A 48,959-nucleotide genomic window follows, 5' to 3' on the forward strand; every position below is an offset into this window, starting at 1 on the left:
CGAACACAGAAGTTAAGCTTCTTCACGCCGAAAGTAGTTGGTGGGAAACTACCCGCGAGGATAGGAAGCTGCCACGCTGTATTATTCCGGATTAGCTCAGTTGGTAGAGCATCTGACTGTTAATCAGGGTGTCGTCAGTTCGAGTCTGACATCCGGAGTTATATACTTAGGAAAAAACCTAGGTGCATCAGATATTACATCTAGTTCGCAAGAATTAGATGTATTTTTTTATATAAATTAACATTAAATCAGATCTGATAACCATTTTCCTAATTATGGAGAGTTGTCCGAGTGGCTGAAGGAGCATGATTGGAAATCATGTATACGGGTATTGCCTGTATCAGGAGTTCGAATCTCCTACTCTCCGTTAATACTTAGAACTTTATTCGACATGAATAAGGTTCTATTTTTTGATTAATTTTAGTAAGTAAAATAAAAAAGATGAAGAAAAAATCAAAAAAAGTACTTACAAATAAAAATATTATGGTACAATAATATTCGTAAGTTAATTAATTGCTATGCGCCTATAGCGCAATTGGATAGAGTGTCTGACTACGAATCAGAAGGTTGTAGGTTCGACTCCTACTAGGCGCACTACTAAAAAGTCATCAATGAGAATGAACTCATTGATGACTTTTTTCGTGTCTTTAATTAAAAACGTTTTATGTATGACACAAATTATTACCATATCATAATAATTCTTCTTAAATGGTACAAATATATCACTGCAATAAAAAAAGCAGCCTAAAGGCTACTCCTATGCTTCATTAACCGAATTTACAAATTCCTGATAAGAATTTTCTTCACCAGTTTCTGATATCTCAATATTATCTAAAACTGCTGAATGTAAATCGGTTTCGCTGATATCTATTTGGTTTGTGAAGGTGGCGTTGCCAATCAAACGAATTTTACTGTCTTCTTTGTGTGCTGAAAGTTGAATATTAGTTTTGACCATGCCACCTGGGTTGTAGACTGTGATGTCATTATCAGGATCAAAGTAATCATCGTTTAACAATGCAAAGACTAGACTAGTGGCAGACATTCCGGTTCCGCAAGCGTTGGTGAAACCAACACCACGTTCATATGTTTGAACGAATAACTTGTTCGTATCAAGAATCTCACAAAAACTGACGTTGACACCCTCAGGAAAATAAGCATTTGGAGCATTGAGAGCTCGTCCGACCTCACCTAAGTCATCTTCATCAACTTCGTCGACAAAACTGATTAGGTGAGGATTTGGAACAGCTACGGCGGTAAAAGTTTGTTTACTAATAAATTCAGGTACTTTTTCATTGATCATTTCTAACTTGTCTTGATATTCAAATGGCAAATCATCTTTGGCAAATGAAATCGGAGATATCTGAACACTAAATGCAGGAACATTATTGTATAGGTCTTCAGATTTTTTAACGTCGAGATTAGTTTCAAAAGTTTCTACTTTGAAAGAATTTTGATTGAATTTTTCTGACAGATAGCGACTGACCGTTCGTAAACCATTACCACACATTTTAGCCTCACTACCATCGGCATTAATGACACGCATTTGACCAAGGCAGTCATCAAAATTTGAATTGTTAACAACTAATAGTCCATCAGCACCGTTCAAAATCTCATTTTTGGGATTACAAAGTTTAATAGCTAATTGTTTGAGTTCATCATCAGATAATTGATTTTTCAAGTCTGTTTGATCTAGGATGAAAAACTGATTTTCCGATCCATGAACTTTGAGAAGTTGAGCCATTTTTTCCACCTCATTATTATTTAGTTAAAGAAAGTATCATAAATATTTTGAACAGCACGATTTGCATCTTTTGCTTGTGTTCCAATCATGATTGAAATGCGCGATGCTCCTTGGTTGATCATGTGAACAGCGATGTTATTTTGTGTTAGTGAATCAATAATCAACCCGATTGTATTGATGTTGTGGGCAATGCCTTCACCAACTACCATAATAATTGCATAATCGTCGATCCATTCCAAATAATCTGGTTTGATTGTGGCTCTGATTTCAGCACACAATTGTTTGATTGTTGAATCATCAAGTTTACTCTTATCAAAAATAACGGTTAAGTCATCAATTCCTGATGGCATATGTTCATATGAAATACCGTATTTGTAAAAGATTTGAAGAAGTTTTAGCGTAAAACCAACTTCTTTGTTCAACAAGTAGCGGTGAATATATAATGCTGAAAAACGCTTTGAACTCGCAATACCAGTAATCAAGTTGGCAGGATCGAACAAAAATTGCGATGGTACGATCATTGTGCCTGGTGCGGTTGGATTGTTAGTATTCTTAACATTGACGGGAACTTGTCCTTCAACGGCAGGAATAATTGCTTCGTCTTGAAAAACTGAGAAGCCAGCATATGATAATTCTCGCATTTCACGGTAGGACATTTTCTTGATAGCTTGCGGATGATCAACAACGTGGTTATTAGCCACATATATTGCATCCACGTCAGTAAAGTTTTCGTACAAATCAGCTTTGAAACCGCGACTTAGAATTGCACCGGTGATATCAGAACCGCCACGGGTGAAGGTATAGATTGAACCATCTTTACTGTAGCCGAAGAATCCTGGAAAAATAATTTTCACATCGTCAAATTGATATTTTGCCAAGTTAGCATATGTTTCTGGTAAAACATCAGCATTATTTGGTGATCCACCTAGTAAAAAGCCGACTTCCTTAGGATTCATGAACTTAGCTTTGATACCTTCATGATTTAGGACTGCAGCCAAGGTGATAGCGTTCAAATATTCGCCATGTGCTTTGAATGCTGCCATTAGATGATCATTATCTGTGAACTTTTCAGTGGCCAAATCTGTAAGCTTTTTTTGAATTATTTCTAATGTTTCAGGATCTAATTTATAATAATCACAAATTTCTTTGTATCGATCTACTATTTTGTTGTATGTATCTTTATATTCTTCTTTATTTAAAACTTCAGTTGCATATTTGATCAATAGATCAGTAACTTTGATATCTCCATCAAATCGTTTGCCTGGTGCGGATGTGACTACGACTTTTCGATCCTTATCACTACTTACAATATCTATAACCTTCTGGAACTGTTCACCATCTGCTAGGGAACTACCGCCAAACTTGACGACTTTCACATCAATCACCTCATTAATTATTTGAAACATTAATACATTTTTAATGTAGAGTTTAGCATTTTTATGCTTTAAAACAAGATAAATGTTTAAAAAATTAGAAAAAATCGTGAAAATGGTTAATTTACCTTGACGAATTATTAGAGTTGTTATAATCTTTTAACAACAAAACAAAAGAGGTCGCAACTGACATTAGTAAATAAGGGAGTCACTGCATGGCATTGAACTTATTGAAAGGGGACGTTGCCGAAGCGTCGGATTGGCAGGATCCGATGTGCTGGGACGTGTTAATAAGATGACACGAACTGTCGCAGCAAAACGTCGCTGCGGTGCGCTTAGACAATTATGATGCAGAATAACTTTTAATTTTGGATCTCTTTGTTTCAAGCAAAGGGGTCTTTTTTTATCCCATCTCTCCAGAAAAGAAAGGTTGTTTAAAAATATGATTAGTAGTGAATTGAAGAGTTCTAATGGACATTTGATTATTGGCGGTGTCGACAGTGTTGAATTAGCACATAAGTATGGAACTCCATTGGTTGTTTATGATGTTGAACAAATTCGTCAAACAATCAATAGCTTCCGAGCAAGTTTTGAGCAAAGTGGTTTTAAATATGAAATCAGTTATGCAAGTAAGGCTTTCGCTACTGTAGCCATGTATCAGGTTTTGAAACAAGAGCATCTCCACACGGATGTTGTTTCTGGAGGAGAATTATTTACAGCTTTGAAGGCCGGTTTTCCAGCTGATAAGATTAGTTTTCACGGTAATAACAAATCGTTGGAAGAACTAGAAATGGCAGTTGATAATCACATCGGTGTTGTTATTATCGATAACTTCTATGAGATTAAATTATTAGAAAAAGTATTAAATGAAAAAAATACTTCAATTAACGTAATGTTGCGACTAACACCTGGAATTTCAGCTCACACACATAAGTATGATCAAACTGGACAAGTTGATAGTAAATTTGGATTCGATGTTGAATCTGGACAAGCTGAAAAGGCGCTTCAGTTAGTGCTTAAGAATTCCAACATGAATTTGATCGGTATTCACGCACATATTGGTTCACAGATTTTTGGAATCGAAGGCTTTACGATGCTAGCACACAAAATGGTAGAAATCTCTAATAACTGGCATCAAAAATATAATTTTACACCACAAGTTCTAAATCTTGGCGGTGGTTTTGGAATTAGTTATACAGCTGAAGATGAACCAATTGGAGCCGATGTCTTCATCAAACAAATTACTGAAGTTGTCAAAGAGGACATACATAAAGATGGTTTATCATTACCTGAAATCTGGATTGAACCTGGTCGTTCACTTGTTGGACCAGCTGGGTACAACTTGTATACTATTGGATCTCACAAAGATATTCCTAATCTCAAGTCATATATCAATGTTGATGGAGGCATGGGAGACAACATTAGACCAGCATTGTATCAAGCTAAGTATGAAGCAGTAGTTGCTAACAAAATGGGTGCTAAACTTACACAAGATGTTCATGTATCTGGTAAGTATTGCGAATCAGGCGACATCTTGATAGACTCTGTGCAACTACCAGATGTGCAACCAGGTGATGTGTTAGCGATGCTAGATACCGGAGCTTATGGATATTCGATGGCATCAAACTATAATCGTAATCCACGTCCAGCAGTTGTCTTTGCTGAAGGTGGTAAAGCTAAATTAGTTGTTAAGCGAGAATCATTTGATGATTTAACCAAATTAGATTTAGATTACTTATAAAATTTACGTATATATAATAGGTTGAAAAAATTGGAGGAAGTACGATGAGCAAGATGAATGCTGAAGAAATTATTAATTATATTGGAAATTCTAAGAAGGTAACACCAGTTAAGGTTTTTGTTAAAGGTGATGTTGCTAAACTTGAGGTTCCAGCTAGTGTTAAGTCCTTCTTGAATGATTCAACTGGTGTCTTGGTCGGTGATTATTCAGAAATTCAACCATTATTAAATCAAGTTGATGATTATTACATTGAAACAGTTGCACAAAATTCAGCTGTTCCCATGCTGGATATCAAAGGTATCAATGCTCGTATTGAACCAGGAGCTATCATTCGTGATCAAGTCGAAATTGGTGACAATGCCGTTATTATGATGGGAGCCGTGATAAATATTGGTGCTGAAATTGGCAAAGGAAGTATGATCGATATGGGGGCAGTTCTTGGTGGCCGTGCCATCGTTGGAGAAAATTCTCATATAGGTGCCAATTCAGTTCTTGCGGGTGTGATCGAACCAGCTTCAGCTGATCCTGTCAGAATTGGAAATAATGTCACTGTAGGTGCTAATGCTGTTGTTCTAGAGGGAGTTCAAGTTGGTGATAATGCGGTTGTCGGAGCTGGGGCTGTTGTTACTAAGAATGTTGCGCCTAATGAGGTTGTTGTCGGAGTACCTGCCAAAGTCATCAAGGTAAAAGATCAACAAACAACCGATAAGACACACATCGAAAGTACTTTAAGGAAGTTGTAATTATGACTTTATCTGAAGCTGAACTGATCCAGATCAGACGAAACTTTCATCAAATACCAGAATTGGCGTTACATGAAACAGAGACACATAAATATTTATTGCAAGTTATCAAAGCTTTTAAACAAGATTATTTGAAATTAAAAGAAATCCCAGAATTACCAACTGCCTTGTTAGTCAAAGTTAATGGTATCGATCCACAACGAACGATTGGCTATCGAGCTGACATGGATGCCTTACCAGTTACTGAGAACAATGGATTAGCATATGCATCCAAGCATCAAGGAGTCATGCATGCGTGCGGTCACGATCTACATATGACCGTTGCGCTAGGGATTCTAAATTATTATTCAGAACATCAACCAAAAGATGATCTGGTGTTCTTCTTCCAACCAGCTGAAGAAAGTGAAAGTGGAGGCCGACAAGCTTATGATCTTGGAGTATTCAGCGGTGAATATAAGGTAGATGAATTCTACGGCTTGCACGACAATGCCGATTTACCATCTGGTGTCATCGGATGCCGAAACGGAACGCTGTTTGCTGGAACGACTGAGGTGAACGTTATAATTCATGGAACTAGCGGCCATGCAGCATATCCACACGAAGCCAATGATGCAGTCGTTATAGCGGCTAATTTTATTACACAGGTACAGACGATTATTTCCAGAAATATTGATCCAACAAAATGCGGAGTTATTACTTTTGGTAAGCTTGAGTCTGGCACAATCAGAAATATCATCGCTGGTACAGCAAGGATTGAAGGAACCATTCGTGGTTTAACTCAAGACATGATTGAGTTCATTCGTCAACGTATTGTGGAAGTAGCCCACGGATTGGAATTGTCATTCAATGCTAAGATCAATCTAGAGTTTAATCAGGGTGGATATTATCCAGTAGAAAATAATTCTGAATTAACGACTCGATTTATTAATTATATGAAGCAATCAGATGCCAAGTACCAAGATATGGCACCAGCAATGACCGGTGAAGACTTCGGTTACTTATTGAATAAGATTCCCGGAACCATGTTCTGGTTAGGAGTCGATAGTCCAGGATCATTGCATTCAGCAGACTTTTTACCAAATGAAAAGGCGATTAAAGATGGTATTGCAGCATTTACTGGCTTTTTAAATTACCGAATGAACTCGGAGGAAAATTAGATGTTAGAAAATGTAGATTTAATGACCGCAATTGTCACCCCATTTACGGATGATGCAAAAGAAATTAATTATAATGCACTAGAAATTTTAACGAATCATTTATTAGATACAGGTAGCAAAGGATTTGTTATCGGTGGTACTACTGGTGAAACTCCAACTTTAACAGAAGACGAAAAATTATCACTTTATTCACATTTTGTTGAAATCGTAAATGGTCGTGTTCCTATAATTGCTGGAGTTGGTAGTAACAGTACACAGGGTACGATCGACTTCACTAACAAGGTTGCTGAAATCAAGGGTATCGATGCTGCCTTGGTAGTTGTTCCTTATTACAACAAACCTAATCAACGAGGGATGATTGCTCATTTTCAAACAGTTGCTGATAATGTTCCTTTGCCAGTAATTATCTATAATATTCCCGGTAGAACTGGTGTCTTGATGGAAAAAGAGACAGTTGTTGAATTGTCGAAGTATCCTAATATTGCCGGAGTAAAGCAATGTAATACGATTGCCGATTTGGAATATATTGTTGAACATACCGCCGATGAATTTGCAGTTTATAGTGGTGAAGATGCTCAAGCACTGTACGCAAAGGTTCTTGGTGCCAATGGTGTTGTCTCAGTTGCCTCACATGTTTACGGTGAACTGATGAGTGAAATGTATCAACGATTGGATGCTGGAGATTACAAAGCAGCAGGTGCTATTCAACGTGAATTAACTCCTAAGATGGCTGCATTATTCATGTATCCATCACCATCACCAACTAAGGCAGCCTTAAACGAGATAGGTTATCATGTTGGCGGATGCCGTTTACCAATTCTTTCATTGAACGATGAAGAAAAAGATGTGTTATTCAATAAATTAAATATTCAGGAGGTAATCAAGTGATAAAAATAATCGTGTCCGGATTCAGTGGTTCTATGGGTCAAAAGGCCGTTAAAATGGTTAACGATAATGAAAATTTTCAGTTGGTAGGAGCGTTTAATCCTATTGTGAAAGATCTTTCGCCAGCAACTTATGGATTAGATGATTCAGTCAAGATCTACAATGACTTAACACAAATTGATGTAGATGCTGACATTTGGGTCGACTTCAGTATTCCAAAAGCCGTTTTTGACAATACTAAATTTGCGATTGAACATGGTTATCGTCCAGTCATTGGAACTAGTGGTTTGAGTGAAGAGCAAGTTAATGAATTGAAATCATTGGCTGATAGCAAAAAAGTTGGTGGTATCATTGCCTCAAACTTTGGAATCTCAGCGGTATTAATGATGAAATTTGCTCAAGTGGCCGCTAAGTATTTTGACCAGACTGAAATTGTTGAAACTCACCATCAAGATAAGCTCGATTCTCCTTCAGGAACGGCATTGAATACAGCACGGTTGATCCATGAAGTTCAACAAAAAGACCAGTCAGAGAACCCTAATGAGTCCGATCCACTAGGAACACGTGGTGGCGATTATCATGGTATTAAGATTCATGCGATTCGTTTACCAGGTTTCATTGCTGATGAAGAGGTAATCTTCGGAAGCACTGGTGAGAATTTGGTTATCAAACAGAGTACGACCGATCGTGAATCATTCATGAAAGGTGTTCAATTAGCTATTAATGAAGTTATAAAAAGTAATGAATTAATTATTGGATTAGAAAAAATTATTTAACGGAGATGTTCATATGCCAGAATTAGCAAAGAGTGTAGCAAATATTGAAAACGAATTAGTCAAACCTTTTGGAGACAATAAAATTCTTGCCTTCAACTCTAAAATTGCTGGAATCCCAGGAATTGTCAAATTAACCTTGGGTGAACCAGACTTCAATGTTCCAGAACATGCCAAACAAGCGGCAATTAAGAGTATCAACGATAATCAATCACATTACACACCACAAAAAGGAATCCTTGGATTGCGTGAGGCTATCAGTAATTACTTAGCCACTGACTACGGTGTTAAATACGATCCTGAAACAGAAGTGATTGTAACTATTGGTGCTACTGAAGCTATCTTCACTTCTCTTTATACGATTCTTAATCCTGGTGAAAAGGTTATTGTGCCAACACCAACATTCTCAATGTATATGGACGATATCAAACTAGTTGGTGGTGTTCCAGTTGAAGTCGATACCTCAGATGATGGCTTCAAGATTACTCCTGAAAAATTAGCTAAGGTTATTGATGAAGAAGGTCCAGCGGCTAAGGCATTGATCATCAACTATCCTGGAAATCCAACTGGAGTTGTCTACACTAAAGCTGAATTGGAAGCGTTAGCTGATGTTGTTCGTGACAAGGGAATATATGTCATCTCTGATGAGATATACAGTCAGTTAGTCTACGGTGAAAAACATGTCTCATTTGCTAGCGTTTTACCAGGTCAAACTATTTTGATCAATGGACTAAGCAAGTCACATGCAATGACTGGTTACCGTATTGGCTACATTGCTGCACCTAAGGGATTTGTTGAACAAGCTGCTAACGTTCACTCATTTGCTATTACATGTCCTTCAAATCCAGCACAATTTGCTGCAGAAGAAGCGTTGAAGAATGGCCATGAAGATCCTGTTGAAATGCGCAAAACGTACAAGATACGTCGTGACTATATCGTTGATGCTTTGAACAATATGGGTTACGAGACAATCAAGCCAGATGGTGCTTTCTATGTATTTCCTAAGATTCCCGCAGGAACTGGTTTGAATTCAAACGATTTCTGTTTAAAGCTAGCTAAAGAAGGAAAAGTCGGTGTTATCCCTGGTGACGCCTTTGGTGATGCCGGTGAGGGTTACTTCAGAATTTCATATGCAACCTCAATGGAAGATATTAAAGAAGGTATGAAACGTCTCGCAAAATTTACAGATAAATTATTACAAAAAAACTAATTAAATAAGAATTTTTGCTATAGTATATATATACAAAAGAAAATAGGAGAGTACGTTATGCCAAAATTAGATTCATCTGTTAAAAATGTTGTAAATGAAACAATCGCACCGTTGGGAATTTCACAGATTAGATTTTTCGCACAGAAATTCGCTAAGATTCCTGGAATTATCAAATTGACATTGGGTGAACCAGATTTTAATGTACCCGAACATGTTAAGCAAGCAGCTATTAAGAGTATTCAGGATAATGATTCCCACTACTCAGAGCAACGCGGAACAATGGGACTTAGAAAAGCCGTATCAAGTTACTTGAAGCAACAATATGATGTTGAATACGATCCAGAAAATGAAGTTATCGTTACAATTGGTGCCACTGAAGCGGTCTTTGTATCACTAGCGGCCATCATCAACCCTGGTGACAAAATCATTGTTCCAACACCTACATTTGCACTCTACTTGCCAATCATCAAAGTTCTAGGTGGAATTCCTATTCAAGTTGACACAACTCCTGACAATTTCCGCTTAACTGGTAAGAAGCTAGCTGAAGTTATTGAACGAGAAGGAGAGGACAATGTTAAGGCATTGATTTTAAACTTCCCTGGTAACCCGACAGGTTATGTCTATTCAGAAGATCAATTAAAAGAAATCGCTGATGTTATCAAAGACAAACCAATGTATGTTTTATCGGATGAAATTTATGCTGAACTAACATATGGTCGTAAGCATGTTTCTCTTGCTAAATTACTTCCTGGTAAGACAATCTTGATCAATGGACTATCAAAATCACATGCAATGACCGGTTACCGTATCGGTTACGTAGCTGCACCCGCTGATTTCGTAGTTAATGCCGGTAAGATGCACGCATATACTGTAACGGCTCCATCAAATCCAGCCCAATATGCTGCTCAAGAAGCATTGGAAAATGGTATTGATGATCCAATTGCAATGCGTAAGATCTATCAAGAACGTCGTGACTACATCGTTGAACAACTGAATGATATTGGATATAAGACATTATTACCAGAAGGAGCATTTTACACATTTTCAGCTATTCCTGAAAAATTTGGCTTGAATGATGTTGAATTTGCTACAAAACTTGCTGAAGAAGGAAAAGTTGGTGTTACACCAGGTTCGGCCTTTGGTAAGGGTGGGGAAAATCACTTCAGAATGTCTTACGCATCATCAATGGAAGATATTCAAGAAGCAATGAAACGTCTACGTGCGTTCACAGAATCATTAGAAAACTAAATTAAGATATAAAGGATGAATATTATGAGTGAAGGTTATGAAGTAGCTATTTTAGGTGCAACGGGTGCCGTGGGAACTCGTCTAATTCAACAATTGGAGCAGTCAACAATTCCTGTATCAAAGATAAAATTGTTGGCATCAAGCCGATCAGCTGGCAAAAAGCTTCAATTCAAGGGTGAAGACGTTGTTGTTGAAGAAGCTAAACCTGAATCGTTCGAGGGTGTAGATATTGTACTTGCATCTGCTGGTGGATCAGTTTCAAAGAAATTGTTACCTGAAGCAGTTAAGCGTGGTGCTGTTTGTGTTGATAACACTAGTGCATTCAGAATGGAACCTGATGTTCCATTAGTTGTACCCGAAGTTAATGAAAAAGCTCTCTATAATCATCATGGTATTATAGCTAATCCTAATTGTTCCACAATTCAAATGATGGTTGCACTAGAACCAATCAGAAAAGCTTTTGGTTTGAAGCAGATTATTGTGTCAACATATCAAGCTGCATCTGGAGCTGGTCAAAGTGCTTTGAATGAATTGTATAGTGAAGCTCAAGACTATTTAGATGGCAAAGAAATGTCAGCTGATATTTTTCCAACAGCTGGGGATAAGGAGCATTATCCATTAGCATTTAACTTGTTGCCACAAATCGATGTGCTGGAAGATAATCTCTATTCACATGAAGAGTGGAAGATGATTCATGAAACAAAGAAGATTATGCTTGGTGACATGGATGATCCTAAGATCAAGGTTACAGCCACATGTGTCCGTGTTCCTGTTCCAATCAGTCATGGTGAATCAATCTATATCGAAGTTGAAGATAAGGAGAATGCGAGTGTCGAAGCTATTCGTAAGTTGATCGACGAGGCTCCTGGTGCAGTTCTTCAAGATGATCCTGAACACCAAGTATATCCACAACCAATTAATGCAACTGGCAAGCGTGATACATATGTTGGTCGTATTCGTCCAGATCTTGAAAACAAAGGCGCATTCAACATGTGGGTTGTCTCAGATAACCTACTAAAGGGTGCTGCATGGAATACAGTACAAATCGCTGAAAGATTAGTTGCTGATGATCTTGTTGAAGTTAAATGATAGTATTTATTAATTGGGTCTTGTTTGGTAGCATGGAGAATATGCCACCTTACGGGGCTTTTTTATGTTTTAAAGGAATTATAGAGGGGTGACGTATATGGAGGAAGTAGAGACCGATACAGGTTACACAACATTTAGGGATGGAGTTAGAAGTTGTTTGCCAACAGTACTAGGATATTTAGGAATTGGATTTTCATTTGGAATTGTTGGCATAAATTCACATTTGAATTTGTTTGAAATAACACTTATGTCTGCCATTGTTTACGGAGGAAGCTCACAGTTTGTTATGTGTGGCTTATTATTGGCGAATACGTCAATTACTGGTATCGTTATGACGGTGTTCTTAGTTAATCTCAGACACTTATTGATGAGTATGACGGCTAGTCCACACTTCCGTGAAGAGTCATTATTGAGTAACATTTCAGTTGGTTCGCTGTTAACTGATGAATCATTTGCGGTCTTTTCAACGACAGTTGCACAAGAAAAACACTTCTCATTACGTTGGATGGAAGGCTTGAATGTTACGGCCTATCTTACTTGGATCGTTGCAACTTTTTTGGGTGGATTAGTTGGCAACTTCATTAGTAATCCAGAACAATTTGGTTTAGATTTTGCGTTGACAGCCATGTTTGTCGGTTTGTTCTTAACGCAGTTCGAATGGGAGCTGTCTAAGAATATGAAAAAGTCAATTATGGTTGTTGCGACAGTGGTTGTCAGTTTGTATATTCTATTGTCATTTGTAAGTTCTTCACTAGCTGTGATTATTTCAGCACTTTTGGGTTGTTTGGTAGGAGGCTTAGCATATGATAAGTAAAAGTGTTTTATTGCTATTAATTGGTAGTGCCTTGGTAACTTGGATACCACGTATTACACCATTTATTCTGGGTAAGATGGTCAAGTTTCCCGCCATTGTAACTAGATTCTTACAGTATTTACCATTATCAATACTGTGTGCATTGTTATTGGAGACTGTTTTTAATGCAAAAGCTGGTAGTCTTGCAACGCCTAAGTGGGATGTGGTTATTGCTCTAATCCCAACCGTTATAACGGCTGTTTGGCTTAAGGACCTAATGAAAACTGTTGTTGTCGGTATTGCGGCAATGGCTTTGGTTAGGTTGGTAATTTAATTCAGAAGTTTATAATAGTAGAGGATTCCATAGGGATTCTCTATTTTTTTGATGAGGTAATAATTTTGAAACGATATGAAGCACATCATCTTTTTCAATTGCGTGAAATTGCAATTGGATTAACTTTTATCGGTGGATTCATCGATGCCTATACATTTGTTTCACGGGGGCGAGTTTTAGCTGCTGGTCAAACTGGAAATATTATTTTTCTAAGTGTTGATATAGCTCAGAGAAATTTACCGAGTGCATTTACTAAGTTAATGACTATGATATTTTTTGTTATTGGTATTTTTATTGTCGGGTATTTTAGAAACTCAAATCGTCGTTCGCACTATTGGCGTTTACCATTCTTAGTGGCAGAATTAACAGCATGTTTAGTTATTGGCTTTTTACCTAAGTCAGTACCTAATCTCTATATAACACCACCGCTAGCATTGGTAATGGCAATGCAAACAGCTTCATTTAGTAAAATTGAAGGGAATAGCTATAATAATGTCTTTTCAACTGGTAATTTGAAGAAGTCGATTAACAGTCTTTCTGATTACATGTTTGGTACTGACCACGATATTTCGAGTTTAAGAACAGCGTTAATTTATATTGAGTTAGTTTTTGGTTTTGCTGGAGGAGCAATCATTTCGGCATTACTTCAATTACTATTTGGAGTTCGGACTATTTGGATTGCTGCAATATTCATTGTTATTGTTGGTAGTTATTATGCAATGTTGTTATATCGCCGGGATCAAGTAAAATCTAGTTAGTTATTGAGGATGTTCCGGCTAGAAATCAAAAATTTTCCAAAGTAATATTTAATTTTGGAAACACCCTATACAGCCATAATTTTTTTATTTGCGTAAATATCTAATAATGATTTAAACTACTATTAAATTGCTTTTACAACAGGAGTCTTAAATTGAGAAAAACTTTTGAAATTTTTTCTGAAGGTGTGTTGAATCTATTTGCCAATGTAGGCGTGGTGATACCGTATTTCTTTTGTCTGTCTTTGTACAACAATAATAAAAATATAGCGGCGTATGTCTTACCGTTCTTAATGCTGTATACATTTCGTTCCATCGGAATGTTATTAACGGTTTATATACCATTTTCAGCAAGCACAATGTTGATAGTATCTAATCTGTTCGGAATAGTTGGTTCAGTGTTGATAGTTGGTGCCTTGAATCCTGTTTTTGGTATCTTGGGCGGGATACTTTTAGGATTAGCCTCAAGTTGGATCTGGCCGTATTTTTTGACAGTCAGGACCAAAGGTAAGATCATTAATGACTTTCATATAACCAAGCTTCATTGGCAAGGTTCATTAGTGGCAATGGTAATTCTAGGATTAGTTGAATGGCTTTCGGTTAAGTACAGTAGCTATAACGTAGCCTTTGTTTTGTTAGCTGTCTTTTTCGCCATTTCATTGTATGGAAGTTACACAATGAAAAACAAAATCAGCTTTTATCATGACGGTAAATTACCTGAACATGACAGGAACTATTCAATTATTGGTGTTATCTTCATTACTATCTTAGTTATGCTGGTCTTTGCAATTCGTTATTCTAGACTTAAGACTATTCCGCATGTTTGGGACTTGGGTATTGGCGTAGTTTCACTAGTTGGATTATTGATCCTATTGATGTATCAACTAAAGATTCATCGTAATTTATATCCATTGAGTCTGGCTTCGATAAATCGTGGAATCGTTATGAATTTTGTACTGTTGTATACGATTTTTGATAGTAGTCTACGATTTGGATTTAGTACTTTATTGGCGGTTTACTTGATCTATTTGGCTGGATTTGAATTCGGACCATTTATTCTCAAGAAACATTTGAATCTCAGATATCCGTTTTTGATACTGGGATTAATTCTTTCGTTCTTTAATATTACATACTTCGTCGGAATCTTGTTATGTGCATTATTTGTCGGCTCAGATAATTCGATTCTTAACAATTCACTATACAATGATCCGAAGATTGAATCAGAACGAGCCTTTTTAGTTAAATATCAATTATCAGCCGTTGGTAATATTTCACAACAGTTGTTCTATATGATAATTGTTTATTTGTTAGGATATATGTACCGTGTTAATGTTTTAGACTTCTTCAATGTCAACGGCAAAGTAGATTCATCATTATTGCTTATAGTTCGACTAGCGGTAACTTTTGGTGTGTTAGTGTCAGCGTGCGTTACTTATCTATCGACAAGGTCAAAAAAGAGAGCGTAACAAAACACGTTATACTCAGAAGTTGTGATTTTGTGTTAGTCCACACTACAAGTTTCTATGCTGTTTTCATATTATTGTTCAGTGTCATTTGTCCATCCATGATTTGATAGACATTATCCGCAAATTCAATCAAACGTAGGTCATGCGTTACGACGATTACGGCTGTATCTTGTTCACGAGCTAATGTTTGAAAAATTTTACCTACCTCGGCCACACGTTCGCTGTCTAAGGCAGCGGTTGGCTCATCAGCTAAGACAATATCAGGTCGAGTATATAGTGCTCTGGCGATTGCTACACGCTGATTTTGCCCACCAGATAATTCACCTGGATATTTATTTTGTAATTCTTCAATATCCAGTTGTTTCAATAAGACATCTAATGAAAGATTGGTTAGATTATGTTCTTTCTTAACTTTTTTGACTAATTGAAACTGCTCTTTAACGGTCAAATAGGGGATTAGGTTGTGTGCTTGTAACACGAAACCAATTTTGTTTAAACGCATGGCATCACGTTGTCTGTTGGACATTGATTTAACTGCTTTTCCTTCCAGTTCAACATTGCCAGTCGATGGTGTTTGCAATCCGCCAGCAATAGTTAAAAAGGTGCTCTTACCAGAACCGGATGGTCCGATAACTAGATTGAGTTCACCCTTTTGGGCTGTGAAATTGACATCCTTTAGAACGTGAACCCGACTAGAACCTGTTCCGAAGTATTTGTTGATGTTGTTTAATTGTAAAGTTGTCATAAATTATCCTCCAATTACACTGACTGGGTCGACGTGTAAGATTATTCTAATGGGAATGAGTGAACCTAATAGTCCAGTTAAAACTAGCCCGATACCAATCGCAGAAAGAATCGGTATGTTAAAACTAATTGGAACCGCGGCAGGCATGGCAATAGCCGTTATGGCAGTTAACATGATGCCGATCAACAAGCCACTGACGACCAGTGTTATTGATTGTGAAATAGTTGCTCCAACAAGAGTTTTGGCTGGAATACCTTGAGCTCTTAAAACAGCGTAATTTTGAATTTTTTGAATTGTTAAAATATACAAGAACACCGCTATAACGATAAGAGATATGATCATCAAGAAAGCAATCATGAAGGTAAAGGTTGAATTTTGAGCTGAATAACCTGGTAATTTAGAAATAAAGGCAGATATTGAATAGGTCTTTAATTGTTTGTTCGCAGTTTTGAAATTGGCGTTTTTTGAAACAATTGCACTGGCAATAACTTGGCTGTTGCCGTTCTTTAATGTTTTCCAAGTTGAGATGTTGCCGTAGACCACTGGAGCAATATTTAATTTAGCATTTTTGGTGAATCCAACAATTGTGTATTTTTTATTGTTGGAGTTGAATTGAATTTTGTCACCAATCTTGTAACCGTCAGTCTGAAATTTATCATCAACGACCACTTGATCAGACTTGTTTACTTTGTGTCCTGAGGACAATACTAAGTTTTTAGCGATAAATTGATTATCTTTGAGACCTAGGAATTGTGCTGATTCATTAGTTCGACCAGATTTCTTTGCCACTACGGCAGTTTGTCCAATGTAAGCTTCTTTGGAAGTTATCTTAGTCTTTTTTACCTCGTCCTTAGTGATCATTGATTGAGTCATGCTAGTATTGGAATCTTTATCAAGTACAACGCTACTGATATTCCATGAATCGATAGCATCAGTATTTTGCTGAGCTAATCCCATTGCTAAACTAGTTAGGATAAAAATCAAATAACAGATAAGTACGATCATGCCGATAATTAAGCCATATCTAACTTTTTCCTTTTTTATTTCTTTAATTGATAAGAACATTTAATCATCCTCTTTTGCCAATGCGTGCAAGACATTAGACAGTTTCTTTAAAATCATTTTTTGTGACTGTGGGTCGATCATTGTTTGTTTAATGGCATCGTGAATCATGATCTGAGTTGCCCAGAAGTATTCGTCTCCATTTATCAATTGATTATTGAAAGTGGAAATAAAAAAGCTCTCGTTATAGAGCATGTGCATTTTTACTAAGGTGTAGTAACGACTGTCAGTGCTTCTCTTAACGAATTCTTTGGTTTGCTCAACGTAATCCGTTGGTGTTAATTTTTTACTAGTATCAGTTGAAATATTTTGGTGAATTTCTTTTAGGGCGTGATGATAAAGATATTCGTAGGCATCTCTAAGATCGTCAAAATATTTGTAGAACGCTCCACGAGCAATACCGGATTCGTTAACAATGCGTGATACTTGTGCATCCGCAAGCGTGTGATTTGAAAATTCATTTAATAGTGTATCTAATATACGTGTTTGTTTTTCGTTATCTAGGTTCTTAAAAGTATTAGAAACCATGGTTCCTCCTTTGTGACACTGTGTCACTTTTATGTATGCTGCAATTATATTTGGTAAGTGACACAGTGTCAATGGATTTCACTTAACTTTCGATAAACGAATAATACTTTTCTATATATTATTGGCATAAAAATTAAAATATTCAAAATAATTACCTAAATTTAAGTCTTGATTTTTTGGATAAATTTAGGGTTGTTTTTATGAAACATTTTTTAAAAATATTTTTATCACTATAAAACACATACCATATATAGTGTGAAACAAATTACGACTGCCACTAGATATTGATTTTAGGATATTTACCCAATATAATAGAGCCATTCACTTGAAAAGGGTTGTGTGTAATATGTACGAAGTAAAAACTCAAAATATACTGGATACTTTGAAGAGTATTCCAGTTTTAAAAAGATGTGGGGATAAAACTAGTTTCTATCCTTACAAAATCGAATTTGTACTAAATAAATTGACTGATGATCAAGATAAAATCAAAAAAATTGAGAATGACTTGGTATATAAGTATCAGGATTCCTTTGTGATTGAGACATCTCAATTACATGATGAAATCATCGGATTGTTAAAAAAATACCATCTAGCCGGCCAAGCTGATGAGTATCAAGAGTATTTTGAAGCTGAGCAACAGAACTTTGAAGATGCCACTAACGTTGAAGCTAATATCAATAAGTTGTTTGGTAACAATGAACGTATTGTCCACGAAAATGCCAATAAGGACAGTAATATCTTTAATACACAGCGTGATCTTGAAGCTGGGGTCACTAGTCGTGCTTTAGGTCTTAAAATGTTGCCAGAACTAGTTGCCAAAGCACACTTAAGAGGTGATCTACATTGGCACGATCTGGACTACTCACCAGTTACACCAGAAACCAACTGCTGTTTGATCGACTTTGACGAGATGCTGACGAATGGTTTTAAGATTGGAAATGCTTGGGTATCATCACCTAGATCTATTCAAACGGCGACTGCACAAATGTCACAAATTATCGCCAACGTGGCATCATTACAATACGGTGGCTGCTCTGCCAATCGAATCGATCAATTGTTAGCACCATATGCACAATTAAATTTTGACAAGCATATGAAAGATGCGCAAGAGTGGGTCGTTGAAGATAAACGTGAAGAGTTTGCCAAAGCCAAAACTAAAAAAGATATTTATGATGCTATGCAAGCTCTTGAATATGAAATCAATACATTATATTCATCACAAGGACAAACACCATTTACAACAATTAACTTTGGACTTGGTACTAACTGGATTGAACGTGAAATTCAAAAATCTATTCTTAAAATTAGAATCAAAGGTTTGGGTAAAGAACATCGAACAGCTATTTTCCCCAAACTAACATTTACCGTTAAACGTGGATTAAACTTGAACCCACAAGATCCAAATTATGATATTAAGTTGCTTGCATTGGAATGTTCGACTAAGCGGATGTATCCGGATCTTTTGATGTACGACAAGATCAAAGAAATTACTGGAAGCTTCAAAACACCAATGGGATGCCGTTCATTCTTACAAGGATGGAAGGATGAAAATGGCAAAGAGGTGAATTCCGGTCGTATGAACTTAGGTGTTGTTACGGTCAATCTTCCTCGTGTTGCTCTTGAGGCCCATGGTGATAAGGATTTGTTCTGGGAGATTTTTGAAGAGAAGATGAAGCTCTGCAAATCAGCACTTGAATATCGTGTTGAACGTACCAAAGAAGCAAAGCCAGAAAATGCACCGTTATTGTACATGTATGGAGCTTTTGGCAAGCGTCTCAAGGCCACTGACAGTGTGGATGAACTATTCAAAAATCAACGTGCTACCGTTTCACTAGGTTATATTGGACTGTATGAAGTATGTACAGAGTTCTTTGGTGATCAATGGGAAGATAATCAGGAAGCACACGATTTTGCTGAGAGTATTGTTCGTGCATTACGTGATAAGTGTAGTGATTGGGCAGATGCCAGTGGCTATCATTACAGTCTTTATTCGACACCAGCTGAATCTTTAACTGATACATTTTGTCGTGATGACATTGAAAAGTTTGGTCGGATTCCTGATATTACAGATAAGGAATACTATACAAATAGTTTCCACTATGATGTTAGAAAGCATCCATCACCATTTGATAAATTAACCTTCGAAGAAATTTTTCCACATTATGCGTCTGGTGGATTTATCCACTACTGTGAATACCCTAATTTGAAACAAAATCCTAAAGCTTTAGAGGCTGTGTGGGATTGGGCCTATGATCACGTTGGTTATTTAGGCACGAATACTTCAATTGATCAATGTTTCAAATGTGGATTCAAAGGCGAATTCAATGCGACTGCCCGTGGATTTGAATGTCCACAATGTGGTAATCATGATCCTCAATTCTGTGATGTTGTTAAACGTACTTGTGGTTACTTAGGTAATCCTCAACAACGTCCCATGATTCATGGTCGACATGTTGAAATTGCTTCACGTAAGAAAAATATGACTTCGGAGATGATAGAGAATGCCGCAAGATACGAGAAAGCCAAACAATCCGACTCCTAAAGAATGGTTAGCGAAGAATCTTAGTCAACAATATATTGCTGATTATAAACCGTTTAATTTTGTGGATGGAGAAGGCGTTCGTTGTAGTTTGTATGTAAGCGGCTGTCCATTTAAATGTCCCGGTTGTTATAACGTGGCCGCTCAGAATTTTCGCTATGGTAAGCCATATACACAGGAATTGGAAGATCAAATCATAACGGATATGAGTAAGGATTATGTTCAAGGCCTGACACTTTTGGGTGGAGAACCATTTATTAATACTCAAGTTTGTTTAAAATTATGTAAGAGAGTTCGTCAAGAATTTGGTGATACCAAAGATATTTGGTCCTGGTCTGGCTACACTTGGGAAGAACTACAAAAGGATTCTGATGATAAATTGGAATTGTTGTCACTGATCGATATTCTGGTCGATGGACGTTTTCTCAAAGATAAAATGGATCTAACATTACAATTTAGAGGAAGTTCTAATCAAAGAATTATTGATGTTAAGAAGTCATTGGCTGATAGACAAATCGTCATTTGGGATAAATTAGTTAAATAATTGTTAATGTAAATTAAAAGAAATGGTCAACCGCTTGTTTTGGAAGTGGTCGACCATTTTTATTTTGACATAAATATTTATAGATATTTAGGAAGACCTAACTAAATACTTTACTTCCGAATGAATCGCCTTATTATGTGGTCATAGGAGGCAAAGAAGATGAAAGATATCGTAACGGCTTCAAAAAAAGAAAAGTTGATTCACTATGCTAATGGACCTTCACTTGAAGAGATAAATAGCACGGTCGATATTCCCAAGGGTAATAACTTTTGGAAGAATCTGATGGCATTCTCAGGACCTGGTGCTCTGGTAGCAGTAGGCTACATGGATCCAGGTAACTGGGTAACATCTATCGGTGGTGGTGCAGAATATGGATATTTATTGATGTCTGTTATTCTGATTTCGAGTTTAATCGCCATGTTATTGCAATATATGGCGGCTAAACTGGGAATAGTTACACAAATGGATCTGGCTCAAGCGACACGGGCTCATACGGGTAAGACCTTAGGTATCGTCTTGTGGATAACCACGGAATTAGCAATCATGGCAACTGATATTGCTGAAGTTATCGGAGGCGCTATTTCTCTAGAGTTATTATTTGGATTACCATTAGTCATTGGCGTTTCACTCACAGTATTCGATGTATTGATATTATTATTGTTAACTAAATTGGGTTTCAGAAAAATCGAAGCCATCGTTGTCTGTCTGATCATAGTCATACTAGTAGTCTTCTTGTATGAGGTGGCAATTGCAAAACCAAATATGGCAGAAGCTATGGCTGGTTTCATTCCACAACCAAAAATCATGCATCCTGGTGAATTAACAATGGCATTAGGTATTGTTGGAGCCACTGTTATGCCTCATAATTTGTACTTACACTCATCAATTTCTCAGACACGTAAGTTCGATCACAGTAATGAAGATGATGTTGCTAAAGCAGTTAAGTACACAACTTGGGATTCAAATATTCAATTAGGTGGAGCATTTATTGTCAATTGTTTACTATTATTACTTGGTGCTGCAATGTTCTTTGGCAAACCAACTGAACAATTGGGAACATTTGGTAATTTGTATGCCGCATTACAGAATCCTAAAATGGCAGGCGCCGTTGCATCACCAATTCTTTCGATCCTGTTTGCGGTGGCATTATTAGCATCAGGTCAAAATTCCACTATTACCGGAACTTTAACAGGACAAATTGTTATGGAAGGCTTTATTCACATGAAGATGCCACTTTGGGCACGTCGTCTGGTAACTAGATTACTCTCAGTCATTCCTGTTCTCATTTGTACAATCATGTACGGTGGTAAGGAGACGGCACTTGATAGCTTGCTGGTTAACTCACAAGTATTCTTGTCAGTTGCACTTCCTATTTCAATGATTCCATTGACAATTTTTACTAGTTCAAAGAAGATCATGGGCAAGAGATTCGCTAATAAAATGTGGATCACGATACTCGCCTGGTCATGCACAGTTATATTGACAGTTTTGAATTTACAGATTGTTTGGAGTTCAATTCAAGGATTATTTTAGTAAATAAAAAGGCTCTACCGCATGTGGTAGGGCTTTTTGTATACCAAAAATATATTATCAGTATGCGATGTTGGCATAACGATATAAGAATGTATTATATAGAGTTTTATAATGTTATCTTAGGATTAAAGGGAGGGGTATACTATGAATTCAGATAAAATAAAACTATATAGTACATTGTCAATCGGTGTAGTTGCTTTAGTATTAGAATTTTTGTTCCATAAGCCCCTTTGGGCTCAAGTGATTATCAGTGTTTTGGGATTGATTTTAGCTCTGATAATGTTTGTTGATATGATTAAGGTTCTCAAGAGCGGCGATTTCGGAGTCGATCTATTAGCGATAACTGCGATAGTTGCTACCATCGTTCTTGGTCAATATTGGGCCGGCTGGATTGTTCTATTAATGTTGACAGGTGGGGATACTCTCGAAGAATATGCTGCCAATAAAGCTCAAAGCGAGCTAAAATCCTTATTGGATAACACGCCATCACAAGCACATCTAATGTCAGATGGTAATGTAAATGACGTTGACATTGACGATGTTAATGTCGGAGATATCTTGTTAATACGTCCGAAAGAACAGGTTCCGGTGGATGGCTTGGTAATTGAAGGTGAATCAGAAGTTGATGAATCTTCACTAACGGGTGAATCGGTACCAGTAAATATTAGTAAAGACTCACATGTTATGTCGGGTTCCATCAATGGAGAAACTTCATTCAAGATGAAGGCCGATAAGATTGCTGCTGATAGTGAGTATCAAGCAATTGTTAAACTAGTTAAAGAGTCAGCATCAAACCCAGCTCACTTCGTACGTTTAGCAGATAGGTATGCCGTGCCATTTACGATCGTGGCTTATGTGATTGCCGGACTTGCTTGGTACTTGTCAAAAGACCCAGTTAGAATTGCACAAGTATTAGTTGTTGCTTCACCATGTCCATTGATATTAGCAGCACCAATTGCCTTTGTTTCAGGAATGAGTCGTACTAGTAGAAATGGTATTATTGTTAAATCTGGTACGGCTTTGGAAAAAATTTCATCGGCTAAATCAATTGCCTTTGACAAAACTGGAACAATTACTAAAGGTAAATTAGTAGTAGATGAGTTTAAACCTCAGGAAGGTTTTGATTCAGATACGGTTATGTCATACGCAGCTTCAATCGAACAAAACTCTAGTCACGTTATGGCACAATCAATTATTGATTATGCCCTTGATAGAGGTCTGAAATTAACCAACGTTAGTGATGCAAAAGAGTATACGGCTCAGGGAATAGCCGGTACGATCGATGGTCACATTGTAAAAGTTGGACAAGGTGAGTTTGTAACTGATTCCGCTGTCGATGAAGTAAAGGGATCAGGAGTTTATATTTCAATTGATGGTAAGTACGCCGGTGTTTACAGTTTGATGGATCAAATTAGACCAGAATCAAAATCAACTATCAAACGATTAAAGGATTTTGGTATTCACAATGTCTTGATGATCACTGGAGACAAAAAGGAAGCGGCCGACGTGGTTGCTTCTGAAGTAGGTATTACGCAAACATTCCCAAGTAGTTTGCCTGAAGACAAAGTTAAGATTATTCGAGGATTGAGTAAGGACTATCACCCAACAATCATGGTGGGTGATGGTGTTAATGATGCTCCAGCGCTTGCTTTGGCAGATGCAGGTATCGCCATGGGCTATAAAGGTGCAAATGCCGCTAGTGAGTCCGCAGACGCTGTTATTTTAAAAGATGACTTAAGTAAGGTAGGGGATGTTGTTAAGATTTCACGCGATACTCTAAAAGTTGCTCGTGATGCTGTTTTGATTGGTATTTTTATTTGTATCTTCTTAATGATCATTGCCGGATTTGGATTTATTCCAACGATTGTTGGAGCGATGCTCCAAGAAGTAGTTGATACGGTAACGATTCTTTATGCCTTACGTGCCAGAAGTGACAAATTATAACCAACCATATGTTTCAAGATTCAGATCACGTTTATATATTTTGGAAACATATGGGTTTCCTTCTACGATAAAACGCATTTTTTTAGAAGTCCAAGGCTCCTTGTTTGGGACACCGATACGTGGTGTTGCCTGAATATTCTTAGGAGTCTGGACTTTTTTGTCTGAAAAAATAAATTTGTCAGAATTTAGCATGGTACCAGACAATTCTTTATCACGAATTCCGAACGAACGAATCCACTTTGCGGGACCATTGGAAACATTAAAACCAGTTTGGTGACGATTTTCTTCCATCATTTCAATACCGTCGATAGGTTGTAGTCCGCGAATTAGGATACCATTCGGTACGCCCGCCTTTTGAACACTAATATCCATATCGAGCCAACTGTGAATTGAATAAATATAAATTGTCCCACCAGCCTGATAAAGTGGATCGTTAGATGGTGTATGCCGGCCATCATAACTGTGTGCAGCCATATCGATTGTTCCTAAGTAGGCTTCTGTTTCAACAATGATTCCTGAGAACTTGCCTTGATCAGAATTATAAGTAAAAGTATGACCCAACATATCTTTTGCGATATCCATCGTTTCGCCATTTTCAAAGTAGTTTTGTACGTTCAAAATGTACCTCCAACAATTTTTTTATAAAAACTTGAAAAAAGACTTGTCACGTCTATATATCTAATATATAATATTTTTTGTGCTTGAGAAAGGGATACGTAAATATACGGTTTCTTGACGAAGTTATGACCCGTTGGTCAAGTGGTTAAGACACCGCCCTTTCACGGCGGTTACATGGGTTCAAATCCCGTACGGGTCACTATTTGGAGGATTAGCTCAGCTGGGAGAGCATCTGCCTTACAAGCAGGAGGTCACAGGTTCGATCCCTGTATCCTCCATCGAATAGTTGTTTCAAGTTAGCTAGGACAAATGATCCTAGCTTTTTTTGTGTTCTTAATTCATGACAGAGGTTACAGAATAGGTTATGATGATGGTAATTTCCAAGAATAGTAATAGGAGTGTGATATAAAATGTTAAATCATCATTGCGCACCAAGAGCTACTGAAGAAGACAGAGAAAAGTTTTTTGCTTTGGTTAATGACAAGCCTTGGTTGATTCCTTCAACTGTACTGTTAGAAATGATTCCAGTATCTATCATTGCCTATGGATTCTGGAAGAATCGTCGTTTAAAGAAGAAGTTACAAATTGAACATCAAAAAACAGTTCGTGAATATATTAAAAAGTCTGAAACAGGTAAACTAACACAAGAAGAGTTTTATTATTTGAAACATATCTAAAAAGATGCGCTAGGACATTGTCCTAACGCATCTTTGCTTTAAACAGTTCGGTTATTCTTTTTAAGTTTTCCTGTGCATTATTAAAGAGTTCTGTATTATATGTAGTTAATTCTTCCTCATCAAAATCACGTTTGTCGATATAAATATTATAACGTGCTTCAACTTGTAACGTATGGACATTATCATTTGATCCGTAATGTTTGGTAATATGACCACCTGTGAATGGAAAATTATCAGAAACTGTATAGTGTTTCTTGATCAGCTCGTTAGTAAGCCAATTTTTGATATGTTCTGAAGAAGTATTGTCATAATCATTGCCAACAACGAAGTCAGCGGGTGACATCATTTCAAATCCTGGATAGTAAGCAAAACTATGTAGATCGATCAAATAAATTTCATCAAATTGTTTTAATTTATTATCGATCAGTTGTTGCAGTTTATCATGGTACGGCTGGTAGTATTCTGAAATTCTTTGGTCAATTTGCTGTTTATCCAAGGGCTCATAATAAAGTGGATGTCCAAAGGTGTTTTGCTGATAGATAACATTATGTCGATAATCACCATTTTCAGAAATATCAAAATTCTTTCGGTTTGGATCGGCGACGTAACGGTTGATATTATTCTGCAGCGTTGTAAAACCTAGCTTTGGGATGAAGTCATACAGTTCTTTCAAGAACCAGTCTGTATTAGGTAACTTTACATCCTTTCTTAACAGTGGCTTAATATTATCTGGAATAATTGTTCCACTATGTGGAAGACTAAAAATAACAGGGTATTCGTTGGAGTCAGGGTTGAAGCAATCAAAGTTTGTTTTGGTTGTTTCCATCTAAGACCTCATTTCTCAAATTAATAATAGGAAGTTTCCAATTACTCGGTAAAACAGATTAGATGTGGACAGGTGTCTGAACTTCTTTAATAGCACTGCTACTACAACAAAAACAACAATTGTGATCGAAGTAAGAGCATTAATATATCCTAACAAGAATAATATCAAAGTTAGGCCAGAAAGTGTTACTAATTGAACGTAATCAGTTTTTGCACCTTCAAAGTAATCAATTAGAATTGTTGCAATATTTACTAATAATAATGGTACGACAAAATTGAAAGAAATAAAATGCATGTAAGTATAGGCAATGGCAATCGACATGAAGCTGGGTATGATGAAACTTTCAATTAATGTTTGTAATAATTGATATTTTTCATCAATATACTTAGTTGAAAAAAGTAAGACTAATTGTATGAAAATCAGAATGATTACATTTATATTCAAGCTTTTGAATGATAGTGCAATCAGAATCACATAAATTAAACTGTAAAGTCCATTGAAATACATATTTGGCTTAAGGGTTCGAATGTATTCCTTATATATGGCGACCATCCCAATCATGATGGCAAGATACCAGTTGATAGAATAATTATTTAAATTGTGTCCAAAAATAAAAATAAATGGAAAAATATGATAACTTAAGAATTCGATCAATGAAGCAAAAATTTTTTTGTATTTTTTATAGGTTAGGTTGTTCATAACTACTCCTTACAGTATATAAAGCAATACTAATGTAGAAATATATCTTCGTCAATTTGTTTTAAATTAAATTTGTGTTAATCTATTAAGAGGTTCCTGATGGGATCCTTTTTTTATTGTGATTAATAAAAGGAGAAGCCCTGTAACCGAAAGGTGGAAAAATTATGTCAAAAAATTATTTATTTACTTCTGAATCAGTTTCAGAAGGACATCCAGATAAAATGGCTGATCAAATTAGTGACGCCATTCTCGATGCAATCCTAGCAAAGGATAAGAATGCACGTGTTGCCTGTGAAACAACTGTTACTACTGGTTTAGTATTGGTTGTAGGTGAGATCTCAACAACAGCTTATGTTGATATCCAAAACGTTGTTCGTAAGACTATTACGGAAATCGGATATGATGGTACAAATCCTGGTTTCAATGGTAATGGTTGTGCCGTACTTGTTGCGCTTGACGAACAATCACCTGATATCGCACAAGGTGTTAATGATGCACTTGAAAAGCGTGGTAAAGACGCTGACTTTGATCCATTGGATCAAATTGGTGCTGGAGATCAAGGTTTTGTCTTCGGTTTCGCTACAAATGAAACCAAAGAATTCATGCCTCTTCCTATTTCATTGGCTCACAAACTTATGCGCAAAACCGCAGAAGTTAGAAAGAACAAGACAATTGATTACTTGATGCCAGATGCGAAGTCACAAGTAACAATTGAGTATGACGAGCATGACAAGCCAGTTCGTATTGATACGATCGTTATCAGTACACAACACAAGGCTGAAGCATCATTGGAACAAGTTCAAAAAGACATCAAAAAGTATGTCATTGATGAAGTTGTACCGCAAGATATGATGGATGACAAGACAAAAATCTTGATCAACCCAACAGGCCGCTTCGTTATCGGTGGACCAGAAGGAGATTCTGGACTCACTGGTAGAAAAGTCATCGTTGATACATACGGTGGTTTTGCACGTCACGGTGGTGGTGCCTTCTCTGGTAAAGACGCTACCAAGGTTGATCGTTCGGCTAGTTATGCCGCAAGATATATTGCTAAGAACCTTGTTGCCGCAGGTATCGCTGAGAAAGTTGAAATTCAAATTGCTTATGCCATTGGTGTAGCAAAGCCAGTTTCTATTCACGTTGATACATTTGGTACAAGTGAATATTCTGAAGATCAAATTGTTGATTGTATTAATGAGTTCTTTGATTTAAGACCATTAGGTATTATCATCATGCTTGATCTTCAAAGACCAATTTATAAACAAACGGCCGCATATGGTCATTTCGGACGTACAGATATTGAACTTCCATGGGAAAAACTTGATAAGGTTGATGAGATCAAGAGTTTCTTCAAGGAATAGTAGATGATTACAGAGGCGTTCCTTTAAAGCTAATACTTTAAAGGACCTCTGTTTTTTTTATGTCATTATTTAGTTTTTGAGGGGGAAGTATTTTTAATGGAACAAAAAAATCAATCAAATGTAGTTGTAGTAACTATCGCAATCTTTATTGCTACATTCATGACTGCTGTTGAGGGAACGATTGTATCTACTGCCATGCCTACAATTATTGGTAGTTTACATGGTGTGAGTTTGATGAACTGGGTTTTCTCAATTTATTTATTAATGACGGCCGTTTCAACACCAATTTATGGTAAGTTGTCAGATATTATCGGACGTAAGCCGGTGTTAATGTTTGGATTGGCATTGTTCATCGTTGGTTCAACACTCTGTGCAATGTCTAATTCAATGATTACCTTGATTTTGGCTCGAGTAATTCAGGGATTGGGATCAGGTGCAATTCAGCCTCTAACATTTACTATTATTGCAGATATTTATCCATTGGATAAACGTGCAAAAATCTTAGGATTCAACGGATCCGCTTGGGGAATTGCCGCAATTATTGCACCATTATTAGGTGGATTCATTGTTGAAAAACTTAGCTGGCATTGGGTATTCTTAATCAATTTACCAGTAGGATTGGTCACAATTGCGTTGATTTGGATTTTCTTAAAAGAAGATAAACGTGAGCATGATAAAGTCAAAATCGATTATATTGGGACGGTTTTATTAGTTTTGATCCTACTACCGCTAATGCTTGCACTTCAAAATTTAAGTGCTAGTTCAATGCTATTACCAATCGGTTTGGCAGCAATTTCAGTTATTTCGGTCATATTGTTTATCAAAGTCGAAAAACGTGTTGCAGATCCAATTTTGCCATTACAATTATTTAAAAATAAAACCTTTGTAATTCAAAATGTTATCGCACTATTGGTTAGTGGATTCTTAATTGGTTTTGAAGCATACATTCCAACTTGGATGCAGGGGATTTTGGGATTGAGTCCGTCGATGGGTGGTTTTGCTGTTACACCAAGTTCAATTGTTTGGATCATAGGTTCATTCTGGGCGGGGTCACTAATTAGAAAAATGGCACCAAACAGAATTATTTATATTAGTTTATTCTTTATTGGATTAGCTAATATTGCGTTGTTGACTGCCACAGTTTCATCACCGTTCATTTATTTCTGTGGTTTAGCAGCAGTTGCCGGGCTAGGATTTGGTCTAACCATTACCACTACTACGGTGACTACACAAACGGTAGTTGCACCTGAAAATGTCGGTGTCGCAACTAGTTTTAATACCTTATTGCGTACCATTGGTCAATCAATGATGGTTTCAGTTTACGGTATCATTCTTAATACTGCCTTAATCAAAGGTGCAGCTGAGAACAAAAAAATAACTGTCGATATGATGAATCAATTAATTGATCCACAGACCGCCAGTTCCTTGCCAACTGAGCTTTTACCCAAAATGAGACAAATTCTTTTTTCTGGATTGCACAATATGTACGTCGCATCTCTAGTATTATTAATACTAGGCTTAATTCTAAATGCCTTTGAGCTTAAGAATAGAAAGATTCTTGGCTCTGAACAATAGAGTTGTGAATATGAGAATGGTTGCTGCCAAGAGGTAGCCACCAACAACATCACTTGGATAGTGAACTCCAAGGAAGATACGACTGTATCCGATTAGAATTACTAATCCAATTGCGATGAGACTTAGTGTTATTTTTACACTTAACTTTTTGAACACAAATAGTGCAATGATCAGTAATGATATATATAATGCGAATGATCCAGCGGAATGCCCACTAGGGAAACTATAACCACCGGCGTAAACATAATGATGATGTTCTGGCCTGGGACGTTGGACATACATTTTAATAGTATGGTTGATCCATGAAACAGTAATTTCATTGATTGCGACAAATCCTGCTGCATAAAAATATTTCATTAAGGATAATATAATTACAGAAATAATAGTTAGAATTGTAATTGTGTTAGTGTTTCCACAGGAAGTTAAAAATCTAAAAATACTAAGTGAAAAGGCGTTGTGATGATAAACTTGTCTGATTACGGTTTGATCAAATGTCTTAATGAAACTTGTTTGGTTACTAACCATTAAGCTCCAAATAATGAAACAGATCAGCAGTAATAAATTAAAAAAAGACATTTTTTTAGAAATTTTCATTGTTTTTACTCTCTATTGTTTAAATTTTGGTTAAGAAATTATATAATATTGTATAAGCTTTTATGTGGGGTAAATGAAATATGACTATTACACGTCGTGAGCGCATTCGTGAAGAGAATCGTTTGACTAAATTAAATAATAAAAGTATCAAAAGTGCAAATTTGCGTAAGAACGTTACTTTCTTAGGCGGTAGTTTGGTTGTCGGTGGAGTATTTGCTCAATTAGCCGATGTATCAACTACTGTGCCTGTTTATGCTGAAGCCACTTCTACAAGTACAACAGATTCGACTACTAGTGTAACAGGGATGGTCACGCCTCGTGGTGTTGGTGATCAAAACTTCATCAATTACATTGGTAATTCGGCTCGTAAATTAGCTGACAATAATGACATTTATGCATCTGTTATGATTGCTCAAGCTATGGTCGAGAGTGGCTGGGGTACTAGTGGTTTAGCCAGTGCACCTAACTATAATCTGTTCGGAGTAAAAGGCTCGTACAATGGTGAATCAGTTAACATGGGAACTCAAGAAGATGATGGAACTGGTAGTTTGTATTCGATCAGTTCTAACTTCAGAAAGTATCCATCGTACAAGGAATCGCTTGAAGATTACGTTTCATTGATCAGGGGTGGTGTGTCAGGCAATCCTGAGATCTACGCTGGCGCATGGAAGAGTAATACTGAGTCGTACAAAGATGCTACAGCTTATTTGACAGGTCGTTACGCTACTGATACTACTTATGCGGACAAATTGAATGCTATCATTCAAAAGTACGATTTAACTAAATTTGATACTGATACTGATTCACAAGATCAAACGTACGTCTTTGCATCAGGTGATACATTACAATCAGTTGCGGACAAGTTCAATATGACCGTTGAAACATTAATGGGACTTAACAACTTGAAGACGAGTAGCTATGTATATCCTGGCAAAACATTGACAGTTTTGAAGGTCATTGGTAATGATTCAACAGACAATCAACAACCTGTTACTGTAACTAATACAGCCAGCGTAACTGGTACAACTGATTCTTCAGCAACCGCTACAAGTTCTGATGTTTATGGTAATGATCAAGCACCAATTATTGTACAAGATGAAACTGACGGAGTTAAGAAGTACGATGCGTCCAATAGTTCATCCAATACTGCGGTCTCAGTCAAGAATACTTTGACCACCGGAACAACCGGCGCTTCAAACAATTCGTCAACTGAAACTGATAATAGTTCAACAGCAACTAATGATTCAACTGACAGCTCTGTAACAGTTCAAGATGGTGACACAATTGACTCGATTGCATCACAGGCTAATACAACTGCTGATCAGATCAAACAAGATAATAATTTAAATTCCGATTTATTGGTTGTCGGACAGAAGTTAATGGTATAGTATATAAACCAACGGAAATAGTAAGTGAAAGAAGAATTTCAGAAAGTACGTGGATAATGTGAACGTATAACTTCTTTGACCGAACTCATCCATTTAAGTTTAATTACTGAACTAACAGTAGGTAATTACGAATAGTCCGCGTTAAGGCATTCAAGAGTCGTTCTATTTGAACGGAACTTAGGTGGTAACGCGATAATTTCGTCCTATGATTAATTTCATAGGGCGATTTTTTATTATCGTGACAAATTATTTGGAGGATACAATATGTACAATCACAATACAGTTGAGAAAAAATGGCAAAAATATTGGAAAGAAAATCAAACTTTCAAAACTACTAATGATAAGGATAAGAAGAACTATTATGCACTAGATATGTTCCCATATCCATCTGGACAAGGTCTACACGTTGGACATCCAGAAGGTTACACAGCCACTGATATTCTTGCTCGTATGAAACGTGCTCAAGGATACAATGTTTTGCACCCAATGGGTTTTGATGCATTTGGACTACCAGCTGAACAATATGCTATGGATACAGGTCACAATCCAGCTGACTTCACAGAAAAAAATATTCAAAACTTCAAACGTCAAATTAATTCACTTGGATTTTCATATGATTGGGATCGTGAAGTTCAAACGACTGATCCTAAGTATTACAAGTGGACACAATGGATCTTCGAACAAATGTACAAGAAGGGTCTAGCTTATGAAGCTGAAGTTCCAGTTAACTGGAGCCCAGACCTTGGTACAGTTGTTGCCAATGAAGAAGTTATCGATGGTAAGACTGAACGTGGTGGTTTTCCAGTTGTTAGAAAACCTATGCGTCAATGGATGTTGAAAATAACAGCATATGCCGACAGATTATTGGATGATTTGGATGACATTGACTGGCCAGAAAGTATCAAAGAAATGCAACGTAACTGGATCGGTCGTTCAATCGGTGCTCATATTGATTTCAAAATTGATGGCTACGATGACAAAAAAATAACAGTCTTTACAACACGTGCTGATACTATTTTCGGTGTCTCATACGTTGTCCTGGCTCCAGAAAACAAACTTGTTGATGCAATCACAACGGATGAGCAACGTGCTGCTGTTGATGCATACAAAGAAGAAGCCGCTCGTAAGTCAGACCTTGATAGAACTGACTTGAACCATGATAAAACAGGTACATTTACTGGTGCTTATGCTATCAACCCCGTAAATGGCGAAAAAGTTCAGATTTGGATTTCAGATTATGTTTTAGCAACATATGGTACAGGTGCCGTTATGGCTGTTCCAGCCCATGATGATCGTGATTTTGCTTTTGCTACAAAGTTCAACTTACCAATCAAGCAAGTTGTTGAAGGTGGAGATATTACTAAAGAGGCCTTCGGTGGTGACGGTGCGCACGTCAATTCAGAATTCTTAGATGGATTACATCAAAAAGAAGCTATTGATAAGGCAATTGAATACCTAGAAGACAAGGGTTACGGTAAGAAATTTGTTAACTACAAACTTCGTGACTGGTTATTCTCACGTCAAAGATATTGGGGTGAACCAATTCCTGTTATCCATTGGGAAGATGGTGAAACAACTCTAGTTCCTGAAGATGAATTACCACTTAAATTGCCTGCTGAAGCTGATATCAAGCCATCAGGAACAGGTGAATCACCACTTGCTAACTTGACTGATTGGGTAAATGTTGTTGATAAGAACGGTCGTAAAGGTCGTCGTGAAACTAATACAATGCCACAATGGGCAGGTAGCTCATGGTATTACTTAAGATATATCGATCCACACAATGATGAAAAACTGGCCGACTACGATTTACTAAAAGAATGGTTGCCAGTTGACTTGTACATTGGTGGTGCAGAACATGCTGTGCTTCACTTGCTATATGCTAGATTCTGGCACAAAGTATTGTATGACTTGGGTGTTGTTCCAACTAAGGAACCATTCCAAAAACTATTCAACCAAGGTATGATCTTAGGAGATAATCACGAGAAGATGTCTAAGTCTAAGGGTAATGTTGTTAATCCAGATGATGTTGTTGAATCATATGGTGCTGATACCTTGAGAGTCTATGAGATGTTCATGGGTCCATTGGATGCATCAATTCCTTGGTCAGAAAACGGACTATCTGGAGCACACAAGTTCCTTGACCGTGTCTGGAGATTATTCATCAATGACGATGATTACAGCACGCTTCGCGATGGTTATGTTGTTGATAAGAATGACGGCAAGTTGGATAAGATTTATAACGAAACAGTTAAGAAAGTTACTGAAGATTATGATGCTTTGCGTTTCAATACGGCTATTTCACAAATGATGGTTTTCGTAAATGAAGCTCACAAAGTTGATACAATGCCTAAAGAATATGCTGAAGGATTCGTTAAGTTGCTTGCACCTATCGCACCACATATGATGGAAGAATTATGGAGTAAGTATGGACACGAAGGTTCAATCAGTTATGCAGCATGGCCAACTTATGACGAAAGCAAAATGATTTCGGCTACCGTTGAATTGATCGTTCAAGTTAATGGTAAGTTGAGAGATAAGATGGAAGTACCTGTTGGAATGGGCAAAGATGAAATTGAAAAATTAGCCCGTGAAGATGAAAAAATCATGAAATTTACTGAAGGAAAGAATATTGTTAAGGTAATTGTTATTCCTAACAAGATAGTTAATATTGTAGTTAAGTAGAGAGTTGAAAAAGACGGAACCTGTTTTTCACAACTCATTTGGGATAATAATTTCAAAACAGACTTCAAAAAATAAATATTCAATTTTAAGAGGTTGTGATGGACAAATCACAGTCTCTTTTTTAGAATTTAATTGCAATTAATTGAATTTAAGAGTATTTTTAAGTTTCTGAGTTCACAACTTTGCTATAATTGAAGAGATAGTTTTTAAGGTGGTGCAGGACTTGAACGAAAACCGTGACGATGAAGAGATAACCCCAGTTTTAAATCCTGAAACTTCAACACAAGATACGATGTTGAAGGGTTCAGCGTGGATGACTGCAGGTAGTATTTTTTCACGTATATTAGGTGCAATATATATTATTCCTTGGATGGCTTGGATGGGTGCTGCTTTTCCGCAGGCTAATGCCTTGTATGCAAAGGGGTATAATATTTACAGTTTATTTATCATTATTTCGACGGCAGGGATTCCGGGGGCCATTTCCAAACAAATTTCCCACTATAATGCCTTAGATGAATATTCAACTGGTAATAAACTCTTTAAGCATGGTCTACGAATCATGACCATAATGGGTATCGCCTTTGCGGCCTTGATGTACTTCGGTGCACCATTGATGGCAACGTTATTTGCGGATGGTGATCCTCGTAGTATTCCAGTTATCAAGTCGTTAGCAATTGCAGTTTTGATAATTCCAATTTTGAGTATTATGAGAGGGTATATGCAGGGATATTCTGACATGGCTCCTTCTGCTATATCTCAATTTATTGAACAAATTGCTCGAGTTATTTATATGCTTGGAGCAACTTATGTAATTATGAAGATGAATAACGGTAGTTATATTACTGCAGTTGTTCAGTCGACCTTTGCGGCATTCATTGGTGCAGCGTTCGCAATTGGAATTTTGCTGATTGCGTTTATGAAGAAGATGCCTAAGTTACGAGAGTTATCTCGTAATGGTAAGGCACCGGAAGAATTGAACAAGAATTTTACTAGAGAAATTTTTGAACAAGCTGTTCCGTTTATTATTTTGGATGCAGGTATTACATTCTTCAATTTGTTTGATCAGTCAACCTTTAATCAGTTCATGAGAATGTTTGTCAAAGCAACTAACGATCAATTGGATAATTATTATTCGTTATTTGGATTCCAAGCTAACAAATTAATTATGATAATTGTTTCATTGTCTGCTGCAATGGCAGTTACAGCAATTCCTATTTTGTCAGGATTGTATTCTAAGGGTGTTAAAAAAGATATTGAAGATCAAATCTCTAATACATTAGAATTGTTTTTCTTCATTATGATTCCAGCATCATTAGGGATGTACGCTGTGTCACAGCCGTTGTGGACGACGTTCTACCGTTATGATGAACTAGGAATTTTGATGTTACAATTCAGTTCGGTAATTTCTATTTTATTAGGATTCTTTACCGTCCTGTCTGCAATTTTGCAGGCACTGTATAATAACAAGTTAGCTATTAAGTATTTCATCTATGGTTTCATTGCCAAAGTATTGGCACAGGTTCCAATGATTGGATTATTCCATGAGTTTGGTCCGTTGGTCGCAACAAGTATTGGTATGGCCGTAGTTTGTTGGTTAATGACTAGAAAATTACATCAAGTTTACCCATTTGACACTAATAGAATTTCACGCCGTATCAGTGGGATAATTATGTTCTCACTTGTAATGTTTGCGGTCGTTATCTTTGTTAACTGGGTAGTATTCCATTTTGTTGGAAATTCTGATCGTGTACTAAGTGTTATTATTTTGCTTGTCGAAGCAGTATTAGGTGGCGGTATTTATGGCTATCTAGTTTTAAAGACACAACTTGCTGATAAGATACTTGGTGCTAAAGTTGAACGTATTAGACGTTTAGTTAATATTAAATAAAAAATGTCGACTATTTAGTCGGCATTTTTAGTAGGTGAAATTTGAATGATAAATTCAGAAATTAAAAATAATATTTGTTATACAGATTTGGTATTTGAACGTGTTAATAAAAAATTAAGTACTAATATGTCACGTGTTGAAATACAAGATATGGTATTAAGTATTTTGAATTCTGCAGATAGCCTTAGTGAGAAGATAGGTAAAAACTATTATATTTCTAATTTGTCTTTTAATATCAGACTCACAGTGAATTCATTTACGTATCGCTTAATAACAGTAGACAGACTATAAAAATGGGAAGCCTTTCTGACTTTCCATTTATTTTAATTGGAGAGTTTCATCATGTATTTTGGTATTTTGCCGATTAATTTAGAAGGTAATACTACGTAGTCAGTTTTGTTTATTTTGTCGGCAATATAGCTATGTAAATACAATCCAGCAGAAATTGTTTCTATTGAGAATCCGAATTGTCCAATGAATCCTGCTAGAATTCCGGTTAGCGTATCACCCATGCCACCTGTCGCCATGCCGGGATTGCCATTATCTATTTGAAGAATTTTACCAAAATCATAAATTTCAGAATGATGTTTTTTAAGAATGAGCACAGCATTTGGAGCAATTTTTTTGAGTGCAGCCTCATTGTTATCAGGAGTCTGCTCAGGAATATCTAGTCCCGATAATCTAGCCCATTCGCCTTGATGTGGAGTTAAAATCAATTTGCTGACACGAGTTAAATCAATTTTGTTTTCTGCGGCGACTGTCAGAGCTGATGCATCCATGATGACAGTGGTTTCTGAGTCACTATTTTTAATAACGGAGCTGATTATCTCAGCAGTGTTAGTTGACGTACCTAATCCAGGACCAACAACGATCACGTTGCTTTTGATGATGGCTCTAGCCATTTCTTGTTTGTCATTGTAATCAAGAGTCATGGCTTCTGGAACAACCGTATTAATCGCCGTGAATTTTTCTGGAATAGTCAAAACCGTCACCAATCCAGCTCCAGTATGTACTGCGGCTGAAGTAGACAGAATAGCGGCGCCACCAAATGGAAGAGATCCAGCAATAATCAATATTCGCCCATAGTTTCCTTTGTATGATTCTGGATCGCGTGTTTTAATTATCTCAGATAATATAGATTTGTTGATTTTTTCCATTACAAGAACCTCCATTTGTAGTATCATTTAATATTGTAAGCCATATCAGTGAGATATGGTACCGTGCCGCTGTGGCGGAATTGGCAGACGCGCAGCGTTCAGGTCGCTGTATGGGCAACCATGTACAAGTTCGAATCTTGCCAGCGGCATAAAATATAGAGTAGGGATATTTTTATATCTCTACTCTTTTTTTATCTTTAAAATATAGTATATTTAAAGCAAACAAACGTTCGATTGGAGGATGATCATGGGTTACGATAGTAAGATGGATAAATATTTTGGTCTATTGAGTAATACGATTAATTCAAATAATTTTGATGATACTGCTGTGAACTTTTTTAAGGATAATCAAAAAAAATTGAATAAGAAATTTCCCAAAACTGTCAAATTTGTAGAATCTTGCGGGTTAATCGACAGCATTTCTGAATCAAATGTCAATAAAGATAAGGTTCTAGATGATTACTTTGAAGCTAAAAATATCTTTGATGCGGAAAGAGTATCCAATTACGATGATAGTAAATCACCGCATTCCAAAATAACTAAAGTAGAAATAAGCAATCATGATTATGCTATACCAAAAAACGATTACAGAATATATTATGAAGATGCTATTGTGCCAAGATCTGAAGAAATTGAACAATTAATAATTGATGGTGAAAATGATTCAATAAGGTACCACACGAATAATGGTGAACAAACGCAAAGTTTTCAATATCATACTAAGTTTGGATTCGACGAATTATTAGATGATTTGGATGATGAAATATCTAAATTTGATAAAAGAAATCGAGTTATATCAAATGCTTTTTTACAGATAAAGGTCAGTTATACTAATGGCAAACGTGTATTTTATTTTTATAAGGATAGCAGTGAACTTCCAACAAATTGGAAAGATTTTACAAGGAGAATCGAATATTATTTCCAAGATGGGAATTTAAGTCGGAATATTTTTGATATTGAACCTCCAGAAAAAGAATATTTGATCTGCAAAGTTAAATTTAATGATTATGGAACTTCATATTCATATTTGATCAATGATGAAGAATTAAAAGTTGGCGACCAGATTTTGGTCCCAGTAGGTGCGAGTGGCAATAAAAAAGAAGTTATGGTTGATAGCATAGGTAAATATACTGAAACAACTTCGTCCTTCCCGATTAGTAAGATGAAGCATGTGATTGCTAAGGTTACTAAGAAATATGATTACTATAATGATGATCAGCCGATTATTAATTTTGTTAATTTTGATGAGGATAGTTTAATTAATATCAAAATATGTGACATGCAAAATGTTAATTGCGATGTAATCGTTGATCCGGTTAAAAACTCAGAGTTAAATAATACAAATAGTATAATTCTTACTGAAGAACATGATTTACCTACAAAAAATGTTATTCATTATTCAAATGAGCAAGATGGGATCTCCCCATATACGAAGTGTTTGGATTTGTCTAAAGCTAATAATTTTAATAGCATAGTATTTCCACAAGTACTTTCTAATGAAGGTCAGCAAACGATGGATTCAAAAGTATCTTTAGCTATGAAAGAAATTGGCAAATGGTTAGATTCAAATGAAGATTACAAATTAGATATCTTGATAGCCTGTGACGATCAACGGAGCTATGATGCATATTCAAATTTTGTCGATGAATATGAAGGGGATAACGATTATATTATTGAAACTGAACTCATTTAAAAAGAGAAAGGCCCTTTTATTGGCCTTTCTCTTTTTGAATTTAGTATGATTTATGGCCGTATATCAAATCAAATGTTCCATCTTGAACTGAATCTGGTACGGGCTTATTTTAGCTGCTTGAGTTGTTCTCTTAGTTCTTGATTTTCTTTTTTTAGTTGATCGATTTCAGAAACAGATTCAGATTCTGTTTCTACTGCTGAAGCTGATTGTATTTTTTGTGGGGTCGGTGTGACAACCTTTTTTGTTGTTGGTTCATCTTCTGGAAGGTGATTAATAAAAATGTATAAATACCAAATAGTTATAACTGTCCAAATAATATAAATAATAAATCTTGGAATATGGATCATGAAGGTTTCCTGAATTATAGAGGTTGGGTCAATTATTGCATAAGTAAAACAAAAAACTATTGCAATAATCAGATAGATCAAAAAGTATCTTAGAGTTTTCATAGTTACATACGCCCGCAATCGTGAATATTTGAAACTAGTTATTATACTGTTAGTTTAGCATATAAAATCTGTTATATTGTATATAAGTAAGTGATGAGAGATGGAATCGGACGACAAAATTATTATTTGTGAAGTTGAGCAAACAAATGGTAATGGTGCTAAATATTGGACGGATGATGAAAATATTAATATTGGTGATTATGTCATAGTTCCATTTGGATCAAGTAATTATCCAAAGGAAACTAAAGTCTTAAATGTCAGGGTTTATTCGAAGTCTGAGGTATCAATAAATAAGCTCAAAAAAATTCTCTCTAAAAGTAAAAGTACTACTAAAGTTGCGACAGGAGATTACGATATGGCCAATAACAAATCTGAAAAAAGTACAATTGATATTGAAGTTTGCGATATTACCAAGGTTAAATGTGATGCAATAGTTAATGCAGCTAACAAATCATTGCTGGGAGGCGGTGGTGTTGATGGTGCGATTCATCGAGTTGCTGGTCCCGAGTTACTTGAAGAGTGCCGCACGCTGAATGGGTGTGAAACTGGCCAAGCCAAAATAACTAAAGGATATAATTTACCAGCAAAATATGTTATCCATACTGTTGGTCCGATTTATTCTGGAAACTCTGAAGATGAAGTAATGTTGACGAAGTGTTACCAAAATTCTTTGACGGTGGCACGAAAAAATAATTTACATACAATTGCTTTCTCGGCAATTTCAACTGGTGTCTACGGTTATCCGCTTGAGGATGCTTGTGAGGTTGCATTGGTTGCAGTGGGTGACTGGCTTGTGAATAATGAAGATTATCATATGGAAGTATTAATGACTTGTTTTGACGATGAAGTATATGATGAATATGAAGATTTTATCGATGTGTACGATGATGGTAATGATTATATTTATGATGCAGGATATTAGAGTGGTTATATGCCACTCTTTTTGTTTGTAAATCTTTAAAAAAGTCCTACAATTCGTTTTGAGAGGGAGTTATTTGTTGTTCAAACCACATGGAAAATAGAATAATAAAATATAATAATATTTATAGAAGGGATAGTCATGTATTATGATTAAAGAATTTAAAGACTTTATAAGTCGTGGAAATGTTATGGACTTGGCAGTAGGTGTCATTATGGGTGCTGCTTTTACTGCCATTGTTCAATCATTAGTAAGTAATTTGGTTAATCCATTGATTGGATTATTCTTAGGGAAAATTGATTTAACCAATTTGAAGTTTCAAGTTGGGGATGCAACTTTCAAATATGGTGCATTCATTGAATCAATTATTAATTTTTTGATAATTGCTTTAGTTGTCTTCTTCTTAGTGAAGGCGATGAATACGATTATCAATGCTAGAAAGTCTGACGAAGATGCTGAAGAAGAAGCAGAAGCTTCCAAGGAAGATGAAATGATTATGTATTTGAAGAAAATTTCAGAGTCAGTTAATAAGTAAACTAAAAAGGAGATTGGCCATTTTGGCTTAATCTCCTTTTTAGTTCCAACTTTGCTTGGATTGAGTTAGAATTAAACAGTCAAAAAACTGTTTGGGGAGGGCAATTCAATTGGAGACTGTTTTTTTAGTTTTACTTATAGTTTTGGCAGTCGTAGCTGCTAATGCAATTTACGCCCGTTTTAATATGGTTCCAGTAGCATTCTTACAAATAGCCGCTGGATTAGTTTTATCCTTTGTGCCATTATATAAACACTTTGAATTAGAACCGGAATTATTTTTATTTGGTATCATTGCAGTTCTGATGTTTAATGATGGTCAGAATACTAATATTCGTAAGTTGATGCATCAGATGGGGACGACGTTATCACTGTCGGTTGTTCTGGCGATTATTACCATCTTGATTGTTGGGACAGTTACTCATGTATTGATTCCACAATTTTCGTTGGCTCTGGCACTAGCCTTGGGAGCAATCATCACACCAACGGATGCAGTGGCTGTTTCTTCCATTACTAGTAAGGTAATGGTGCCCAAGGAAGCAATGAGCACATTGGAGAACGAATCATTATTCAATGACGCTTCAGGTATCGTGGCCTTTAATTTAGCTATTGCGACGCTGATTACAGGTAAGTTCTCGATCGCTAGTGGAATTGAGAACTTCTTGTATGTTTTTGTCGGTGGGATAATTTTAGGATTAGTTTTAGGCTATGTAATTGTCGCAATTCGTATTATGTTGATCAATATGCGAGTTGATACGCCGTCAGTGATTGTTCCATATACGCTGATGACGCCATTTGCGGTTTATCTCGTTGCTGAGGCGATCGGTGTTTCAGGTATTTTGGCCGTTGTTGCAACGGGATTGATTCATGGTTTGCAACAAAATAGATTGCGATTGACCACTTCTAGATTACAAATAGTTATGAGTACAACTTGGTCAATTGTGGCTAGTATCTTGAATGGAACAGTTTTTGTATTATTAGGATTGTCATTACCAGGAGTAATTAGAAATCTACATGAACGTGATACTGGTTCTGTCGCTATTCTAGTCGGATTGGCAATTTTACTATATATTGTAATGACACTATTGAGATTTTTATGGACACAGTTTGATTTTGCTGAAATTAGAGCTTGGACGTTTCATGACAAAATCATGAATAGTGCAGTTATGGCTCTTAGTGGAGTTCATGGAACTATTACTTTGGCGATGGCATTTTCACTACCGTTGACACTTGGTGGACATGCTTTTACGTATCGCAATGACATAATATTTGTGGCGGCAGTAGTTATTTTAATCAGTTTGATCGTGCCAACGTTAGTTTTGCCATTTATGTTGCCCAAGAAAGTATCCGCTGTTGGCGAGGGTGAACTAAGTGATGCTAAATCAGAAATGGTACGTAACGCTGTTAATATGATTCAATCGCAAGGTGTTTCCCCTGAAGGTGGAGAGGTTATTCGCATTATTGAAAGTCAGCGTGCGGTTGAGGGACGTCCGAACAAAGCGGTCCTCTCTGCCTTGTATGACAAGACGTTTGAAATAGAAACCACTACAGCTGAACAAATGCTTCACAATGGTGAAATTTCAAACCAAGAATTTGCTATATATTCAAAGTTTATTCGCCAAACAGTAACTCAACATGCGAATGGATTTCGTAAACATCTTTTGTTTGTACTCAAGTTTCAAGTCATAACTAGATTATCGATGAGTAGTAAAGCTAGAAAACGACGTAAAACGATTAGACAAAATTCTATCAAGAATCGTGATCGTACACGTGAAGAAATGCTTAATAAGAATAAGCAGTTATGGGAAAATATCCGTAAAATGGAAATTAAACCATACAACAGAGTAATCGTTTTTCTAACGTCACAGATGACGGATGAGAATGAAGTAGAGGTAGGTTTAGTCCGTCGTGCTTATGACCAACGACACCGTCGCTTGTCTGGGACTCGTGATTCACAAGACCAACAGAATGAATTATTGGTTCAAGTTTTCCAACATGAACATAATTTTGTTCAATCACAAGTTGCGTCTAATAAGTACAGTCGAGAATTAGGAAATGAATTGTATCAACAGATATCTACTGATCAATTAGTAAGTTTACAGACAATTGAAGATTAAAATAAGGAAGCCATCGGCTTCCTATTTTTGTGGTTAATATTTGGATTCTTGAGGAACTACTTCATTATTTGTAACAAAAACACCCATTTTACCAAGAACTAATCCAAGAACAAATCCAAGTAGTGTAGGAGTTACCCAACCAAGTCCTAAGCTGGCAAATGGTAGATATTGATGATAAACATTCAAGGCTATTTTAACAAAGCCAACTTGCAATGAGGCAGGAGCAGCATTGAACATATCAAGAACAGCTGGTAGAACTGTGAAAGCAATGGTCATCTTATAGGTGACACCAGCATAAGGTTTGTTGTGAACAGTCAATGATACTAAGATCAAAGCAAGTGATAATGGATAAAGCAACATTAAGACTGGTAAGGAATAACTGATGATGGTATCAAGTCCGGCGTTAGCGACAACAAATGAGACGAAACATGTTGTACGTAACCAAGCTAGGTAACTAACTTTTGGGAATAACTTATGAAAATCTTGCGCGAATGACGCAACTAATCCAAGTGCAGTTGTGAAGACACCTAATGTAACCAAAACACCAAGTAATGCGGCTCCAAAGTTACCAAAGTAATCACCGACGATAGTTGATAGTGCATCACCACCATTAGCTGATAATTTCATTTTGTTCAAACTGAAAGCACCTAATAAAACTAATCCTAAGTAAACTAATACTTCAAGTGAGATAGCCATGGTTCCGGCTTTGGCTGTAAGGGATGATAATTGTTTATCACGATAACCAAGGCCCTTAACAGCATGAACGAATGTTACAGATAAAGCCAATAGAGCTACAGCATCGACTGTGTTATAGCCTTCTAACATACCACTGATAGTAGCTGTTGTTTGGTAAGCGGTAGTAGGCATATGATTCAATCCACCCATGGGATTAGTGAATGCTACGACGAAGATAACTGCTAATAATACCAAGAAGATAGTGTTTAAATATTTACCAACGTATTTAACAAGTCTGTTTTGATGAACACTTAAGGCGTATGCTAATCCGAAAAATACGGCTGTAAAAACTAACATACTTAATTGATTGAATTGTGCAGGTAGGAATGGCTTCGCAGCCATTTCAAAAGCAGTTGCGGCAGTACGTGGAGTACCGAAGAAGGGTCCGATGGTTAAATGAACTAGTACAAGGAACAATGCAGCGTAGCGTTTGCCGACTGGACGTGCCAGGTCATACAAACCATCACTCTTAGTGACGACAACGGCTAGAATGGCGAGAAGTGGAAATAGTGAACCAGAAACAGCAAAGCCAACTGCGGCTGCAAACCAGTTATTGCCGGCCATTTGACCTAAATGGACTGGAAAAATTAAGTTACCTGATCCAAAAAACATTCCGAAAATGAGTGAACTAACTACCAATAGTTGTAAGAACTTATTCTTGTTTGATTTTGGTTCCAATAAATCGTTTTGCATAAAAAATCCCCCTAGAATTGTGTGTAATATTTTTTATATGACTAATCTGCGTAATGCCACTAATATCAGAATCCATGATACTCACCACCTTAATTTTTTAAACGTTGTTATTGTTATCCATTCTCTAAAACAAAAAGAGCCCTCTTCCCACTAAATAGGGAAAAGGGCTCTAATTATAGAACGGTACCACCTTTTTGAGTAGTCCCAAGAGAACTGCTCACTCGAATCGCGGACCAATTGATCCACTAGCCAGATATTGGTGGCAACCACGATGACCTACATATCGACATCGAACTCAGAAATGATTTTCGAAGATTCTCGTAACGGCCACTTCTCATTAAACGTGACTCACTGTGCGCAATTGAGATTTCTACTTTTTTCCTCAACGTTTGTTTGATTTATTGGTGCTAATTATAAACACGAGAAAATCAAAATGCAAGAGTAAATATTAATTTATTTCTAATTGATTTTTTCTTTCCTTTAACTAATATATTTCAAAGATTGTTAACGAATTAAACACGTTTTGATGGGATTTATAGATATTTTCACAAATTTCTTCTTGTTTCAAAATTAATTAAGTGTTAATCTTTTGTACATCAAATTAATTTTTTTCTAATCGGAGGAGACGCATTATGACAGAAACAAAGAAAGTAGTACTAGCTTATTCCGGAGGTTTAGATACTTCTGTAGCCATTCCTTGGCTGAAAGATAAAGGATACGACGTTATCGCTTGTTGTATTAACGTTGGTGAAGGTAAGGACCTCGACTTCATCAAAGAAAAAGCCATCAATGCAGGAGCTGTTAAAGCAATTGCCATTGACGCACTAGAAGAATTCGCAGATGGATATGCACTTGTTGCGTTGCAAGGACACACCCTCTACGAAGGAATTTACCCGCTACTCTCCGCTCTCTCCCGACCATTGATTAGTAAAAAATTAGTAGAAGTAGCTCAAAATGAAGGTGCATCCGCAGTTGCTCATGGCTGTACCGGAAAGGGTAACGATCAAGTTCGTTTTGAAGTTGCGATTCATGCTCTAGCTCCCGACCTAGAAGTATTGAGTCCCGTTCGTGATTGGCACTGGTCTCGTGAAGAAGAGATTGATTATGCTAAGGATCACAATATTCCAATTCCTATTGATCTAGACTCACCATATTCAATTGACGCCAACATTTGGGGACGTGCTAATGAATGTGGAGTACTAGAGGATCCATGGGCTGAAGCACCTGAAGATGCTTTTGCGCTTACAAAATCAATCGAGGAAACACCAGATACACCAACCAGTGTTGAAATCACCTTTGAACATGGCATTCCAGTTGCACTTGATGGTATTGAAATGAAACTAGTTGATATTATCCAAGAATTGAATGCTGTTGCTGGTGAAAATGGCATTGGGCGTATCGATCACATCGAAAATCGTCTAGTTGGTATTAAATCTCGTGAGGTTTATGAGGCTCCAGCAGCTACCGTTTTGATCAAAGCGCATAAAGAACTTGAAGATTTGGTTCAAGAAGGTGGTTTGGCTCATTTCAAACCAGTTATTGAGAATAAACTTACAGAATTAATTTACAACGGTCTATGGTACTCACCATTAATGAAATCATTATTAGCATTTCTTGATGAAAGTCAAAAATCTGTCAATGGTGTTATTAAAATGAAATTATTTAAAGGTAATACTTGGATCCAAGGACGTAAATCACCTAACTCATTGTATGACCTCAATCTTGCTACATATACATCATCTGATTCATTTGATCAAATTGCTGCTAAAGGATTTATCAAACTCTGGGGACTTTCAACTCAAGTTGCTGCTCAAGTAGCTCAGAAGAATGCTAACGAAGAAGCACACGAGGTACAATAATTGAGTACTAAGAAACTATGGGGTGGTCGTTTTCAGGCACAGGCAGAAGCTTGGGTCGATGAATTCGGCGCTTCGATCAGCTTCGATCAATTGATGGCCGATGAGGATATTGAGGGTTCATTGGCACATGTGAAGATGCTGAAGAAGACCAAGATATTGAATGAAGTTGATAGCAACAAGATAATCGCTGGATTAGAAGAACTTCAACAGGAACTTCATGATGGCAAATTAGAATTCACAGTTGAAAATGAAGATATTCATATGAATATTGAAAGTATTTTGACTGAAAAAATTGGGTCAGTCGCTGGTAAATTGCACACAGGACGTTCACGTAATGATCAAGTTGCAACGGATTTCCATCTCTATGTCAAGAATCGCCTGCCAAAGATAATTGAAGAGATCAAAACGATTCAAGAAACTTTGGTAACCTTGGCTGAAGATAACGTTGAGACGATCATGCCTGGATATACTCATTTGCAACATGCCCAACCAATTTCATATGGCCATTACTTAATGGCTTATTATGCAATGTTGAAACGTGATGTGGAACGATTTGAATTCAATATGAAGCACACAGATATTTTACCTTTAGGTGCCGCAGCCTTAGCCGGAACAACTTTTCCGATTGATCGTGAATTTACAGCTCAAGAATTAGGCTTTGAAGATATTTATACTAATTCCTTGGATGCCGTCTCTGACCGTGATTTTGTCTTAGAATTTTTAAGTAATGCTTCGATTCTAATGATGCATCTGTCGAGATTCTGTGAAGAAATCAGTATGTGGGTCAGTTACGAATTCAATTATTTGGAATTAAGCGACCAATATACAACTGGGAGTTCAATCATGCCGCAGAAGAAGAATCCTGACATGGCAGAACTTATCAGAGGTAAGTCAGGTCGTGTTTATGGACATTTGATGGGATTATTGTCGACTATGAAGTCATTGCCTTTGGCATATAATAAGGATCTGCAGGAAGACAAGGAGGGTACATTTGATACCGTCAAGACACTTCTGCCAGCCTTACGTGTCTTCAATGGGATGATTTCTACCATCAAAGTTCATAAAGAAAAAATGTACCATGCAACTGAAAATGACTTTTCAAACGCAACTGAGTTGGCTGATTATTTAGCAACCAAAGGTATTCCGTTCCGTGAAGCCCATGGTATTGTTGGTCAACTAGTCTTGAAAGGTATTGAAACACATCAGAATCTACAAGATATTTCGATGGAGGACTTCAAACAGATTTCACCATTGATCGAAGCCGATGTTTACAATGTGTTAAAACCCGAAGTGGCAGTTGAAAGACGTAATTCACTGGGTGGTACAGGTTTTAAACAAGTTAAAATGCAAATCGAACAAGCAAAAGTTGATTTGGCAAAATAAATTCAAGAAAGAGCGATTGCATCGCTCTTTTTGTTTGCCAAACTTTGTATGATACACTGTGAATGAACCAAATAATGTTAGGGGGTAATTACTATGAAAAAGGCAATTCTCGGAATTATTTTGGCAACAATCGCAATGTTTGGTACTGTTGATATTGCTCAAGCAGCGGACAAAACATACACATTTGAAGCATCAGACACAATTGTGATCACCGCATCAAGCAAGAGTGATTCACACAAGTATGACGTATATACCAAGAAAAATGGCAAGATGGTTAAAACGGGCAAGACTGAGAATATGGCAAAGGGTGATAAAATTCGCTATTGGCGTGCTAATCCAGTCGAGATCAAGGGTAAAACTTGGTGGCAAATTGCTGACAACAAATATTTCAAATCCGGTCGGATCGCAGTAGTTGATACTGCAGAAATGGAAAAACTTGGTCAGCCAGTAACTCAATATGCTAATTACACACCTGATCTACCAACTTATGAAGGTGGTAATGCTGTAGTCGTGATTACAGCATCTCCTAAGAATGATAGTCAAACGATCGGCGTCTATAAATTAAAGAATGACAAGTTAGTTTATACCGGGCAACGTGTGAATATGAATAAAGGTAATGGTAAGAATAAAACAGTTCAGCACTGGACCGCTAATAAAGTTACTATTGATGGTGAAGAAGTATGGCAAGTAGGGGATAATCTATACTTCAAGTCATCACGAGTTAAAGAATTGAATACAGTCAGAATGAATGACTTGGAACAAAAAATCGATAACTATGGAAATTATCCAGGGTAACAAAAATGAGATATGACGTCGTCATATCTCATTTTTAGGTTCTTTGTCAAATAGTATTGATGAATGATTTTGAGCCTTGGGCATCCTCGTTGAGGATGCCTATTTTTATGCACA

The 48,959-nt window shown here is 36.6% G+C and carries 42 protein-coding genes, 6 tRNA genes, 2 riboswitches and 1 other annotated feature; of the genes, 36 read left to right on the forward strand and 12 right to left on the reverse strand.

Annotated features, from left to right (window positions below):
• Positions 1-85 precede the first annotated feature (85 nt).
• The 3 genes from EKM68_RS11130 to EKM68_RS11140 all read left to right on the forward strand — a co-directional run bounded on the left by EKM68_RS11130 (position 86) and on the right by EKM68_RS11140 (position 594).
• Positions 86-158: transfer RNA gene (locus EKM68_RS11130), tRNA-Asn, on the forward strand.
• A gap of 119 nt (positions 159-277) precedes the next feature.
• Positions 278-367, forward strand: a tRNA-Ser gene (locus EKM68_RS11135).
• A gap of 153 nt (positions 368-520) precedes the next feature.
• Positions 521-594: transfer RNA gene (locus tag EKM68_RS11140), tRNA-Arg, on the forward strand.
• Positions 595-757: 163 nt separating this feature from the next.
• Here the strand turns inward: EKM68_RS11140 and dapF are convergent.
• Together dapF and EKM68_RS11150 are read right to left on the reverse strand one after the other, a co-directional pair.
• Positions 758-1,741 (reverse strand): diaminopimelate epimerase, encoded by a 984-nt coding sequence (dapF, locus tag EKM68_RS11145; RefSeq protein ID WP_125590772.1) that lies wholly within the window; start codon positions 1,739-1,741, stop codon positions 758-760.
• Positions 1,742-1,761: 20 nt separating this feature from the next.
• The gene (locus EKM68_RS11150; RefSeq protein WP_125590774.1) at positions 1,762-3,117 is read right to left on the reverse strand and encodes an aspartate kinase; all 1,356 of its coding nucleotides are present in this window, start codon (positions 3,115-3,117) and stop codon (positions 1,762-1,764) included.
• A gap of 163 nt (positions 3,118-3,280) precedes the next feature.
• Positions 3,281-3,459, forward strand: a riboswitch (Lysine riboswitch).
• A gap of 97 nt (positions 3,460-3,556) precedes the next feature.
• Between EKM68_RS11150 and lysA the strand changes: the two genes are divergently transcribed.
• The 12 genes from lysA (at position 3,557) to EKM68_RS11210 (ending at position 15,308) form a co-directional block, all read left to right on the forward strand.
• Entirely contained in the window at positions 3,557-4,855 is a 1,299-nt protein-coding gene (gene lysA, locus EKM68_RS11155) for a diaminopimelate decarboxylase (protein WP_125590776.1), read from the forward strand.
• A 44-nt stretch (positions 4,856-4,899) separates the two neighbouring features.
• Positions 4,900-5,598, forward strand: coding sequence for a 2,3,4,5-tetrahydropyridine-2,6-dicarboxylate N-acetyltransferase (dapD, locus tag EKM68_RS11160; protein ID WP_125590779.1), 699 nt, complete (start codon positions 4,900-4,902; stop codon positions 5,596-5,598).
• Between the two features lie 2 nt (positions 5,599-5,600).
• Positions 5,601-6,755 (forward strand): N-acetyldiaminopimelate deacetylase, encoded by a 1,155-nt coding sequence (locus tag EKM68_RS11165; protein WP_125590781.1) that lies wholly within the window; start codon positions 5,601-5,603, stop codon positions 6,753-6,755.
• Entirely contained in the window at positions 6,756-7,643 is an 888-nt protein-coding gene (dapA, locus tag EKM68_RS11170; protein WP_125590783.1) for a 4-hydroxy-tetrahydrodipicolinate synthase, read from the forward strand.
• A complete protein-coding gene (dapB, locus tag EKM68_RS11175) occupies positions 7,640-8,416 on the forward strand; it encodes a 4-hydroxy-tetrahydrodipicolinate reductase (protein ID WP_125590785.1) in 777 nt (258 codons plus the stop codon). The genes dapA and dapB overlap by 4 nt, the downstream gene beginning before the upstream one ends.
• A 13-nt stretch (positions 8,417-8,429) precedes the next feature.
• Positions 8,430-9,623 carry an aminotransferase class I/II-fold pyridoxal phosphate-dependent enzyme gene (locus EKM68_RS11180; RefSeq protein WP_125590787.1) on the forward strand — a complete coding sequence of 398 codons (1,194 nt, stop codon included), beginning with the start codon at positions 8,430-8,432 and terminating at the stop codon, positions 9,621-9,623.
• A 57-nt stretch (positions 9,624-9,680) separates the two neighbouring features.
• Entirely contained in the window at positions 9,681-10,871 is a 1,191-nt protein-coding gene (locus tag EKM68_RS11185) for an aminotransferase class I/II-fold pyridoxal phosphate-dependent enzyme (protein ID WP_125590789.1), read from the forward strand.
• Positions 10,872-10,895: 24 nt separating this feature from the next.
• On the forward strand, positions 10,896-11,960 hold the full coding sequence (locus EKM68_RS11190; RefSeq protein ID WP_125590791.1) for an aspartate-semialdehyde dehydrogenase: 1,065 nt from the start codon (positions 10,896-10,898) through the stop codon (positions 11,958-11,960).
• A 97-nt stretch (positions 11,961-12,057) separates the two neighbouring features.
• The gene (locus EKM68_RS11195; protein WP_125590793.1) at positions 12,058-12,774 is read left to right on the forward strand and encodes an AzlC family ABC transporter permease; all 717 of its coding nucleotides are present in this window, start codon (positions 12,058-12,060) and stop codon (positions 12,772-12,774) included.
• A complete protein-coding gene (locus EKM68_RS11200) occupies positions 12,764-13,087 on the forward strand; it encodes an AzlD domain-containing protein (protein WP_125590795.1) in 324 nt (107 codons plus the stop codon). The genes EKM68_RS11195 and EKM68_RS11200 overlap by 11 nt, the downstream gene beginning before the upstream one ends.
• 65 nt (positions 13,088-13,152) lie before the next feature.
• Positions 13,153-13,845 (forward strand): YoaK family protein, encoded by a 693-nt coding sequence (locus EKM68_RS11205; protein ID WP_125590797.1) that lies wholly within the window; start codon positions 13,153-13,155, stop codon positions 13,843-13,845.
• Positions 13,846-13,997: 152 nt separating this feature from the next.
• Positions 13,998-15,308: a hypothetical protein gene (locus EKM68_RS11210; RefSeq protein WP_125590799.1), complete on the forward strand. Its 1,311-nt coding sequence runs from the start codon at positions 13,998-14,000 to the stop codon at positions 15,306-15,308.
• 55 nt (positions 15,309-15,363) lie between these two features.
• Here EKM68_RS11210 and EKM68_RS11215 read toward each other — a convergent pair whose 3' ends face one another.
• The 3 genes from EKM68_RS11215 to EKM68_RS11225 are packed head-to-tail and all read right to left on the reverse strand — an operon-like array spanning position 15,364 to position 17,643.
• Positions 15,364-16,053: an ABC transporter ATP-binding protein gene (locus EKM68_RS11215; RefSeq protein WP_125590801.1), complete on the reverse strand. Its 690-nt coding sequence runs from the start codon at positions 16,051-16,053 to the stop codon at positions 15,364-15,366.
• 3 nt (positions 16,054-16,056) lie between these two features.
• Positions 16,057-17,118 carry an ABC transporter permease gene (locus EKM68_RS11220; RefSeq protein WP_125590803.1) on the reverse strand — a complete coding sequence of 354 codons (1,062 nt, stop codon included), beginning with the start codon at positions 17,116-17,118 and terminating at the stop codon, positions 16,057-16,059.
• Entirely contained in the window at positions 17,119-17,643 is a 525-nt protein-coding gene (locus tag EKM68_RS11225) for a TetR/AcrR family transcriptional regulator (RefSeq protein WP_125590805.1), read from the reverse strand.
• 346 nt (positions 17,644-17,989) lie between these two features.
• Between EKM68_RS11225 and nrdD the strand changes: the two genes are divergently transcribed.
• The 4 genes from nrdD (at position 17,990) to EKM68_RS11245 (ending at position 24,203) form a co-directional block, all read left to right on the forward strand.
• Positions 17,990-20,185: an anaerobic ribonucleoside-triphosphate reductase gene (gene nrdD, locus EKM68_RS11230; RefSeq protein ID WP_125590807.1), complete on the forward strand. Its 2,196-nt coding sequence runs from the start codon at positions 17,990-17,992 to the stop codon at positions 20,183-20,185.
• Positions 20,145-20,726 carry an anaerobic ribonucleoside-triphosphate reductase activating protein gene (nrdG, locus tag EKM68_RS11235; protein ID WP_125590809.1) on the forward strand — a complete coding sequence of 194 codons (582 nt, stop codon included), beginning with the start codon at positions 20,145-20,147 and terminating at the stop codon, positions 20,724-20,726. The genes nrdD and nrdG overlap by 41 nt, the downstream gene beginning before the upstream one ends.
• A 159-nt stretch (positions 20,727-20,885) precedes the next feature.
• Positions 20,886-22,259, forward strand: a complete 1,374-nt coding sequence (locus EKM68_RS11240; protein ID WP_125590811.1) for an Nramp family divalent metal transporter — start codon at positions 20,886-20,888, stop codon at positions 22,257-22,259.
• 144 nt (positions 22,260-22,403) lie between these two features.
• Positions 22,404-24,203 (forward strand): heavy metal translocating P-type ATPase, encoded by a 1,800-nt coding sequence (locus EKM68_RS11245; protein WP_125590813.1) that lies wholly within the window; start codon positions 22,404-22,406, stop codon positions 24,201-24,203.
• Here EKM68_RS11245 and EKM68_RS11250 read toward each other — a convergent pair.
• On the reverse strand, positions 24,198-24,821 hold the full coding sequence (locus EKM68_RS11250; RefSeq protein ID WP_125590814.1) for a DNA-3-methyladenine glycosylase: 624 nt from the start codon (positions 24,819-24,821) through the stop codon (positions 24,198-24,200). The genes EKM68_RS11245 and EKM68_RS11250 overlap by 6 nt on opposite strands.
• A 127-nt stretch (positions 24,822-24,948) precedes the next feature.
• On the opposite strand from EKM68_RS11250, the gene EKM68_RS11255 reads away from it, so the two are divergent.
• The 3 genes from EKM68_RS11255 to EKM68_RS11265 all read left to right on the forward strand — a co-directional run bounded on the left by EKM68_RS11255 (position 24,949) and on the right by EKM68_RS11265 (position 25,498).
• Positions 24,949-25,020, forward strand: a tRNA-Glu gene (locus tag EKM68_RS11255).
• 6 nt (positions 25,021-25,026) lie between these two features.
• Positions 25,027-25,099: transfer RNA gene (locus EKM68_RS11260), tRNA-Val, on the forward strand.
• A 132-nt stretch (positions 25,100-25,231) separates the two neighbouring features.
• A complete protein-coding gene (locus EKM68_RS11265) occupies positions 25,232-25,498 on the forward strand; it encodes a hypothetical protein (protein WP_125590816.1) in 267 nt (88 codons plus the stop codon).
• Between the two features lie 22 nt (positions 25,499-25,520).
• Here EKM68_RS11265 and EKM68_RS11270 read toward each other — a convergent pair whose 3' ends face one another.
• Entirely contained in the window at positions 25,521-26,324 is an 804-nt protein-coding gene (locus tag EKM68_RS11270) for an N-formylglutamate amidohydrolase (RefSeq protein ID WP_125590818.1), read from the reverse strand.
• 15 nt (positions 26,325-26,339) lie between these two features.
• Entirely contained in the window at positions 26,340-27,023 is a 684-nt protein-coding gene (locus tag EKM68_RS11275; RefSeq protein WP_125590820.1) for a hypothetical protein, read from the reverse strand.
• Positions 27,024-27,103: 80 nt separating this feature from the next.
• Positions 27,104-27,190: riboswitch (SMK box riboswitch) on the forward strand.
• Between EKM68_RS11275 and metK the strand changes: the two genes are divergently transcribed.
• Both metK and EKM68_RS11285 read left to right on the forward strand, forming a co-directional pair.
• On the forward strand, positions 27,188-28,384 hold the full coding sequence (gene metK / locus EKM68_RS11280) for a methionine adenosyltransferase (RefSeq protein ID WP_125590821.1): 1,197 nt from the start codon (positions 27,188-27,190) through the stop codon (positions 28,382-28,384). (Overlaps the previous riboswitch by 3 nt.)
• Before the next feature lie 96 nt (positions 28,385-28,480).
• Positions 28,481-29,959, forward strand: coding sequence for an MDR family MFS transporter (locus EKM68_RS11285; RefSeq protein WP_125590823.1), 1,479 nt, complete (start codon positions 28,481-28,483; stop codon positions 29,957-29,959).
• Here the strand turns inward: EKM68_RS11285 and EKM68_RS11290 are convergent.
• Entirely contained in the window at positions 29,909-30,553 is a 645-nt protein-coding gene (locus EKM68_RS11290; RefSeq protein WP_125590825.1) for a phosphatase PAP2 family protein, read from the reverse strand. The genes EKM68_RS11285 and EKM68_RS11290 overlap by 51 nt on opposite strands.
• Positions 30,554-30,633: 80 nt before the next feature.
• On the opposite strand from EKM68_RS11290, the gene EKM68_RS11295 reads away from it, so the two are divergent.
• The 4 genes from EKM68_RS11295 to EKM68_RS11310 all read left to right on the forward strand — a co-directional run bounded on the left by EKM68_RS11295 (position 30,634) and on the right by EKM68_RS11310 (position 36,805).
• Positions 30,634-31,941: a glucosaminidase domain-containing protein gene (locus EKM68_RS11295; RefSeq protein ID WP_125590827.1), complete on the forward strand. Its 1,308-nt coding sequence runs from the start codon at positions 30,634-30,636 to the stop codon at positions 31,939-31,941.
• A gap of 1 nt (position 31,942) precedes the next feature.
• Positions 31,943-32,150, forward strand: a binding site (T-box leader).
• Positions 32,151-32,205: 55 nt separating this feature from the next.
• Complete coding sequence (gene leuS, locus EKM68_RS11300) at positions 32,206-34,626, forward strand: leucine--tRNA ligase (RefSeq protein ID WP_125590829.1); 2,421 nt, start codon at positions 32,206-32,208, stop codon at positions 34,624-34,626.
• Between the two features lie 292 nt (positions 34,627-34,918).
• Positions 34,919-36,514, forward strand: coding sequence for a putative polysaccharide biosynthesis protein (locus EKM68_RS11305; protein WP_125590851.1), 1,596 nt, complete (start codon positions 34,919-34,921; stop codon positions 36,512-36,514).
• Between the two features lie 45 nt (positions 36,515-36,559).
• A complete protein-coding gene (locus EKM68_RS11310) occupies positions 36,560-36,805 on the forward strand; it encodes a DUF3781 domain-containing protein (RefSeq protein ID WP_125590831.1) in 246 nt (81 codons plus the stop codon).
• A gap of 32 nt (positions 36,806-36,837) precedes the next feature.
• Here EKM68_RS11310 and EKM68_RS11315 read toward each other — a convergent pair whose 3' ends face one another.
• On the reverse strand, positions 36,838-37,671 hold the full coding sequence (locus tag EKM68_RS11315) for an NAD(P)H-hydrate dehydratase (protein WP_125590833.1): 834 nt from the start codon (positions 37,669-37,671) through the stop codon (positions 36,838-36,840).
• 65 nt (positions 37,672-37,736) lie between these two features.
• On the opposite strand from EKM68_RS11315, the gene EKM68_RS11320 reads away from it, so the two are divergent.
• Both EKM68_RS11320 and EKM68_RS11325 read left to right on the forward strand, forming a co-directional pair.
• Positions 37,737-37,820, forward strand: a tRNA-Leu gene (locus tag EKM68_RS11320).
• 98 nt (positions 37,821-37,918) lie between these two features.
• Positions 37,919-39,364, forward strand: a complete 1,446-nt coding sequence (locus EKM68_RS11325) for a macro domain-containing protein (protein WP_125590835.1) — start codon at positions 37,919-37,921, stop codon at positions 39,362-39,364.
• Positions 39,365-39,468: 104 nt separating this feature from the next.
• On the opposite strand, the gene EKM68_RS11330 is transcribed toward EKM68_RS11325, so the two are convergent.
• A complete protein-coding gene (locus tag EKM68_RS11330; protein WP_125590837.1) occupies positions 39,469-39,813 on the reverse strand; it encodes a hypothetical protein in 345 nt (114 codons plus the stop codon).
• A 355-nt stretch (positions 39,814-40,168) separates the two neighbouring features.
• Between EKM68_RS11330 and EKM68_RS11335 the strand changes: the two genes are divergently transcribed.
• The 3 genes from EKM68_RS11335 to EKM68_RS11345 all read left to right on the forward strand — a co-directional run bounded on the left by EKM68_RS11335 (position 40,169) and on the right by EKM68_RS11345 (position 43,380).
• Entirely contained in the window at positions 40,169-40,735 is a 567-nt protein-coding gene (locus EKM68_RS11335; protein WP_125590853.1) for an O-acetyl-ADP-ribose deacetylase, read from the forward strand.
• 145 nt (positions 40,736-40,880) lie between these two features.
• On the forward strand, positions 40,881-41,267 hold the full coding sequence (mscL, locus tag EKM68_RS11340; protein WP_125590839.1) for a large-conductance mechanosensitive channel protein MscL: 387 nt from the start codon (positions 40,881-40,883) through the stop codon (positions 41,265-41,267).
• A 109-nt stretch (positions 41,268-41,376) separates the two neighbouring features.
• A complete protein-coding gene (locus EKM68_RS11345) occupies positions 41,377-43,380 on the forward strand; it encodes a cation:proton antiporter (protein ID WP_125590841.1) in 2,004 nt (667 codons plus the stop codon).
• 33 nt (positions 43,381-43,413) lie between these two features.
• Here the strand turns inward: EKM68_RS11345 and brnQ are convergent, their stop codons facing one another.
• On the reverse strand, positions 43,414-44,808 hold the full coding sequence (gene brnQ / locus EKM68_RS11350; RefSeq protein ID WP_125590843.1) for a branched-chain amino acid transport system II carrier protein: 1,395 nt from the start codon (positions 44,806-44,808) through the stop codon (positions 43,414-43,416).
• Between the two features lie 629 nt (positions 44,809-45,437).
• Between brnQ and EKM68_RS11355 the strand changes: the two genes are divergently transcribed.
• The 3 genes from EKM68_RS11355 to EKM68_RS11365 all read left to right on the forward strand — a co-directional run bounded on the left by EKM68_RS11355 (position 45,438) and on the right by EKM68_RS11365 (position 48,845).
• Positions 45,438-46,667, forward strand: coding sequence for an argininosuccinate synthase (locus EKM68_RS11355; RefSeq protein WP_318530729.1), 1,230 nt, complete (start codon positions 45,438-45,440; stop codon positions 46,665-46,667).
• A complete protein-coding gene (gene argH, locus EKM68_RS11360) occupies positions 46,668-48,050 on the forward strand; it encodes an argininosuccinate lyase (RefSeq protein ID WP_125590847.1) in 1,383 nt (460 codons plus the stop codon).
• Positions 48,051-48,143: 93 nt separating this feature from the next.
• Positions 48,144-48,845, forward strand: a complete 702-nt coding sequence (locus tag EKM68_RS11365) for an SLAP domain-containing protein (RefSeq protein WP_125590849.1) — start codon at positions 48,144-48,146, stop codon at positions 48,843-48,845.
• Positions 48,846-48,959: the final 114 nt, after the last annotated feature.

The organism is Companilactobacillus jidongensis, assembly GCF_003946575.1.
Classification (GTDB): domain Bacteria; phylum Bacillota; class Bacilli; order Lactobacillales; family Lactobacillaceae; genus Companilactobacillus; species Companilactobacillus jidongensis.

Excerpts from the sequence above, each read along its gene's own strand:
- nrdD (WP_125590807.1), top strand. The coding sequence starts at position 17,990 with ATGTACGAAGTAAAAACTCAAAATATACTGGATACTTTGAAGAGTATT.
- EKM68_RS11270 (WP_125590818.1), bottom strand. The coding sequence starts at position 26,324 with ATGGAAACAACCAAAACAAACTTTGATTGCTTCAACCCTGACTCCAAC.
- EKM68_RS11190 (WP_125590791.1), top strand. The coding sequence starts at position 10,896 with ATGAGTGAAGGTTATGAAGTAGCTATTTTAGGTGCAACGGGTGCCGTG.
- metK (WP_125590821.1), top strand. The coding sequence starts at position 27,188 with ATGTCAAAAAATTATTTATTTACTTCTGAATCAGTTTCAGAAGGACAT.
- EKM68_RS11215 (WP_125590801.1), bottom strand. The coding sequence starts at position 16,053 with ATGACAACTTTACAATTAAACAACATCAACAAATACTTCGGAACAGGT.
- EKM68_RS11310 (WP_125590831.1), top strand. The coding sequence starts at position 36,560 with ATGATAAATTCAGAAATTAAAAATAATATTTGTTATACAGATTTGGTA.
- EKM68_RS11195 (WP_125590793.1), top strand. The coding sequence starts at position 12,058 with ATGGAGGAAGTAGAGACCGATACAGGTTACACAACATTTAGGGATGGA.
- EKM68_RS11165 (WP_125590781.1), top strand. The coding sequence starts at position 5,601 with ATGACTTTATCTGAAGCTGAACTGATCCAGATCAGACGAAACTTTCAT.
- dapD (WP_125590779.1), top strand. The coding sequence starts at position 4,900 with ATGAGCAAGATGAATGCTGAAGAAATTATTAATTATATTGGAAATTCT.
- EKM68_RS11240 (WP_125590811.1), top strand. The coding sequence starts at position 20,886 with ATGAAAGATATCGTAACGGCTTCAAAAAAAGAAAAGTTGATTCACTAT.
- mscL (WP_125590839.1), top strand. The coding sequence starts at position 40,881 with ATGATTAAAGAATTTAAAGACTTTATAAGTCGTGGAAATGTTATGGAC.
- EKM68_RS11335 (WP_125590853.1), top strand. The coding sequence starts at position 40,169 with ATGGCCAATAACAAATCTGAAAAAAGTACAATTGATATTGAAGTTTGC.
- EKM68_RS11330 (WP_125590837.1), bottom strand. The coding sequence starts at position 39,813 with ATGAAAACTCTAAGATACTTTTTGATCTATCTGATTATTGCAATAGTT.
- EKM68_RS11290 (WP_125590825.1), bottom strand. The coding sequence starts at position 30,553 with ATGAAAATTTCTAAAAAAATGTCTTTTTTTAATTTATTACTGCTGATC.
- leuS (WP_125590829.1), top strand. The coding sequence starts at position 32,206 with ATGTACAATCACAATACAGTTGAGAAAAAATGGCAAAAATATTGGAAA.
- lysA (WP_125590776.1), top strand. The coding sequence starts at position 3,557 with ATGATTAGTAGTGAATTGAAGAGTTCTAATGGACATTTGATTATTGGC.
- EKM68_RS11365 (WP_125590849.1), top strand. The coding sequence starts at position 48,144 with ATGAAAAAGGCAATTCTCGGAATTATTTTGGCAACAATCGCAATGTTT.
- dapF (WP_125590772.1), bottom strand. The coding sequence starts at position 1,741 with ATGGCTCAACTTCTCAAAGTTCATGGATCGGAAAATCAGTTTTTCATC.
- dapA (WP_125590783.1), top strand. The coding sequence starts at position 6,756 with ATGTTAGAAAATGTAGATTTAATGACCGCAATTGTCACCCCATTTACG.
- EKM68_RS11220 (WP_125590803.1), bottom strand. The coding sequence starts at position 17,118 with ATGTTCTTATCAATTAAAGAAATAAAAAAGGAAAAAGTTAGATATGGC.
- EKM68_RS11295 (WP_125590827.1), top strand. The coding sequence starts at position 30,634 with ATGACTATTACACGTCGTGAGCGCATTCGTGAAGAGAATCGTTTGACT.
- EKM68_RS11200 (WP_125590795.1), top strand. The coding sequence starts at position 12,764 with ATGATAAGTAAAAGTGTTTTATTGCTATTAATTGGTAGTGCCTTGGTA.
- EKM68_RS11180 (WP_125590787.1), top strand. The coding sequence starts at position 8,430 with ATGCCAGAATTAGCAAAGAGTGTAGCAAATATTGAAAACGAATTAGTC.
- nrdG (WP_125590809.1), top strand. The coding sequence starts at position 20,145 with ATGCCGCAAGATACGAGAAAGCCAAACAATCCGACTCCTAAAGAATGG.
- EKM68_RS11185 (WP_125590789.1), top strand. The coding sequence starts at position 9,681 with ATGCCAAAATTAGATTCATCTGTTAAAAATGTTGTAAATGAAACAATC.
- EKM68_RS11325 (WP_125590835.1), top strand. The coding sequence starts at position 37,919 with ATGGGTTACGATAGTAAGATGGATAAATATTTTGGTCTATTGAGTAAT.
- brnQ (WP_125590843.1), bottom strand. The coding sequence starts at position 44,808 with ATGCAAAACGATTTATTGGAACCAAAATCAAACAAGAATAAGTTCTTA.
- EKM68_RS11245 (WP_125590813.1), top strand. The coding sequence starts at position 22,404 with ATGAATTCAGATAAAATAAAACTATATAGTACATTGTCAATCGGTGTA.
- EKM68_RS11225 (WP_125590805.1), bottom strand. The coding sequence starts at position 17,643 with ATGGTTTCTAATACTTTTAAGAACCTAGATAACGAAAAACAAACACGT.
- EKM68_RS11305 (WP_125590851.1), top strand. The coding sequence starts at position 34,919 with ATGTTGAAGGGTTCAGCGTGGATGACTGCAGGTAGTATTTTTTCACGT.
- EKM68_RS11315 (WP_125590833.1), bottom strand. The coding sequence starts at position 37,671 with ATGGAAAAAATCAACAAATCTATATTATCTGAGATAATTAAAACACGC.
- EKM68_RS11285 (WP_125590823.1), top strand. The coding sequence starts at position 28,481 with ATGGAACAAAAAAATCAATCAAATGTAGTTGTAGTAACTATCGCAATC.
- EKM68_RS11275 (WP_125590820.1), bottom strand. The coding sequence starts at position 27,023 with ATGAACAACCTAACCTATAAAAAATACAAAAAAATTTTTGCTTCATTG.
- EKM68_RS11265 (WP_125590816.1), top strand. The coding sequence starts at position 25,232 with ATGTTAAATCATCATTGCGCACCAAGAGCTACTGAAGAAGACAGAGAA.